Origin of the sequence: Nocardiopsis sp. MG754419, from assembly GCF_018207095.1 — a bacterium.
GTDB lineage: Bacteria > Actinomycetota > Actinomycetes > Streptosporangiales > Streptosporangiaceae > Nocardiopsis.
On the sequence record NZ_QOCZ01000068.1, the window covers coordinates 1 to 49,445 of the forward strand.

Here is a 49,445-nt window from a genome sequence, read left to right on the forward strand (position 1 = left end):
GGTCGGCTCCAGCAGCCGCATGACCATGCGTGAGAGCGTGCTCTTGCCCGAACCGGACTCCCCCACCACACCCAGGGTCTCCCCCTGGTACAGGTCGAAACTGACCCCCTTGACCGCCCAGAAGTCACTGGAGCGACCCCACAGGCCACCGCGGACCTTGAAGCTCTGGGACACGTCGCGCACCCGCAACAGCGGCTCGCCCCGCGCGTCGCCCTGGGCCGCGGGGGTGAAGGCATGGAAGGCGGTGGCCCCACCGTCCCGCGTCTCCGCGGCCTCCGCGGTCGGCCGTGCGCGCTGTCGTCCGCGCTCCTTCTCCGCCCGGTCGGCGCGGTCCTGCGCACGGCGGCGGGCCCGGGAGACCTCCACCCGCGGTACCGCGTCGAGCAGCGCCCGCGTGTAGGGGTGCTCTGGCTCGGACAGGACCCTGCGCACGTCCCCGCGCTCGACCGCCCGCCCGTGGCGCATCACGACGACCTCGTCCACCGAACCGGCCACCACGGCCAGGTCGTGCGAGACCAGGATCAGGGCCATGTTCAGATCGCGGCGCAGCTCGTCGAGCAGGTCCAGGATCTGGGCCTGCACGGTGACGTCCAGGGCGGTGGTGGGCTCGTCCGCCAACAACACCTTGGGATCGCACATGAGCCCCATCGCGATGAGGACACGCTGACGCATGCCACCGGAGAACTCGTGCGGGTAGGCGTTGATCCGCTTGTCCGGCTCGGGGATACCGACCCGGTCCAGCGCCTCGACGGCGCGAGTGCGCGCCCGCGCGCGCGGGACCCGGTGGTGGTGCACCCGGTAGGCCTCGATCAGCTGGTCACCGATGGTGTACTGCGGGTGCAACGACTGCATGGGGTCCTGGAAGACCATCGCGATGTCGTTGCCGCGCATCTCGCGGAGCCTCTTACCCGAGGCCGCCACCACGTCGGTGCCCACCACCTCGATCCCGCCGGTGATCTCGGCGCGGCTGCCCCGGTGCAGACCCATCAGGGCCAGGGAGGTCACGCTCTTGCCCGACATCGGGAACGTCACCCGCAGGTCGTCCACCCGGACGACCGGGTCGAAGGGAGCGGAGTCAGTCATAGGGGACGCCTCTCTTCAGCCGTGGATGCGCACGCGCGGGTCGATGAGCGGGTACAGCAGGTCCACGATCAGGTTGCAGATGACGATGAAGAACGCGCCGAACAGGGTCACTCCGAGGATCACCGGCAGGTCGCTCTGGGTGATGGCCTGGACGGCGTAACGACCGATGCCGTTGAGCGAGAAGACCTGTTCGGTGAGGACCGCGCCGCCCAACACCAGGCCGAGGTCCAGGCCGAAGATGGTGACGATGGGGGTCAGGGTGGGGCGCAGCGCGTGCTTGAGCACCACCGTGCGTTCGCTGAGCCCCTTGGCGCGAGCGGTGCGGATGTAGTCCTCGTTGAGGGTCTCCAGCATCCCCGCACGGGTCTGCCGGGCGTACATGGCCGCGTGCAGGAACGCGAGGGCGAGCCAGGGCAACAAGAGCCCCTGGACCCAGCCGAAGGGGTCCTCGGTCAGGGGCACGTAGCCGGGGGTCCCGAACAGACCCCAGGAGTGCACCAGGAAGGCCAGGGCGAGCAGACCGGTGAAGAAGATCGGCAGCGACACCCCCGCCAGCGCCACGGCCATCGCCAGTCGGTCGAAGAGGCTGCCCTTCCACACCGCCGAGACGACGCCGACCGCGATCCCGCCGACCAGCCAGATGATCCCGGCGCCCAGGGCCAGGGAGGCGGTCACCGGTAGCCGCGCCACGATCTCGGGGAAGACCTCCTGGTAGGTCTGGAACGAGTACCCGAAGCACGGTGCGGAGCACTCGATGGTGTCCCGGCCGAACCGGTACTGCGCGCCGAAGAAGATGCCGCGCACGAACTCGCCGAACTGCACGGCGACGGGTCGGTCCAGCCCCAGGCGCTCGATGGTGGCCTGGATCGCCTCGGGGGTGGGGGCGCGTCCCACGTACATGGTGGCGAGCTGTTCGGTGGTCCGCCCCGCCCAACGGGGCACCACATAGAAGATGGCGAAGGTGACCATGGTGACCACGGCCAGGAGCAGCAGACCGGCGCCCGAACGGCGCAGGATGTAGGTCAGCAAGGCGCGTGCTTTCTGTCGTCGCAGGCCACGGCCCCGAGGCCCGGGTTCGGTTCGGTGGTGGTTCCACCCCGAAGCCAAACCGTAACCCAACGCACACGCTTGATCACTTCTCGTCGTCGGCGTGTACGCGGGGCGCGCCTCAGCCCAACACCCGAACGCCCTCCCGCAGGTGGGTGAGGGTGTCGGGGTGGTCGCCCAGCTCCGACTCCAGGCGGCCCATGACGGCGAGCAGGCTCGCCGTGGGCACTCCGCGCGCGTCCAGGACCATGCGCGTCCACCGCAGGAAGCGGGTGAACACCGCGGCGTCGTCCAGGTACAGGGACACCGTGAGGAAGGAGGTGATGTGGCCCAGGTCCTCGACGGTCCGGTCGAGCGCTTTGCCGCGCAGGTCGCGACCGAGCGCCGCGTACGTGGTCCGTGCGTGCTCGACGCCGACCCGCACCAGATGTCCGCGCAGGCGCACCACGCTGGCGTACTCCGCGGACGGGGCCGGCACGGCCGTTCGGTCCCAGGGCCGAAGCTCGGGGACCCCGTCGGCCAGGAGCGCGGCGGCGCGGCGGGCGTCGGCCGCCCACAGTTCGGCGCCCAGGCGGGTGGCGATCGTGTCGTCCGGTCCGAACCCCGCGCCGCCCACGATCACCGGCACGCCCATGCGCCGGGCCGCGGTGATCATGCCGTGCGCGTTGACCAGGTGGGTGGGCAGGGAGCAACTGAGGGCCAACAGATCCGCGGGACGTTCCTGCAGGTGCAGGGTGAGCCGTCGGGTGGGGACGCTCGTGCCCAGGAACTCCACGTCCCACCCGTGCAGGCGCAGGACCTCGCCCAGCAGCCGGGCGGGCAGGCCGTGCCACTCGCCGTCGACGCAGGCGACCACGATCCGGCCGCGTGCCGGCGTGCGCTCCGCGCCGTGTTCGACGACCACCCCGATCGCGCGATCACCGATGTGGGTGGCCGCGTGTTCGTCGGCCACGGTCCAGTCGTTGCTCTGCCACCCGAGCCCCACACGCATCTGACACGGCGCGATGACGTCCAGCAGCAGGGACTCGGGGTCCACCCCCTCGCGCAGGGCGTGGTGGACGAGGTCGAGCGCGCCCGGCTCGTCGAGCGCGGCGACCCGGGCGAAGTACCCCTCGGCGACCGTCGCGGCACCGCCGGCGACCGGCTCGGTCCGGCTCATGGGGTCACGTCCGGCCCCGCGGCGGGGGCCTGGACGGCCAGCACGGTGATGTCGTCGTGTTCCTCGCCGCCCAGCCAGTCGTCGACGTACTGGACCAGACGCTCGCAGACCACCGGAGCGGGCATCCCGGCGCACTCGGCCAGGACGCCGTGCACGCGCTCCTCACCGACCATCTGGCCGCCCGACAGCGGATTGCGCGCCTCGGTGACGCCGTCGCTGTAGACCACCAGGGTCTCCCCCGGGGCCAGGTCGAACTCCCGGTCCCGGAACGGCGCGTCCTCGATGGCGCCGACGAAGATCCCGCCGATGTACTCCTCGCGGACGCGTCCGTCGACCCCCACCACCAGGGGCGGCGGGTGTCCGCCCCCGGCGGCCCGGACCCGCAGGCCTCCCGCGGGAAGCGGGGTGACCCGGCCCAGCACCATGGTGCTGAACTTCTCCGGGTCGGTGCGCAACAGCAGCAGGTTGAGGTGTTCCATCAGACGGAGGGGGTCGTGTTCGACCAGGCGCAACGCCTCCAGGGACTGCCGGATCCGGCCGGTCAGCACGGCGGCCTCGTCCCCCTTGCCGGACACGTCCCCGAAGGAGAAGTCGAACCCCCCGGGCACCTCGTGCACCTCGTAGAAGTCACCGCCGATGCGTTCGGCCTCGAACGCCGAACGGAAGGCGGCGCCCAGGACGGCATGGGGGATGTCCGGCAGGGGTTCGGGGACCAGGGCGGCCTTGAGCGTGCTCGCGGCGCGCGCCTGGTACTGGTACAGGTGCGCCGAGGCCAACGCCGTGCCCACGCGTTCGGCGTAGTCGACGAGCGCGTCCACCTCGGTGTCGTCGAAGCCCCCGTCGGCGCGGTGGAACACCAGGGCGCCGGCGACGTCGGACAGCCCGCGCACCGCCACGGCGCGGAAGGCACCCCCGGGGCGGGCGACGAACGCCTCCACCGGGTCGCCCGGCGTGGGTTCGACGGATTCGGCGGCCCCGTTGGCGATGTCGTCGAGCCAGGTGGCGTCCGCGACCACGTCGCGGTCCCAGGCACCGGACCCCACGAGAACGCCGCGGCGACCGTCCCGCCCCTCATGGGCGTGGACCCAGGGCACCGGGCCTCCCCCGGCCTCCAGATCGAAGTAGACGCACAGGTCCGCCACCTCCGGAACGGGCAGACGCACGATCTGTTCGATCAGCCGAGCGGGGTTGAGCAGGCCTCCGAGTCGGCGGGCTGCCGAACGCAGGGCCTCGACGGTGTGGACCGAGGTGCTCCGTGGGGTGCGCGGCCGACCTCTGCTCTCCTCGTCCAGGGGCTCGGGACCGCTGACACTCGGGGCGAACAAACGCGGGACTCCAAACGTGCCGATCCTACGGCCCGGTGCGGTGGTTCCGGGCAGTGGATCGATCCTACCCGTAACGGTCGTGACCGTTGTTCCTAGACAAACAAGTCCGGTCGACGATGTCGCACGTCCGGCGGCCTCGGACGGTGGTGCGCGCCCTCCGCACGACGGAGGGCGGCGGCCCCCGCTCCAGGAGACCGCCGCCCTCACACCGCCACGAGCATCAGTCCGTGTTGGTGGTGCCCAACGCCATGTAGTCGTACATGCTGTAGGCCGCGTGGTAGTACACGTTGGTCAGTTCGGCCGGACGGTAGAGCACGGTGCGCTCGAACACCGCCGGCAGGATCGCCGCCTGCTCCATGGCCCGCTCGTCGATGCGCGTGTAGATCTCGGCCCTGGCGTCGGGGTCCTCCTCGGAGACGACCTCGTCGAACCACTGGTTGATCTGGTCGTCGTTCAACTCGGAGATGTTCGAGTTGCCCGCGTCCTGGATGGCGTCGCCGTCCAGGATCTTGCTCATGAACCCGTAGCCGCTGGCCCAGTCCGGCGCCCATCCGTAGACCGTCAGTCCCAGGTCGTTGTCGTGCACGAAGTCCGGGGAACCGGCCTGGGTGTTGGTGTAGGTGTCGGACGGGTACTGCTTGATCTCCGTCTCGATGCCGACCCGGTCCAGGGCCTGCTGGACCGCCTCGGCGGTGCTCACGTCGGCGGGACGGTCGGCGCGGGCGCCGATCGAGGTGGAGAAGCCGTCCGGCTGCCCGCACTCCTCCAGTTTCTCCCGCGCCATGTCCAGGTCGCCCTTGCCGTCCTCGGAGGGGTAGGGGTCGATACCCGGGTCCGCGCCGGGCAGCGACGTCGGCATGATCTGGGTGGCGATGTCGCCACCGGTGTCACCGCCCCAGGCGCGCTGGAGGGCGTCCCGGTCGGCGGCGTACAGGACCGCCTCCCGGCAGGCCGGGTCGTCCAGTGGTTCGACGACGGTGTTGACGTTGAGGTAGCGCAGGGTGCTGGTCTGCGGATTGTCGACCTGGTGACGCCGCTCCTCGTCGGTGATCAACGTGCCCTTCATCGCCGGTCCCACCCCGGTCCCACCGAGGTCGACGTCGAGCTCGCCGTTGACGAGGCGCTGGTCGATCTCGTTCTGCTCGACCCCGAGCTGCACCTCGACCCGGTCGGGCAGCGCCCGACGCGTCGGGTCGGTGGAGGCATCCCACTCCTCGTTGCGCACCAGGTTCAGGGAGACCCCCGGTCGGTACTCCCCGTCGAACTTGTAGGGCCCGGAGGAGACCACGTTGCTCTGGTACTGCTCACCGCGGTCGGCGTCGGCCGGGACCGGCGCGGTCTGCGGCTGGACGAGCACGTAGGGGAACTCCGAGAAGCTCTTGTTCAGGCGAAAGACCAGCGTGTGGTCGTCGGGCGTCTCGATCCCGTCGAAACCCGCGAGCGGGTCGCTCTCGTCGGCGTAGGGGCCCTCGTAGTCCTCGCTGTCGGCGAGCAGGTCCTGGAAGTACTTCGGCCCGTTGGGCAACGCCTGGTCGCCGAAGTTGCTGCGCGCGATGGCGTACTTGATGTCCTGGGCGGTGATCTCCGACCCGTCCTCGAAGCGCAGGCCCTGTTTGACGGGGACGGTCCACTCCGTGGAGTCGTCGTTGGCCTCGGGCATGTCCTCGGCGAGGTCGGGTTGCAGTTCCACCCCCTCCTCGCCGGGGGCCTCGGTGTAGGTCAGCAGCGTCCTGGCGTAGTAGCGGGAGAAGTTCCAGCTGAACGCGTAGTAGGTGTTGCCCGGGTCCGGAGAGTCGAAGTCGGCGGAGATGGCGTAGCGCAGGGTGCCACCGGTCTCGTCGGAGGGGTTGACGACGGCGGTCTCACCCTCGTTGAACTCGGCGTCGGACGCGCCGCCGCCACCGCCGCCCCCACCGGCACCGCCACAGGCGGCCAGCAGCAGGGCCAGCGCGGTCCCGGCCGCGGCCGGTGCGGTGGCGCGTCGAAGCGCGCCGCGCCGCCGCGGCGGCTCCGGGCGCGTGAAGTGATGGGTGGTCACCGTGCCTCCTGGTCGGATTCGCTGATGGGGACGTGCGTCGCACGTCCCGATGGGTCGGGGCCCCGCGTTCGGGGCCGCGGATCGGGGTCCGTCAGTCGGAGGAGCGCGGATCGAAGGCGTCGCGCAGTCCGTCGCCGAAGAGGTTGAAGGCCAGGACGGTGACGAAGATGGCCAGCCCCGGGATGATCACGAAGTGCGGTGAGGTGGTGTAGAAGCGCAGGGCGTTCTCCAACATGCCGCCCCAGGTCGCCATCGGCGGGTTGATGCCCACACCCAGGAAGCTGAGAGCCGCCTCGAACAGGATGTTCGTGGGGATGAGCAGGGTGGAGTAGACCAGGATCGGGGTGACGAGGTTGGGCAGGATCTCACGGAAGACGATGTGGGTGCTGCCCGCGCCGAGGCTGCGGGCCGCCTCCACGAACTCGCGTTCCTTGAGGGTGAGGGTCTGTCCGCGCACGATCCGGCCGATGTAGGGCCAGTTGAAGAACCCGATGATGAACACCAGGACACCGATGCGCAGGTTGTTTCCCTCCAGCCCGAAGGCGCCGTCGGGGATGACGCCCACGAGGGCGATGGCGAACAGCAGCAGCGGGAAGGCGAGGAAGATGTCCATGGTGCGGCTGATGACGGTGTCGACCCATCCACCGAAGTAGCCGGCGAGGATGCCCAGGACGGTGCCGATGACGACGCAGACCAGAGTGGCGACCGTGGCCACCAGCAGTGAGGTGCGGGCACCGTAGACGATGCGGCTGAACAGGTCGCGCCCGTTGACCGGTTCGACGCCCAACAGGTGTTGGGCGCTGATGCCGCCCCAGGGGTCGAGCCCCTGGGCGGGATCGTCGGGATCGCGCAGGACACCACCGGTGAGCGGGTCGACGAGCCCCTGGGCGAACTGGTTGGGCGGGTGGCCGAACAGTGCGGTGAGCAGGGGCGCGAAGAGGGCGACGAGGATGAGCAGGAGCACCACGACGCCGCCGGTCATGCCGACCTTGTCCTTGCGGAAGCGCCGCCAGGCGATCTGGCGCAGGGATCTGCCGGCGGTGTCCCCGGCACCCGCGACGACGGCTTCTGGATCGGCGTGCTGAGACGACTCGGGCACGTCCATCGGCGCGGTCATGTACCCCTGCCCCCACTCTCTATGAGTGACTACATCACCACACAGAGTGTGCACCAGGGAGGGGGAGGTTTCCAGTGCCGCGCCGACCACCGGCGCACAAAAGTCCATGTCAGGGCATATGAGGTGGTCTCGTGCGCGGGCGAAGGGTCCGCGTCCCCGAGTCCCGGGGCCGGAGAACCGCCCGGGATCGACCACGGTGCGTCATCCATGGACGTCACATACCGTCACCGCGCAGACGTCGCCACCGCGCGCCCCGTTACCGGCCGGCGGCGGACGTGCTCGGGTCGCGGGCGCGCGGCACGGGTGCCCGCGGCCGTTCGTCGCATGAGGGGGTCCTGCGCGCGGTTCCCCTGGCCACCCGGGGCGCTGTGGATGCGCGGCTCACCGCGTCACGGGGGTGGGGTCGGACGCCGACGGACCGTGCCCTCCCCGACCCGGGAAGGTATTCGGAAGGGGGAGCGCGACGAACGTGCCCTCACACCGGAGGAGCCACGGGTTGGTGTCCGGCCGTGGACCGCCCGGACACGGGCCCGAGCGCGGTGAGGGCCCTCAGCGAACGCGAGGCGGGTCCCGCTCCCCTTGGTCCGGGCGCGTCCGCGCGCGACGGCGTACGCGCCCGGAGCCCGCCTCAGCGTCCGCGCGAGGCGCGGTAGCGGCGCACCAGTGCGCGGGTGGAGGCGTCCAGCCCGGACACCTCGGCGCCCTCGGTCAGGGCGGGCTCCACCTTCTTGGCGAGCACCTTGCCGAGCTGCACCCCCCACTGGTCGAAGGAGTTGATGTTCCACACGGCGCCCTGCACGAACACCTTGTGCTCGTAGAGCGCGATGAGCTGGCCCAGCGTCGACGGGTCGAGCCGGTCGGCCAGGATCGTGGTGGTCGGTCGGTTGCCGTGGAAGGTGCGATGCGGCACCAGGTCGGCCCGGACCCCCTCCGCGGCGACCTCCTCCTCCGTGCGCCCGAAGGCGAGGGCCTGACCCTGCGCGAACAGGTTGGCCATCAGCAGGTCGTGCTGGGGCACCAGCCCCTCGGGCAGGTCCGGGGCGGGTCGGGAGAAGCCCAAGAGATCGGCCGGGACGAACCGGGTGCCCTGGTGCAGCAACTGGAAGTAGGCGTGCTGACCGTTGGTGCCGGGGGTGCCCCACACCACCGGACCGGTCTGCCAGCCGACGGGACGGCCGTCGCGCTGAACCGACTTGCCGTTCGACTCCATGTCCAACTGCTGCAGGTAGGCGGTGAAGCGGGACATGTGGTGGCTGTACGGCAGCACCGCGTGCGACTGGACGTCGAAGAAACCGCCGTACCACACGCCGAGCAGACCGAGCAGGAACGGCAGGTTGCGTTCGGCGGGGGCCGTGGCGAAGTGGGTGTCCATGAGGTGGAAACCGCCGAGCATCTCCCGGAACCGCTCCGGGCCCAGCGCCACCATGAGCGAGAGGCCGATGGCGGAGTCGTAGGAGTAGCGGCCGCCCACCCAGTCCCAGAACTCGAACATGTTGGCGGTGTCGATGCCGAACGCGGCGACCTCGTCGGCGTTGGTGGAGACGGCCACGAAGTGGCGCGCGATGGCGTCCTCGCCCGCCCCGAGTCCGTCGAGCAGCCAGTCGCGGGCGGCGGTGGCGTTGGTGATGGTCTCGATGGTGGTGAAGGTCTTGGAGGCCACCACGAACAGGGTGTGTTCGGGGTCGGCGTCGATGAGCGCCTCGTGCAGGTCGGCGCCGTCGACGTTGGAGACGAACCGGAACTCCAGTCCGCGGTCGGTGTAGGGGCGCAACGCCTCGTAGGCCATGGCCGGACCCAGGTCGGAGCCGCCGATGCCGATGTTGATCACCCGGGTCACCGGACGACCCGTGTACCCGAGCCAGGTACGGGCGCGCACCTTCTCGGCGAACTCCGCCATCGCGTCCAGGACCCGGTGCACCTCGGGGACCACGTCCTCGCCGTCGGCGCGGATCACGGACCCACGGGGCGCGCGCAGCGCGGTGTGCAGGACCGCGCGGTCCTCGGTGAGGTTGATGTGGTCCCCGCGCAGCATGGCGTCGCGCAGCCGGGCCACACCGGTGGCGGCGGCCAGGTCGGTGAGCAGCCCCAGGGTCTCGTCGGTGACCAGGTTCTTGGAGTAGTCGACGTAGAGCGAACCGACGCCGAGGCCGTACCGGTCGGCCCGCGCGGGGTCGTCGGCGAAGAGTCGGCGCAGGTGGGTGGCGCCGAACCGGTCACGGTGCTCGCGCAGTCGGATCCACTCGTCCCGGCGGTCCAGGGGAACACCGGCCCGGTCTCCGGTGTCCTCGGTTCGAGGGAGGGGTGTGCTGGCAGACATCCGGTCGCTCCTCGTCGTCCATGGTCTGGGTGGAGACGCGGTGCCGCGCGTGCTCACTCCACGCACCACGCCCACAGTTCGCGGCTGCGCCCCCACCTTCCCATGAAAGACGCCGATCGTGGGCTCTTCGCCGCACGTCGACGACCTCAGACGGGGCTGCGGTCGCCGTCCCGGTCGGCGCGCTCTCCACGCAGGTGAGCCACTTCCTCCCGCAGAGCGCGCAGCTCGGCGAGGATCTCGCGTTGTCCGGCGTCCGGGCCTCCCTGCGGGCCGTCGTCCGGCCCCTCGGCCCCGTGTCCGGACTCGCCACCGCCCCCGGCCTCGCGTTCCTCGTGTCCGGCCTTGTCGAGCGCCTCCACGGCCACGGCGATGAACAGGTTCAGTGCGATGAGCGTGGACACCAGGACGAAGACCACGAAGAAGACCCAGGCCAGGGGTTGACCCTTCATGACGTCCTGCGCGATGTCACCCCAACCGTCCGCGGTGAAGATCTGGAAGAGGGTGAACAGGGACGTCCACAGGTCACCGAAGTAGCGGGGGCTGTCCTCACCGAAGAGTTTGGTGGCCATCACCGCCGAGACGTACAGCAGCAGCCCCACCAGCACCATGATGGAGGCCATGCCCGGCAGGGCGCGGAAGAGCCCGGCCACCACGTGGCGCAGGGTCGGTATCACCGACAACAACCGCAGGACGCGCAGGACCCTGAGCACGCGCAGGACGGCGTAGGGGCCGGTGGCCGGCATCAGCGCGATGCCGATGATGACCGTGTCGAACCAGCTCCAGGGGTCCCGGAGGAAGTCCCTGCGGTGGGCGAACATGCGCAGCGCCAGCTCGATGACGAACAGGGCCAGGATCACTCTGTCGATACCGGTGAGCAGGTCGCCGTGGGCGTCCATCATCCGCTTCGACGTCTCGATGCCGAGGATGACGGCGTTGATGAGGATGAGGGTGATGACTCCGGCCTGGAACCAGGGGGCGTCGACCAGGGATCGGACCCGTTCGCGTGCGGTCACTGGAGGCAGAACTCCGTCTCTTGTCATCGGTGGGGCGGCGAAAGAGCCTACCCTCGGGCGCTGCGCCCCGTTTCGCCCTCGTCGCCCTCGGTGCGCGCCGTCCTGGTATCCCCCACGCCGCAGTGGGCATGATCACCTTAGGTACCGAGGCGAGGGGGCCGCCGGTGACGGAATCCGCGAACACGTCCGGGGAGCCGGGCGGTGACGACACGGACGTCGACGACGTCGACGCCGCGATGGACGTGGGTGCCCCGGGCCAGGACACCGCCGTGGCGGAGTACCTGGAGGAGCACCCGGACGACTATCAGATCGAGGAGATCGAGGATCACGAGGTACTCGGTATAGACGCCGAGGTGGGTCGGGAGGTTCCGGAACCCGGTCCCGAACCGGAGGAGTCGCCTCCACCGGTGCCGGGCCGCGAGGCCATGTCCAGGCTGTTGGACGCCGAACGGTACGCCGAACGCGTGGAGCGTCGGTGGGAACCGTGATCGCCTCCGACCGGACCGGCGATCCGCCGGGAACGCCCGGGCTCAGTACGTCCCGGACCGCCGTTGGGCGTGGAGCCAGCGCTCCACGCGGAGCACGTGCGTGGCCGCGGCGGACCGCGCGGCCTCGGGGTCGCGCTCCCGGAGCGCCTCCAGGATGCGCCGGTGGTCCTCGTGCAGGTCGTGGGCGATCCCCTCGGCGTCGTGCCCCGCCCACACACGCTCGTTGAGGGTGGGCGAGGACAGTCCCGCGTGCACGGCCGAGAGCGTGGCGTTGCCGGCGCACGCGACGATCCGCCGGTGGAATCCCACGTCGAACGCTCCCGAGTCGGCGGGGGCGGCGTGGTGATCGGTGTCCTCCAACCGACCCAGCAGCGCGCCGATGCGCTCCAGGTCGTCATCGGTGGCGCGGGCCGCGGCGATGGCGGTGGCGGCGGGTTCGATCATCCGGCGCACCTGGAGGACCTCCACCAGCGTGGGGTCCGGCGACACCTCGGCCAGGACCCCGAAGGCCTCCAGGAGGTCGGCGGGGCGCAGGGCCGTGACGTACACACCGGCCCCGTGACGGACCTCCAGGACGCCCAGGGTCGTGAGGGTACGGATCGCCTCGCGCACCGAGCCACGGGAGACACCGAGACGGGCGGACAGCTCGCGTTCCGTAGGCAAACGCTGCTGAGGTCCTACCTCTCCCCCAGCGATCATCGCCTTGATCTGCTCGACCGTCCGCTGCGTGACCGGGGTACGCACTCCGTCAACCACGCCGCTCCCCCGTTTTCTCCGTGAACACGTCAGAATTCTACCCCTCCGAGACGACGAACCCCACTTGCCCGCGGGGCGAAGTTGTTGCACAGTGGTCGGACCACTCGACGTGACGGTCAGCGCGTCGAGCGCCCCCACCGGCGGCGAGCCCCGCATCATCGAGTGGGACCGGTGGGGCACGAAGGAGGCACATGCGGATCGCGCTGTTCATCACCTGTGTCAACGACACGCTCTTCCCCGACACCGGCCGATCGGTCGTCCGGCTGCTGGAGCGCCTGGGACACGAGGTGGTCTTCCCCACCGAGCAGACCTGCTGCGGCCAGATGCACTACAACACCGGTTACCGACGCCCGGCGGCCCGGCTCGCCGTGCGCTTCGCCCGGACCTTCGACGGCGCCGACGCCGTCGTGGTCCCCTCGGCCTCGTGCGCGGCGATGATCCGTGAGCACTACCCGAAGCTGGGACGGAGCGGCAGCCGTCTGTCCCGAAGGATGGCCGACCTGGGCCCGCGCGTGTACGACCTCACCGAGTTCCTCGTGGACGTCCTGGGGGTCACCGACGTGGGCGCCTACTATCCGCACAAGGTCGTCTACCACCCCACCTGTCACGGGCTCCGTTCCCTGGGCCTCGGCGATCGCCCGTATCGGCTGCTGCGCGCGGTCCGAGGCCTGGAGCTCCTGGAACTGCCCGGGGCGACCGAGTGCTGCGGGTTCGGCGGCACGTTCTCGGTCAAGAACGGCGACGTGTCAGCCGCCATGGGTTTCGACAAGGCCCGGCACGCGATGGAGACCGGCGCCGAGGTGCTGTGCGCGGTGGACAACTCCTGCCTGATGCACATCGGCGGGACGCTGTCCCGGCAACGCTCGGGCCTGCGCATCGCGCACATCGCGGAGATCCTGGCGAGCACGGAGAAGGAGTACGCGACCACATGAGCAGCGCCACGTTCCTGGGCATGCCGCCCTTCCCGGAGGCGGCCGAGCACGCCGTGCGCGACGCGCGCACCCGGCACAACCTCCACAAGGCCACGCACACCATCCGCGGCAAACGCGACGCGGTCGTCGGCGAACTGGGCGACGACTGGGCGCGGCTGCGCGCCGAGGGCGAAGCGGTCAAGACGCACACCCTGCGCCACCTGGACCACTACCTGGAGCGGTTGGAGGAGTCGGTCCAACGCGCGGGCGGCACCGTGCACTGGGCGGCGGACGCCGCCGAGGCCAACGCGATCGTCACCCGCCTGGTCCGACGGACCGGCGAGACCGAGGTCGTCAAGGTCAAGTCGATGGCCACTCAGGAGATCGAACTCAACAACGCCCTGGAGGCGGCGGGCATCACCGCCTACGAGACCGACCTGGCGGAGTTGATCGTGCAGTTGGGCGAGGACCTGCCCTCGCACATCCTGGTGCCCGCGATCCACCTGGGCCGCTCCCAGATCCGGGAGATCTTCCTGGACAAGATGGCCGAGTGGGGGGTGCCGGCGCCGGCGGACCTGACGGACGACCCGCGCGCGCTGGCCGAGGCCGCCCGGGTCCACCTGCGCGAGCTGTTCCTGCGCTCCAAGGTGGCAGTGTCGGGCGCCAACTTCGCGGTGGCCGACAGCGGTACCCTGGTGGTGCTGGAGTCGGAGGGCAACGGTCGCATGTGCCTGACCCTGCCGGAGACGCTCATCTCGGTGGTGGGGATCGAGAAGATCGTGCCCACGTGGTCGGACCTGGAGGTGTTCCTCCAACTGTTGCCGCGCTCCTCCACGGGCGAGCGGATGAACCCCTACACCTCGACCTGGACCGGGGTGACCCCCGGGGACGGACCGCAGGACTTCCACCTGGTGTTGTTGGACAACGGCCGCACCGACGTGCTCGCCGACACCGTGGGACGGCAGGCACTGCGCTGCATCCGGTGTTCGGCCTGCCTGAACATCTGCCCGGTCTACGAACGCACCGGTGGGCACGCCTACGGTTCGGTCTATCCCGGGCCGATCGGCGCCATCCTCACCCCGCAGCTGCACGGGATGTCCTCGGAGGTCGACCGCGCCCTGCCCTACGCGTCGTCGCTGTGCGGCGCCTGCTACGACGTGTGCCCGGTGGCCATCGACATCCCCGAGGTGCTGGTGCACCTGCGCGAACAGGTGGCGTCGGCCCCGGGGCACATGGGCGAGAAGGCCATGATGGCCGGGGCCGAGGCGGTGTTCGGTTCCTCGACCGCCCTCGACGCGGCGCAGCGCGCCGCCGGGCTGGTCGGCGGCGCGATCCCCAAACACCTGCCGGGGACGGCGGGCAAGTGGACCGACACCCGGGACCTGCCCGAGATCCCTCGGGGTTCCTTCCGGCAGTGGTGGAACGAGCGAGAGGAGGACCGTTGATGGGCGGCTCCCGCGAACGTGTGCTGGCCCGGGTCCGTGCGGCCCTGGCCGACGTGCCCGCTGACGAACCGGTGGAGCGTCCTTCGGAACACCCCTACGCCGACGCCCACTCCGAGGGAGACACCCTGGAGGTGCTGGCGGACCGCTTGTTGGACTACAAGGCCTTGGTGGAGCGGGTGACGGAGGCCGACCTGCCGGGTCGGATCGCGGCGGCGTTGGACCGGCGCGGGGCCGGGCGCGTGGCGGTCCCACCGGGGCTGCCGCAGGCGTGGCTGGCCGAGAGCTCGGTGGAACGCGTGGGCGACACGGCCGAGGCTCCGCTGTCCGCCGCCGACCTGGACGCCACCGACGGAGTGGTGACCGCCTGTGCGGTGGCGATCGCCGAGACCGGCACCCTCGTCCTCGACGCACGGCCGGACCAAGGCCGCCGGGCTCTGACCCTGGTGCCCGACTACCACCTGTGCGTGGTCCGCGCCGGCCAGGTGGTGGACGGCGTACCGCAGGCGGTGCGACGGCTGGACCCGGGACGTCCGCTCACCTGGATCAGCGGCCCCTCCGCCACCAGCGACATCGAGCTCAACCGGGTGGAGGGCGTGCACGGACCGCGCACTCTGGAGGTCCTGCTGGTGGAGCCGGACACCTGAGGGGTCCCGGTGCGTCGCAGGTGGCGGCGGCCGAGGTAGGGCGCGCCTCACCCTCGTGGTGTGGCGCGCCCTCGGCATGGTGTCCGGCCCGCACCCTCGTGCGACGGGGTCCCGCAGACCTAGCGTTTCCAGGGCAACGAAACCGACACGATGGACGGTGCCCATGCAACGCCCCCACCGAACGATCGGCGCTCTGGCCGGTGCCCTGAGTCTGGCGACCGTGGCCGCCTGCGGTGCCGAGAGCGCGACCCTGGCCGGTTCCGACGACGAGAGCCCCGCGCCCCGGGCCTCCCTGCCCGCCCCCACCGGGGAACACCCCGTGGGCAGTACCACGCACCACCTGGTGGACCACGAACGTGAGGACCCCTGGGCCGGCGGGGACCGCGAGCTCATGGTGACTCTGTGGTACCCGACCCCGACCGACACCGGGGAACGGGCCCCCTACCTGACCGAGGCGGAGGCCGAGGCGAGCCTGGTCGCCCTCGGCCTGGATGACCTGCCGGTCGAGTCCCTCGTCGAGGTGGGCACCCACTCCGCCCCGGACGTGGAACCGATCGACGGCGAGCTGCCGTTGGTGCTCTTCTCACCCGGCGCCGGCGTCTCACGGGTGTGGGCGACCTCGTTGGCCGAGGAGCTGGCCTCGCACGGGTTCGCGGTGGCCGGGATCGACCACCGCCACGAGGCGGCGCCGGTGGAGTTCCCCGACGGCCTGGTCGAGGAGTGCACCGCCTGCGTGACCCAGGACTGGGATCTGGGCGGGGTCACCCGCGCGGCGGACGTGGGCTTCCTGTTGGACGAGATCGACACCGGCGCCCTGTCGGCGTGGTCCGCCGCCCTGGACACCGACGCGGTGGGCATGATCGGGCACTCCTGGGGCGGGACGGCGGTCGCCCAGAGCCTCCTGGACGAGGAGCGGGTGGCCGCGGGGATCAACCTGGACGGCCCCTACCACGCCTCCCAGCTGGAGGGCGAGATCGACCGCCCACTGGCCCTGCTCACCAACGACCAGGGGCACGCCTGGGAGGGGTGGGACGAACGCTGGGACGGCCTGACGGGTGACCGCCGGTGGATCCGCGTGACCGACTCGGGCCACTCCAACGCCTTGGACCGCGGTGTCCTCATGGACCGACTGGACCTGCGGGACGTGCTCACCCCCGAGCAGTGGCGGGCCCAGTTCGGTGACCTGGACCCCGAACACGGGGTGCGCCTGGTGCGCGACTACTCCACGGGTTACTTCGACCATCACCTGCGCGGCGGCGCACAGCCGATCGTCGACGACCCGCAGAGCGTGCACCCCGAGCTGGTCGTGGTGGACCCCGAGGGGTGAGACCGACACCCCCCGCGGGCGGTCACCGTGGCCGCCAGGTGCGCAACAACTCCTCCAGCGGGTCCGGGACGTGGGCCTGCCCGGCGAAGGGCGCCTGGTAACGGGCGCCCGCGCCGGGGACGGATCGGCGGGGGCGGGAGGCCGAGCGTGCCGGGGCCGCGCCCCTTCCGGTCGCGTCCATGGTGTCCTCGGCCGGCTCCCCGCGACCCAACGGGGCCTGGTAACGGGCGCCCCGGGGTGCGGGAGCGCGCTTCCTGCGGCGGCGCACCCACCGGGTGACGGTCGTGCCGCCCTCCGGCTCCCCCGGTTCCTCGCTCGGGCCGCGCTCACCCGTGGGGGTGAACCACACCGGCAGCTCCACCAGGCCGTGCACGGTCAACGAGGGCCGCCGGCGCAGCTCCTCCGGTTCCACGGACAGGACCATGCCGCGCAATCGGTCCACGGCCATGTCGATGGCGGTGCGCACGAACTCCCGCACGAAGGCCGTGGCCGGGCACCGGTGCGCCCCCGCACCCCAGGAGAGGTGCGCACGGTTGCCCGCCAGGGCCAGGGTGTCGTCGGCCACGCGGGCCACCGAGGGGTCGGTGTGCGCCGCGGCGAACCCGAACAGCAGGGGTTCGCCCCGGCGGATCGTGGCACCGGCGAAGCGAAGGTCCGTGGTGGGATAGCGGCCGGCGAGCACGCGGAGGGGCGGGTCGGTCCACATGATGTGGTCGACGAAGTCCTCCGGTGTGAGGGTGCCGCCGAGGTAGGCGGTCCACACCACCGGATCGTCCAGGAGCGTGAGCAGGGCGTTGCCGATGAGGTGCGTGGTGGGTTCGTGGCCGGACTCCCACAGCAGGGACAGCGCCTCGACGGCCTCGTCGTCGGTGAGTCGGTGCGGGTGCGCCAGGAGCGTGCTGGTGAGGTCGGTGCCCGGATCGGCGCGCTTGCGGGCGACCAGCCCACGGAAGTAGGCGCGCACCGCGAGCGCGGCCGGCTCGGCCCGGGCCGGATCCCCGCTCCACCGTCGTTCACCGAGGTCGGCCAGCAAGTGACCGTACTCGTCGGGCAGGCCGAAGAGCGCGTTGAGCACCAAGGCGGGCAGCGGCGCGGCGTACCGGCCGATGAGGTCGGCCCCGCCCTCGGCGGCGATCCGCCCGAGCAGGTGCACGGCGGCGCGCTCGACCACCGGGACCAGGCGCGGCGTGCCCACCGAGGCGAGCGCCTCCACGATGGGAAGGCGCAGGCGCTGGTGGTCGTCGCCGTCCCGCGCGAGGGCCCCGGTACGGGCAGGTCGCGCGCCCGACGGGTCCCACCGGCGGGGGTCGGCCGAGAAGTACTCCTGGTCGCGCAGCACCCGAAGGTTCTCCTTGTAACCGAGCAGGAGCCAGCCGGACACCCCGGGGGCGACCTCGACCGGCACGATGCCGCCGTGCCGCTCCCGCAGGTGTCGCCAGGACGGCTCGGCGTCCCGGTACAGAGGCAGGGCCGTGTCGCCGCTGACCGGGCAGCGCGAGCCGTCCACCGCCTCGCGGCCGCTGTGGTCGCGTCCGGCGTCGCCGGCTCCCTCGCGCATGGTGACTCCTCGGTGGCTGTGGATCACGGCGACGTTATGCCGCGGATGTTTCCGGCGTGCTTCCACGAGGAAAGCCCGGCCTTTCGTCACCCGGCAGCACGCCCCAGGCCACCCCAGCGCGCCGCAAGAGGGGCGAACCGGCAGGGGACGTGCGAACGACGCCTTCGTGTCCCGACCGGCACACGGGCACCACCGCGCGGGAGGGGACGAGCTCGTGTTCTCCCGGACCTCCGCCGCGTTCCGGCCGGTGTCCGCGCGCCCACGGCGCGGCGGGAGCCCGCGGGACCGGGGTGGAAGTGCTCGCTCGGCGCGATCCCGCCTCCGTTCCACCTCGACCGCGCCGTCAGCACCACCCGGGGCGCCCGAACACGGGAACGGCCGCTCCGGTGCGACCCGCCCCCGGACCTCGACGCGGCCCATGCGCGGCCCGTGAGGACCGATGTGGCGGGCCTTCCCGCCTTGTGGAGGCGGGTACCCGGCCGGGACAATACGGCTGCCCGGTCGCCACGACGGCGGCCGACAGCGAAGGGAACCGATGACGGACGCCACCCCCGCCTTCGACGCGACCGTCCCGCACTCCGCCCGGGTGTGGAGCTACTGGCTCGGTGGCAAGGACCACTACCCCGCCGACCGTGGTCTGGGGGAACGGATCCGACGCGACGCCCCCGAGATCGTCGAGATCGCCCGCGCCGACCGCCGCTTCATCATCCGCTCCATCACCCACCTGGCCGCGCGGGAGGGGGTCCGCCAGTTCCTGGACGTGGGCACCGGCCTGCCCACCGACGACAACACCCACGAGGTGGCCCAGGCGGTGGCCCGGGACGCCGAGGTCGTCTACGTGGACAACGATCCGATGGTGCTCGCCCATGCGCGGGCCCTGCTCACCGGAACCCCCGAGGGCGGTACCCACTTCATCGACGCCGACCTGCTGGAGCCGGAGGAACTCCTGGGCCGGGCGCGCGCGTACCTGGACTTCACCCGGCCGATCGCGCTGACCTTCATGAGCACCCTCGGCCACTACCCCGCGGACGAGAGGCTCTACGCGCTGATCCGCACCTACGTGGACGCTCTGCCCTCGGGTTCCTTCCTGGCGCTCAACGACAGCACGCACACCAGTCCGCAGATCGTCGACTCCGCCGTGAAGTGGAACCAGAACAGCGCGCTGCCGATCCACCTGCGCTCCCCGGAGCAGATCGAGGCCTGCTTCGCGGGTCTGGAGCTGTTGGATCCGGGTGTGGTCTCCCTCCCGTTCTGGCGGCCCGATCCGGCGCGGCACGAGGAGACCCGTGAGGTCGCTCAGTACGGGGGCGTGGGGCGTAAACCGTAAGATACGTGGCCACAGCAGGCACCCTGTGGACGGTAGGATGGTCCGTCGGTTCAGGCCCCCTTCGACCAGGGAGAACACGTGGGCAGGAAAGGTCGCCGGCGCGACACCGACCGGACGGACCGGGAGTGGGCCGGCCCCACCCCCGGCGACACTCCGGTGGAGGTGGTCGCCAAGGCCGTGGACGCCCTCGTGCGCGGCCAGGAGGGGTCCGGAGTGGACCTGGCGTCGGCCCGTCTGGCCGACGTGGAGAACCCCCACTGGGCGGGGGCGGCCGCACGCGCGCTCTTCGACACCCTGCTGTTCGGGGTGGCCGACGCCTGGGCCCGGGGCTGGCAGCCCGGCGAAACCGTACGGCACGTGCGGCGCGAGGCCGGTCCGCTGGCCGCCGCGGTGTGCGCCGACGCCGTCGCCGCCGACCTGGAACGTCACTCCTCCGCCACCGTGGACCCCCGATGGGCCGACCAGGTGCGCGCGCTGGGTGTGGACGTCGGCTCCGTCACGGGTGAACGGCACCTGGAACACCTGGCCGCCGCACACGACCTCATGCGCTTCGAGGCGGTCGAGGCGGTGTTGCGGCTGCTGGCCGTCCTGCGGACCCTGCCGCCCATGCGCAGGCTGGGCCCGCCGCCCGGGACGTTCCGGCCCGGCACCCGCACCACGCACACCGTGGACCGGGGGCGCCTGCAGCGTGTCCGCGCCCTGCTGGCCAAGGCCGAGTCCACGGAGTTCCCGCAGGAGGCCGAGGCGTTGACCGCGCGGGCCCAGGAGATGATGGCCCGGCACAGCATCGACCTGGCCCTGGTGGCGGCCGACCCCGAGGAACCGGAGGCCGCCTCGGCCCGCCGTCTGCCGGTCGATTCGCCCTATGACGAGCACCGGGCGGTACTGCTCAACGAGGTGGCCGAGGCCAATCACTGTCGCGCCGTGTGGCACCGCGAACTGGGCCTGAGCACCGTCATGGGCTTTCCGGGGGACGTGGAGGCGGTGGACCTGCTGTACACGTCGCTGTTGGTGCAGGCGGAGACCGCGATGCGCGTGAACGGAGCGGCCCGGGACCGCTCCGGGCGCGGTGCCCGCAAGGACTACCGGGCCTCGTTCCTGGCCGCGTTCGCGGTACGGGTGGGCGAACGTCTGACCGAGTCGGCGCGGGCCACCGAGGAGGCGGTCGGCGCCGAGACCGGTACCGACCTGGTCCCCGTGTTCGCCGCCCGGGAGCAGGCGGTGGAGGCCGCGGTGGACGAGGCCTTCGGAGCCCTGACCACCTCGCGTGTGCGCGGACCGGCCGACGCCGAGGGCTGGTACGAGGGGCGTGCCGCGGCGGACGCCGCGTCACTGGGCGCACGCACCCACGTCACCCGCTGAGCCGCGCTCTGTCGGATCCTCCACAGCGCTCCGGCCCGACCGCGATCCCGGCCACGCCGCCCACGACGACACCCGGCTCACCGTGACGGTGCTGTCGGGGCCGCCCGGCGTGGGAAAGGACCACTGGATCCGCACGCGGCTCCCGGACCCGCCGGTGGTGAGCCTGGACGCCCCGCGCGCCGAACCGGGGTCGGACGGTCCTTCGGGTGGAAGGCCGCGCACGTCTCCCGCGACCTGCGCGGTCGGCCCGTGGGGGCCGGCCGCGGACGATCGGGCCAGAGTGGAGATCACCGTGTTGGAGGCCCCGCCCGACGTCCCGCGAGGACGGACGGCGCGCAGGGAACGGCCCGCAGCGCACGCGGCGATTGGAACGTCCGCTCCGCCGGTGGGGGTCGCCCGTTCCGGCCGAGGCCCACCGGGTCGTCCACGTCTCGACCGTCTGAACCGGTGCCGCTCTCGGCCCGCCGGAGGCGGCGTCACCGAGATGCCGCGCACCCCCCTCAGCGGCCCTCCACCCGGTGGAGCAGGACCCGCGCCAGGACGTCCTCCCACTGCGACCAGTCGTCGATCCGCGGCCCCGCGAGGAGTCGGTTGTAGTGGCGGGTGAACCGCACGAGCGACCAGCGCGGTCGAGCACGGCCGGTGACCTCGGGTTTGTCGTCGATCAGTACGTCACCGACCACGCGCGTCTTGTCGCGCGTGATGACGGTGGAGTGCGACAGATCCGCGCCCAGGTGTTCCTCCACCCAGCGCAGCTTGTCCGAGGCGCAGGTCGGGTTGCTCATCCAGGGACTGGTGCACACCGCGACGTCGATGCCCGCCCCGACCATCCTCTCCACGGCCTCCACACCGCCGGGGACCGGCTTCAGAGCGGCGAAGAACCCTGGTTCGTCGAGCACGGTGAGGGTGGCCGCGCGGTCCTCCTCGGAGAATCCGGTGAAGAGGTCGAAGCTCTCCCGGCCGCCGGGGTCGGCGATGGGCAGGTGCGGAAAACGACGCCGCCGGGAGGAGACGAAATGGTCCGCCCAGCCGCAGAGGACGTCGTCCATGTCCACGAGGACGGTGGGCACGCGCCCCTCCTTCTCCATGTGGAGATCCAGGGCGCGGGGCAGAAGATCACTCATCCGTTCAGCATGATCCATGCCGCCGCGCACGTCGGCACCGCCCCCGACCTCGGGAAGGTGTCCGAGCCGACCATGAGGCCGCGGCTCCCCCCGCACGAGGACACCCGGTGAACGAGACGCCCCCCTTCGCGCCCTGGCCCGGTGGCGGGGTTTCCTCGCGGTGAGCGACGGGTGGGACCGTCCCCAGGGTGCGGCCGACCGTGTCCACGGGTGCGCCGATCTCCCGTGGTTTCGTGAGACCCACACGGGGTGGACCTCATCGAGATCCCCGGGGCCGAGCCCCAGGGTTCGGGGTACTGCTCGCGCTGTTCGAACGTGCGCGGGAGATCGCCGGGCACGAGGTGGTGTGGTTGTTCGATCCCGGGAACGTGGCCGCCCCTGCCCCGGACGATGGCCGGTGCGGCGGCCCCTCTCCGGCCCGCCCCTCCCGGGTGGAGGGCGCGGTCCGGCGGGGCCCGCACCGGGCTCCGCCGGACCGCACGGTTCAGGCGTCCTCGTGCGTACCCCCGCGCAGCTTGTCGCCCACTTCGAGGGGAGCGCGCTCCTCGGTCAACCGGCGCAGCGCCTCCTCCCGGGAGATGGGGGTGGGCGGGGTGACCAGGCTGACGATCACACCGGCGAGAAGCGCCACCACCAGCGACGGGATCACCGCGTTGCCCCAGTAGGCGGCGAAGGAGTCCACGCCGTTGACGACCAGCGCGGCCACGGACCCGCCGAGCATCGCCGCGATCCCGCCCTGCCAGGTGGCGCGGGGCCAGAACTTGCCCAGGATCGAGGCCACGAGCAGACCGGTGAGCACCGTGGAGATCATCAGGGTGATGTACTCGATGAGGGTCGTGGCCATGAGGGAGAACACCAGGGCGAGCCCCATCACCCCGGTCAGCGCCCACCGCGAGTACCGCACGAGGCTCTCGGCCTGGGGAAGTCGACCGGTGACCACCTGGGAGATGTCGCGCACCAGGATGGTGACGCCCACGATGGCGTCGGAGTCGCCCGAGGACATCGTGGCCGACAGGCCAGCGACGAGCAGGAACGCGCCCAGCCACACCGGGAACAGGGTGGTGACCAGGTAGGGGAAGGCCATGTCCGGATTCTCGAGAGCGGGTTCCATGGTCCTGGCGGACATGCCGGCGATCGCCGGGAGGATCGAGAAGGCGGCGAAGAGGACACCGGCGAGGAGGAAGCTGCGCCGAACGGTGCGCACGTTGACGGCGGAGTAGATCCGCTGACGGTACGACGGGGTGGCCAGGACACCGACGCCGATGACCACGGCGAGCGACAGGGCGGGCAGCGGGCCGAGGGCCTCGTACCCGAACAGCGAGAGCGCCTCCTCCGAGGACCCCTCGTTCAGTCCGTCGAGCCCACCGACGCTGACCAGCGCCAGGACCGCCAGGATGGTGAAGCCGAGGAAGAGGATGGTGCCCTGGATGGCGTCGGTGATGACCACCGCCAAGTAGCCGCCGACGATGGTGTACACCCCGAACCCGAGGGCGATGACCACCTTGGCCGTGTTCTGGTCCATGTCGGTGAGGAAGGCGAGGTACATGGCCCCGCCCATGATGTGCGCGCCCAGCCATCCCACCGAGGCCAGGAACAGGAGGATGGCGACCACGCCCTTGATCGCGCGACTGGCGCCGAAGTAGTAGCTCATCTCCTCCGGGAAGGTCATGAACCCCTTCTCGCGCACGTCGGCGAAGAGCAGGAGGAGCAGGAACAGGCCGACCGCTCCACCGATCCCGTAGAGGGTCCCCGCCCAGCCGTTCTGGTAGGCGAAGCCCACCGCCCCCAGGCTGGAGCCGGTACCGACCAGGGTGGCCAGCGTGCTCCCCATGACCAACGGGGTGCCGAGCCTGCGCCCGGCGAGAAGGAAGTCCTCACCGTCCTTCGTGCGCCGGGCGACCCACCAACTGATGGCGATCATCAGCAGTACCGACGCGAGCAGCGCCGACAGGTACACCACATTGGCTTGGCTCATGACGAATCTCCTGGGAAGACGGGGAGGGGTGGGCGCCCGGTCCGCGTGAAGACGCGCGGGCGAAGAGGGGGCGGGGACCGCGCGGCCGGGAGGCGGGCCGCACGGTCCCGGGGATGGGGTGCTCCGGGCTACGGACTCAGCAGGCCGGTCGGTACAGCACGGCGTCGACCTCGATGTCGAAACCGGGCAGGTCGGCCTGGATGGTGGTGCGCACCGGGGGTTCGTCGCCGAAGTATTCCGCGAACACCCCGTTCATCGCCTGGAAGTCGTCCAGGTCGCGCAGGTAGACCCGGGCCTGGACGGCGTCGGCCAGGCTCGACCCCGAGGCCGCCGCCACCGTCGCGAGATTGTCGAAGGTGGCCCGCGCCTGCTCCAGGAACGGGCCGTCGACCAACGAGCGGTCGGTCCGGTGCGGCGTCGCCCCGGCGAGGTACACGAAGTCCCCCGCGACGACCGCGTGGGAGTACGGGCCTCCGGGCGGTGCGGCGTCCGGTGTGTTGACGATCTGCTTCTTTGCCATGAACCCTCCTTGGGATCGGTGGTGCCGGTGGTGACCGGACCGGGTCAGAACAGGGTGCGAACGGCGTCCACGACGCGGCCGTCACCGTCGAGGACGGGGATCAGGGGCCACTTGTCGAACACCGTGCAGGGATGGGAAAGCCCGAGTTCGACGACGTCGCCGACGCGCACCGCCTCCTCCGCGGGTCCGTCGAGGTCGAGGAACGCGTGGTGGTCGTTGAGCTCGACGACCCGCGCCCCCTCTCCCAGGGGGGACCGTTCGCCGTCGCGCAGCAGCGCGCGCGGGACGGGCAGGTCGATGTCGAACGAGACGTCGCGCTTGCCGACCCCCAACAGGGCACGGCCCGGTTCGGGGCGGGACAGCACACGTGCGTAGCAGCTCAGCGCGGGACGCAGGGGGTCCTCGTCGGCGGCGGAGCGCAACGGGGACGCGCGCTCCATGAACAGGTCGTCGTGGGTCAGGTAGCAGCCCGAGCGCACGATCCGACGGACCGGCAGCGACAGCGCGGGGGGCTCGGCGAGGGCGTCCGAGACCAGGTCGGGGTAGCTGCTGCCGCCCGCGGTGACAATCACCTCCTCGGCTCCGTCGAAGAGGTGTTCGGCGTCGGCCCGCCGCGCGAACGCGTACAGGCGGTCCAGCCAGGAGCGCACGCGGGTGGGGGAATCATCGTCCCGGCGCTGCGGGAAGACGCCCTCGAAGGCCTCGACGCCGACGAGGGCGAGTCGGGGGTGCTCCGCCACCGCACGGGCCAGTTCCAGGGCCTCGTCCAGGTCCCGGACCCCCGCGCGGCGGCCGTCCACCCCCAGCTCCACCAGGACCGGGAGCGGTCGGGGGGCGTCGGCCAGAGCCCGATCCATGATCCGGACCCCGGCGAGGGAGTCCACCAGGCACAGTGGTTCGAAGTCGGGGTCGCCGAGCGCGTCGGCCAGCCACGCGAGCTGGTCCGGTTCCACGACCTCGTTGGCGATCAGGACCCTGGGCACGCCGAAGCGGCGCATCACCCGGGCCTGGGCGACCGTGGCGGCGGTCAGCCCCCACGCACCCCGATCCAACTGCTCCGCCCACAACCGGGGCGCCATCGTGGTCTTGGCGTGCGGGGCCAGATCGACGCCCCGTTCGGCGCACCAGCGGGCGAAGCGGTCGAGGTTGTGTCGCAGCGCCGCCTCGTCCAGGGTGACGGCGGGCAGCCACAGGTCGCGCAGGTGCAGTCCCGCGGCGCGGACCCGTGCGACCGTGGTGGGACTGTCGGGCACGGAGCGGGCCTCGATCGGCGTGCCGTCGAGGTCCTCCCATGCCGCGGCCGAGGTCCCGGAACCGGCGGCACGAGCGGTGCGCCCGCCCGTCGGTGCCCGTCCCGGAGGCGGAGTGTGCTCTGTCAAGGTGCGCTCCCGTCTGTGTCCGGCGCTCAGGCCGGGGTCTCGGTGGCGGGCCGGGGGAAGTGTTCGTGGAAGTCCTCGGGTCGGTCCAGGCGCCGCACGGCGGTGCGGATCCGCTCGTGGCGATCCTCCTCCGCCCGCTGCTGGGCGGAGCTGAGAGGCACCCACACCGGCGGTGGTTCGGCCGCACGCGGCGCGAGCAGACGACCACCGGCGTAGGTCGCCGTGTTGCTGAGCCGCAGGGGCGCCTCACGTGTGCCGCCGTGCACGTCGACCACGGGGAACCGCCCCTCCTCGACCTCGAACACGGCGATGTCCGCCGTGGCGTCCGGTGCCAGCGTTCCCGCCGCGAGGCCGAAGGCGCGTGCCGGACGGTGCGTCGCCGCGGCCACGACGTCGGTCAGGCCCATACCGGCGGCCAGGGCCTTGCCCATGACGGTCGGCAGGTCGTACGCGGGCCCGTACACCGAGCGGATGTGCAGGTCGGTGGAGAGGAGGGGGACCATGCCGGCCGCCAGTTCGGCCTCCAGCACGTCGAAGTCGAAGGCCCCGGAGCCGTGTCCCAGGTCGAGGAGCACGCCGGAGTCGTGCAGGCGCCTCAGGATGTCGGTGGGGCGGCCGTCGACCACCAGGTCGGCGGCGACGCCGGTGGCGCAGTGGGTGATGAGGTCGCCCTCGGTGAGGAAGGGCGCGATGTCGGCGAGGTCGGGCGGCCCGTAGCCGATGTGCACCATGAGCGGGACGTCCAGGCGCCGCGCCAGCGACGCGGCCCGGCGGAGTGGTTCCAGGCCGTGCGTGCCGACGGTCTGGCTGTCCATGCGCGCCTTGACCCCGCAGACGAGGTCGCCGTTGCGCGCCGCCACGGCGACGGCCGCGTCGACGTCGAGGTTCTCCAGGACGTGGTGCTCACCCGTGCGGCCGACCAGGCCGATCCCGGAGACGTTGATGAGGGCGCGGACGCGGAACGGAGCGGGTTCGGCCACGAAGCGGCGCAGCCCGTCCAGCCCGTAGGCGCCGGCCGATCCGGCGTCGATCCAGGTCGTGACGCCGGTGCGCCAGGCGATCGACTCCGGGTCCACGCCCCAGTAGGTGGAGCTGTGCGACACATGGGTGTGCGCGTCCACCAGGCCGGGCAGTACCAGCCGTCCGCCGACGTCCACGGTGCGCACCGCACGATCCTCGGGCAGGTCGGCGGCCACCTCGGCGATCCTTCCCGCACGCACGGCGACATCGGCCGTCCCGTCGCGTCCGGAGGCCGGGTCGATGACGCGGCCTCCGCGCAACAACAGATCCCACACTCCCACCACTCCCCCTCATGCTGCGTATAGCGCAACACTGTTGCGCTATGAACAACACCTTGAATAGCATTCGTGTGTGACGCAGGTCAATAGAGCCCGTGAGCCCCGCCACCAGGACGAACCGGAGGCCGTGAGTGAGCACGCAGCGACGGAACGCGGGGGGAGCGCCGTCCACACCCGCAGGCGCTGAGGACGTCCCCCTCCCCCGACTCGACGCCGTGTGCGTGGGCGAGACGATGGCACTGCTCGTCCCCGAACCGCACGAGGACGCGGCCCCCCGGTTCCGCACCGAGATCGGTGGAGCCGAGTCCAACGTCGCGGTGCACCTCGCCCACGCCGGACGCGCCGTCGGCTGGCGCAGTGCCCTCGGCGACGACGTGTTCGGGCACCACGTGCGCGCACGCCTCACCGACTCCGGCGTGCGCTGCCTGCTCCGCGAGGACCGCACGCGCGGCACCGGCCTGTACATGAAGGAACCCGGCCCCGAGGGGACACGGGTGCGCTACTGGCGCCGAGGCTCCGCGGCCTCCGGACTGACCGGGGACGACGCGGCCGAAGTGTGGCGGTGGCACCCGCGCCTGGTGCACACGAGCGGGATCACGGCCGCCCTCTCCGACACGGCCGAGGACCTGGTCCGGGCACTGCTCGAAGAGGCGCCCCCGGGGACGCTGCGCAGTTTCGACGTGAACCACCGCCCCGCACTGCACGGTGCGCACAACGCCGGGACGGTGCTGGATCTGGCACGCCGGGCCGACGTGGTGTTCTGTGGTCTGGACGAGGCACAGGCGCTGTGGGGGGTGGAGACCCTGACGGAACTGGGCGCACTCCTGACCGACACGGACCCGGCTCCCGACCTGCTCGTCATCAAACAGGGGGCGCAGGGGGCCACCGCCCTCCGCGACGGGCGGACCTGGTTCCAGCCCGCGCCCCGGGTCGAGGTCGTCGAACCCGTCGGAGCCGGGGACGCCTTCGCCGCCGGGTTCCTCGACCGGCTCCTGGACGGCGCACCGCTGCCCGAGTGTCTGGCCGAAGGGGCCAGACTGGCGGGGGTGGTGCTCGGGCTCACCGGCGACATCACCGGTGTCCAACAGTGTCGAACGCGCCCTGCGCATCCTCGTGGAGCTGTCCGAGGGACCCACCACCATCAGTGAGCTCGGCCGCCGTCTCGACGTGCACCGCACCACCTCGCTGCGCCTGCTGCGCACGCTGGAGGAGGAACGGTTCGTGCGCCGCGCGGACGACGGGAGCTACCGGTTGGGCCCCAGGATGGCCGCGCTCGCCGCGGCGGCCCTCGACGGACTCGACATCCGGGCGAGCGCCGCCCGACACCTGGCCGCGCTGGGCCGGACCTGCGGACAGACCATCCATCTGGGTGTTCTCGAAGACGGCCAGGTGATGTACCTGGACAAGGTGGAGTCCCGTCAGGCCGTGCGCATGTACTCCCACATCGGCGCCCTGGCGCCCCTGCACGCCACCGGGATCGGTAAGGCGCTCCTGGCCTACATGTCGGCCGGAGAGCGCGACGCGCTGCTCGGCGAGGCGCCCTACCCCCGGTGCACGCCCCACACGCTCACGGACCGCGCCGCCCTCGACACGGTCCTCGACCGCATCACACGCCAGGGGTGGTCGCTCGACGACTTCGAGCACGAGGAGTACATCCACTGCGTGGCCGCCCCCGTGTTCGACGCGGCCGGCCGGGTCGCGGCGGCGATCTCCATCTCGGCGCCGAGCATGATCCTCGACCGGCCGGGTCTGCTCGCGTTCACCGAGGATCTGACCGCCACCGCCCAGGCCATCAGTGAGGAGTTGGGGTGGCGCCGACGATGACCCGGTCTCGTGCGCACGACGGGCCGGTCGACGCGGACCTGCGACCGGACGCGCTCACCGATCGGGGCGCCTTCCTCGGCACCGGCTCTCCTCCGTCCCCCCGGTCCCCGTTCCGCGGGTCACGGGCCGGGCACGGCGGTCCCCGGGGGACGACGCGCGCTCGCCGGGCCCGTCCGGGCCGAGGCCGGGGTAGGGTCCCCCACCTCCTCGTGCCGTGGCCCGGGGCGCGGCGCTCCGCGCCCCGGGTGAACGACCGGAATCGACATTCGGGCGGACCTCAAGAGAAAAAGGGAACGAACGTACTTTCCCTATCGACACTCTCCCTCTCACGTTGCACGGGAGCGAACGACCGCGACCTTTTCTCGGTACGATGAGCGCCGCACCGGGGAACGGTGTCGACCACGTGTCCGGGTCACGAAAGACCTGAACAGACCATACGTGCCGATTTTTCTTTTTCACCAGAACACCCCTTGAGGGTCTTTCGGTCCGCACCGTTCGGCCCCGGCACGGATAGCGATGTCCAGAACAGACGAACCCGTTGGTGAGAGCGCCCGGTCGCGGGTCGCCGATTGGCGTCGCCACTTCGCGCTGTTGTGGAGCGGCCTGGCCCTGTCCGGCCTGGGCACCATGACGTTCGGGCTGGCCCTCCCCCTCCTGGCGCTGGCGTACACCGGTTCCGCCGCCCTGGCCGGGTGGATCGCCGCGGCCGGAATGGTGCCTCGGACCCTGCTGCACATCCCGGTCGGGTGGGTGGTGGATCGTCACGAACCCAAGCACGTGATGGTCGTGGGGCTCATCGGGCGTCTCCTGTGCCTGGCCCTGTTCGTCGCACCCGTACTGCTGTGGGACGCCCCGGTGGTGATCCTGGCGCTGGCCTCCGCGCTGCACGGGGTCTGCGGCACCCTGCACTCCACCGCCGGCGCCGCCGCCGTCCCTCTCCTGGTCCCGACGGAGGAACTGGCCGGGGCCGCCGCCAAGAACCAGGCACGCAACGACGCCACACAGATGGCCGGTCGCCCCCTGGGCGGCGCGCTGTACGGTCTGGCGCACGGCGTGCCCGCCCTCTTCGACGCCCTGATGTGCCTGCTGTCCCTGGGGGCCGCCCTGCTCCTGGCCCCCATCCGCGAGCCCGGCTCGTTGCCCCGGCGGGAACCCCTGGGGCTCGCACTCGCGGCGGGCTTTCGCCTGCTGCGCGGTGACCGCTTCCTGCTGCTCTCGCTCCTGGTGTGCGCGGTCACCAACGCCCTGTTCCAGGTGGTGTGGTTGGTCATCATGCTCATGGCCACCGCTGAGGGCGTCTCTCCGTTCGCCCTGGGGCTGGTCCTGGCCGCCACCGGGGCGGGCGGACTGGTCGGCGCGATGGCCGCTCCGTACCTGGTCCGTCGCTCACCCCCCGCCCGCATGATCCTGCTGTGCACGTGGGCGTGGCTGGCCCTGACCCTGGCGCTGCCGGTCGCCGACCGGGTCGGCCCCGACTGGACGACGGTGATCCTGACGCTGGTCTGGGGCGGGATCGGGTTCGTCGGCGCGCACATGAACGTCACCGTGGTGACCTACCACACCACGTACGTCCCACCGGAGCTCCTGGGACGCCTCACCGGCACGACCCGCTTCGTCCTCTGCGCCGCCCTGCCCCTGGGCCTGCTCTCGGGGGGCCAGGCACTGGAGAGCCTGGGCGTGCGCACCACCCTCTTCCTGGTGGTGGGCGTGACCGGTGCGGTCGCGCTGGTCGTCACACTGGTTCCTCTGACGCCCCGGTCCCACCGGCGTGTCCACGGCGCCCGAACACCTCCGCCAGCCCGCGCAACCCCTCCACCAGGGCACGATGCGCCGAATCCGCACCGCCACCGGGATCCGGCCGTACCTGGACGTGCCCGAGGGTCCGATCCACCGCCTCCCTGAGACGGTCGACCGCCGTCTGGTCGTGCGCCGGGAGGAGATCGCGCACCCGCTCCACGGCGATCACGGCCTCGTACATGTGACCGCGGCACTCGCGCACCTCCTCGGCCAGATCGTTGCCGCCCTCCCCCGGCGGGCCGAGCCGACGCAGCTCCCCGATCTGCCGCATCCCCTGGTCGAGTCGGTGGACCCGCAGACGCACGTCCTCCAGACGCCGCCGGACCTCCTTTGCGCGGGCGAGCTCCCGCTCGTGGGCCCGGCGTTCACGTTCCACCTTGAGGGTGTGCTCGGCGCGCCAACGTTCCACCGTCTCGGCACGCCACGCGGACAGGGCGGTGGCCCCCAGGGTGCTGAGCGCCGTGACGACACCGGTGATGAGCCCCACCAGAACGGTCGTGTCCAATCCTCACCCTTTCCCTCGGTCCTCGACGGCACCGTCGCGGATACGGCCTCGGGTGCGCCGCGCCTCGGTGACCCCGCCACCGCCCACCAACGCGCCCTCCAGCTCGTCCAGGGCCGCCCCACCCTGCCCGACCAGCCAGAGCACCTGACCGATCCCGACCCGCAGGCTGGGGTCGCCGTGCACCCTCCCGGCGATCGAGGCGAGCAGCGCCAGGGCGGTGGAGCGTTCCGCGCACAGAAGCCGGGTGCGCGCCTCGGCGACGAGCAGCCGAAGGACGGCCGCCTCGGCGCCGACGGCCCGCCGAGACCGCGCCGCCTCGGCGTAGTGTTCGGCCGCGGTCCGGTGCTCGCCCCGTTCGAAGGCCAGGTCCGCCATCAGCGTGGTGAACAGGGCGTGTGCTCCCGGCCCCGGGGGAGGTCGGGACCGCAGCGCCTGCGCGGCGTGTTCGGCGGCCAGCCCGGCCTCGCCGCGCGTGCGCACCCCGTTGGCCACGGCCAGCCGGTCCTGGTCGCTCCAGGAGCGCAGGCCCCGGGCGTGCGGGGACAGTGCCAGCCCCAGGAGCGGACGGGCGAGCCGAGGATGGCGCAGTCTCCAGGTGTGCCCCTCGACATGGGTCGTGACCAGGGAGCGGTCCTCCAGCGCGTGGATCACGCCGAGGGTGAGGGAGCTCTCCGGATCGTCGCGGACGGGGCCGACCGCGTCCGTGGCGGCGGAGACGACGAGTCGGCGCAGCCAGGCCTGGGGAACGTCGGGCGGCACCAGGTGTTCCGCGGCGACCTCCTCCAGGAGACCGGCCAGGCGTTCGGTGAGGGCGCGGTCGAGTTCGACGTCGTCGTCGGGGACCAGGGTGGGGGCGCCCTCGACCGCCTCCTCCCACAGGGTGAGGCCCACCAACTGCAGCAGCGCGGGCTCCACGGCGTCGGTCCGACGGACCTCCCGCCCGTCGGTGGCACGGACGGAGCGGGCCTCCTCCACCAGACGCGCGGGTTCGGCGGCGCCGACCCGCGATCCGACCCGGGCCAGACAGCCCGCCACGACGGACCGGGCGGTGTCGGGCGGGAACGGGCCCAGTTCCATCTCGGTGTGTTCGGCCTCGCTCTTGTCCACCAGGCGCCGGAGCTCGTCGAGGTGACCGGTGCGCACGACCACCAACAGACGCAGGTCCTCACAGGCCTCCACGGCGCCGAGGAGCTCCTCCAGGAAGTCCTTGCGCCACTGTTCGGGCACGGACGATCGGCGCAGGAGGAGCTCGGCCGAGTCCAGGACGGCGAACACCGGGCGAGACCGACCGTAGCGATCGGTTCCGCCGCGGGCCCGCAGGAAGTCGACCACGGACGTGCCGGGGCCGTGGGTGGGGAACTCCTCGGGGCTCCACACCGCGAGCAGCGCCCGTGTGTAGGGGTTCTGGCCGGGCAGCACGGCCGAGGGGAAGGCGGGGTCGAAGCACAGGTCCCCGGTGGCCAGGACCGTGTGGCCCTGATCGGCGAGGGCGGGGGCGGCGCCGGCCCGCACCAGTGAGGTCTTGCCGACGCCGTTGTCACCGTGCAGCACCGTGAGCCGGTGACGCGACCAGGCCCGGACCAGGGCGGCGGTCTCCTCGTCGCGGCCGAGGAACAGGGGGCGGTCCCGGGCCAGGTAGGGGCGCAACCCGATGAAGGGACCGTGTGCGCGCCCGAGGACGGCTCGTGTCATGAAACAGCTCCCGGCCGGCGAGAACAGGGACGGTTCTGGCGCGAAACAGCGCTGTCCATGGTGCCACGAACCGGGTCGGCTTTCGAGGGCCGGCGACATTCCTGTGGCCTTTTCACCGCATCCGGCCACGACCGTCGGCGCGATTCTCTAGAGAACCCTCCCGCGAGAACGCGCCGTCATTCCACGTGCCAGGGTAACGGGAAACGAGGGCACGGAGAACCTCCGTGCCCGTGACCGGGGACCCGTCACCTCATTCGGGGTCGTTGACGAAACCGGCGACCACTTCCGCCCCCGCCGCCCGGGGGTCGAGCACCGAACGCAGGGCCTCCACGATCACCGAATCCCCGATCCCGTCGAGGTCGCGCAGGGACAGTTCCCCGACGTCGACCAGGATGGACCCGCCGAGCTCGTGTTCCGCCATGTGCCTCCCTTCGTGTCCGCGCCTTTCGACGGCCGGGCGCGAAAGGACGGCGAGCACCACCCTTTCACGCGCGCATTCCCATCGATCCTCGTAGGGAGTTCCTACCACGCACCTGTCGCCGGCTAACATCTTCGCCTACCCTGAGTTTCCGACCTTCATTCCCGCGCACCATCCACCGACACAACAGAACACCAGGGCCTTTTCACGCAGCGATAAACAAAGCACCTGGTGGGGACTATGTGAAAACGGAGGACACCGAGTGACCACTTCCCAGGGGAATCCTCCCGGTCAGGGCAGAAACCGATTCCCGGAGGTGTGGGGCAGGGTCCCACCGCGCCACAAGAACTTCACCGGTCGCACCGACCAGCTCAACGAACTCCGCGCGGGGCTGCTGAACCAGGTCACCGCGGTCGTCCCCACGTCCGAGCCGATCGTGCCGCGGACCCTGCACGGGTACGGCGGGGTCGGCAAGACGCTCATGGCCGTGGAATACGCGCACCGTTTCCGCGACGAGTACGACCTGGTGTGGTGGGTCATGGCGGACCAGCCCGGCCTGGTCCGCTCGTCACTGGCCCACCTGGCCCCGCACCTGGACCTGCCCGGGCCTGCCGTCACGGGCGTGGAGGAGGCCGCCAACGGGGTCCTGGAGGCGTTGCGCAAGGGCGAGCCCTACCTCAGGTGGCTGCTCGTCTTCGACAACGCCGACGAACCCGAGGAACTCAACGAGGTCATCCCGCAGGGGCCCGGGCACGTCCTCATCACCACCCGCAACCACCGCTGGGGCGGGGTGGCCGAGACCGTTCCGGTGAACGTCTTCGCCGAGCACGAGAGCGTGGAGTTCCTCAAGAAGCGTATCCCCCGGGGCATCGACACGCAGGAGGCAGTGGAGCTGGCCGAGGCCCTCGGCCACCTGCCGCTGGCGCTGGAGCAGGCGGGCGCCCTGCAGTCCGAGACGGGCATGTCGGTCCAGGAGTACCTGACCCTGCTGACGGAGCGGACCGGACCACTGCTGCGCGAGGGCAAACCGCCCGAGTACCCCCAGCCCATGACCGCCGCCTGGCAGCTCTCGGTGGCCAAGCTCCAGGAGAACCTGCCCGAGGCGATGGAGCTCCTGCGGTGCTGTGCCTTCTTCGGTCCCGAGCCGATCCCCCGCGACGTGTTCTTCCCCGTGGAGGACGGCGTGGTGCGCCCCGAGATGGCACGGCTGATGGCCGACCCCATCCGGCTGAGCAAGGCCATCGGCCAGCTGGGTCGGTACGCGCTGGTACGTCTGGACAACACCAGCCGCACCATACAGGTGCACCGGCTGATCCAGGCTCTGGTGCGCGAGGAACTGGACGAACAGACCCAGGAGTCGATCCGCGTGGAGGTGTGGTCGTTGCTCAGCGCGGCGGCCCCGGACAGCTTCACCGACACCGCCTCGCACGCCCGCTACCTGGAGCTGCTCTCTCACCTGCGCCCGGCGAGGGTGGCCGAGTCCACGATCCCCGACGTACGGGAGTTCGGGCTCGACATGCTCAACTTCCTGTACACCTCGGGCGACTACGAGACCGCGAGCCTGCACGCACTGGGGTTCATCGAACGGTGGAGCGCCGACTCCGGCGAGGAGGACCCCTACCTGCTGCGCGCGCAGGCCAAGTACGCCAACCGACTCCGCGACCTGGGTCGGTTCACCGAGGCCCAGGACATCAACCGCACGATCCTGCCCCGGATGACGGGGATCCTCGGCGCCACCCACCCGGACACCCTGTCGGTGCTGTCGGGCCGCGGCGCCGACTACCGGGCCCGCGGCGACTTCTGGAAGGCCCGCGAGCACGACGAGGAGGTCCTGCGTCAGTACGAGGACGCCTTCGGACCCAACGACCCCGCGACCCTGCGCGCCCTCAACAACCTCGCGCTGGACCACGCGCTGACCAGCGACTTCGTCGCCGCGCAGATCAAGCACGAACGTGCCTACATGTTGTTCAAGCGGATCGGACCGGCCGGCGGCTCCCCCGTGCTGTTGGCGTACTGGAACGGCCTGGCCCAGGTGGTGCGTCTGGCCGGCGACTACACGGAGGCGTGCGACCTGGGCGAGGACGCCCTCGCCTACGGCCGCGAACAGTTGGGGGTGGACGATCCCCGGACCCTGCGCACCCAGGTCGACCTGGCCATCGCCCGCCGCCTGTCCGGGGAGGTCGACGAGGCGCTCGAACTGGGGCAGGACGCGCACTCCCGCTACCTGCGCCTGTACGGCATCCACCACCCCAGCACCCTGGCGGCGGCGATGTGCCTGGCCAACCTGTGGCGCATGACCGGTGAGTTGGACGGCGCGCTGGAGCTGGCCGAGGACACCGACGTGCGGTACGCCCGCGCCTACGGTCACGACCACCCCTACAAGCACGGGTGCACCAGCAACGTCGCGCTGTTGTACCGCTTGGCGGGGGATCCGGAACGGGCACGGGCGATGAACGAGGGGGCCCTGACCGCCCTGGAGGCCCGTCTGGGCCGCAACCACCACTACACGCTGGCCGCCGCCACCAACCTGGCCGGTGACCTGTCCGCGCTGGGCGACGCCGACAACGCCGTCCGGCTGGGCCAGGGATCGCTGCGCCGTTACCACGAACTGCTGGGACCGGACCATCCGAGCAGCCTGGGCTGCGCCTCCAACCTGGTGCTGGACCTGCGGACCGAGAACAAGATCCTGGAGGCCAAACAGCTCGCCGATCCGACGTACGACTCCTACGTGCGCACGTTGGGACGGGAGCACCCCTTCACCACGGCCTGTGAGGAGAACCGTCGTCTGGTGGCCGACTTCGACCCGCCCCTGTTGTGAGGTCGCCTCCCGCTCCGGCCCCTTCCGAGCGCCGGAGCGGTCGGGCCCACCGATCGCTCGTCCCCGCGCCCACTCCGGGGCGTGAGCGGGGCACGGTGCGTCGCGCACGACGTCTCGTCCGCGGGTGATGGTCTCTCACCAGGGAGCGCCGTTGCGAGCGCGCCACCGCGCGAGGTGGCGACGGGCCGCGTCTCGAGCCGCCCGTTCGGCCTCGTCGGGCACGGGTTCCTCGCACCAGTCGCGCAGGGTGCGGTCGGTCAGGGCGAGGAACCGACGGCCCTCGGTGGTGAGCCGTCCGGAGTCGGCCAGGGCGCGGGCGGCGTCGACGGTGGACCGGCGCCAGTGCGCGAACTCCACGTGGGCGCGGCGCGCCTCCTCCCCCGCGGTGACGTGTCGGTGTCGACGCCAGAACCCGGCCACACCCAGGTGGGCGTACACGCCCTGGAGGAGGCCGGAGGCCGGTCGGGGGTCGGGGCGCCAGGGCGCGTAGTAGCGACTGCCGTCCTCGGACCGGGTGAGCGCGACCAGATCGAGCAGGGCCGTGAGCTTGGCGTGCTGCACCTCGTGCGCGAACGTGAGCGCGAACGGGACCGCGCCTTCGGGACGGGACAGCCCCAGGTTCCCGAAGGCGTGTCGGGTGGTGGCGCTGGTGTGGACCCGCCCGCCCGGCGCGGTGAGGGGGGTGAGCGTCACGACGAGCGCGTCGGTCTCCGCCGCGAGGGTGCCGTGGTGATCCACCAGGAGCTCCCAGGCGCCCTGGAGCGTGTGCCGCCACCAGCGCAGTTCGTCCACGCCGAGCCGGTGGGCGACCAGGTCGGTCCCGGGCATGCGGTCGGGGTCCTGGTCGTCCAGGAACAGTTCGACGCGTCCGCCACGGTGTTCGGCGACCAGCCGACGGAGGGCGTGCCATCCGGGGGCGTCCTCGTGCGGGTCCTCGGGGACCTCCACTTCGGGGCCTCCCCTCACCCGCACGGTGGCCCGGCCTCCACCGACCTCCACCAGTGCCGACGCCCCCTCCCCGACCAGGGCGCGCCCCAGGGACGGCAACGGCGCGGTGGGTCCGTCCAGGGGGATCTCGACACGGGCGTCCACACCGGCGCGCAGCGCGGCCGCGGCCGCGAGGGCGCCGAGCGTACCGACCCGGGGCGGCTCGGGACGGTGCCCGGCCAGGGCCAACGCGGTCCGGCGCGCCCACACTCCGACGGCGGGGGTGCGGAGCGCGCCCCCGACCGGACCCGGCGCGTGCTCCTGGGCCCGGGCCACCAACGCGAAGGCGTCGTGGGCGCGGTCGGCCTCGGGGTGACCGACCTCGCGTGCGACGTCCACCACGCGACGCAACAGGAGCAGGTGCTTGCCGTACTGGGCGGCGCGCAGGTGCGCTGCGGCGGCGTGGCCGCCACCGCCCCGGGCCAGGGCGTCGAACAGTGGATCGGGGACCGGCCCGGGCATCTAACGCCCCTTCCTGATCCGGGCCACGTCGGCGGCCACGGTCCGGCGGATGTGGGTGATGAGGTGGTAGAGGTCGGCGCAGTAGACGGAGGGGTTGAGGAAGCCCGCGCCGGAGCGGTACCGGTGCGGGTAGAGTCCGCCGCCGCACACCCCGGCCAGCGGGCAGGTCGCGCAGGTGGGGCTCAGGGCGCGGGCGCCGATCTGGCGGGCGGCGACCGAGGGCAGGTAGAGGGCCTCGTCCAGGGCGTGGGTGAAGGTGTGGAGGGGGGTGCGGGCCGCCCCGGGGAAGGCCGACTTGAGGCTGTCGACCTGTTCGATGCTCCCGTCGGTCTCCACGACCACCAGCGCGGCCGGCGACAGTCCGATGCTCTCGGTGCGGGAGGGGCCGCCCAGGACGAGGCGGATGATCTCGTTGAACATGCGGATGGTGGTCTCGCGTTCGGCGGCGCCGTACCAGCGGTCGAACACCGCCGCCAGCCACGTTCCGTAGCGGGGTTCGGTGGGCGACCAGCCGGGGGGCGGTTCGTCCCAGTTGCCGTGCGGGAGGAGGAAGTCGACGCCGGGCGGGTGGTAGCCGATCAGGTGCTCGAAGGTGGCGACCGGGTCCGACTCCAGGTCGACGGTGGCGAGCAACCCCGAGAGCAGGTGAGCGTGGCGCTCGTTGAGACGCTCGATGCCGGCCTGCACCTCGGCGTGGGTGCCCCGTCCGTTGGCGCGTGTGCGGTGACGGTCGTGGTCCTGCCGTGCGCCGTCGATGCTGACACCGACTCGGATGTCGAACTCCTCGAACAGGTCGAGGTAGTTCCGGTCGATGAGCACGCCGTTGGTCTGCATGCGCAGGGTCGCGCGCACGTCGGGTTCACAGGCCTTGCGCACCGACTCGGCGACGTGGCGCAGGTGGTCGGGGCCCACGAGGAGGGGCTCTCCGCCGTGGAGCACGATGTCCACCCGGTCACGGCCGTGCGTGCGCGCGTGCTCGGCGATCCTCTCGGCGACGCGGTCGACGGTCGCCCTGGCCATGCGCCGGGGTTGGGAGCGCCAGCCCTGGTCGGCCATCTCGTACATGTAGCAGTAGTCGCAGGCCAGGTTGCAGCGACTGTGGATCTTGAGGATGAACTCGCGGAAGGGGGTGGGGCGCCAGCCCTGGCCGAGGAGACCGTCGACGTCCATGTCGTCGGGCCATTCGGCAGGTCTGTCGGGGTCGGTACTCCTTGCCACGCCGGTGACCTCCTGAGATGGGAGCACGCGCGGAACACGGCCGATCATCGCCTCGACCCGCGTCACGCACTCTCGTGGTATTCCCACAAACGTCGCCGCGGGGCGTCCACCCCCGCCTCGCGGCGCCCGCGATCCGCCCGGAAGGCCCACGCCGACCGTTCTCGTCGCGCAGCGCACACCGCACACGACCTCCTCTCACCCTCGACCACCGCGCCTCCCGTGCCGGCCGATAGCGGCCGGCGACACCACGATGCCCCGACGCGGCCGAGGCCCCTCCCCTCTCCCTCTCGCACACTGAGGCGAGTCCCGCGCCCCGATCTCTCGCCTTTTCCCTCCGCTCCACGGCGCCATCACCCGCCCCGAAGGCCAGGGCTCTGTGTTCCGGACCCTGACCGCGCGAGGCTCCCCGCTCGTGCCGGATCCGCACGCCCGAGGGGCGGTCCGGGCCTCGGCACACCCCCACCGGGGCCGTTCTCGGCCGTGGGAGGACGGCCGTCGCACTCGTGGTCGTTCGGTGACGCCCGGAACGGTCCGGTGTGCGGCCGCCGGGGGCGGGATGCGCGGCCGGGTGACGGACATCCCGGGGCGACGGGGGCGGCCCACCCGGAGCGCCGACCGACCGGGGCGCAGGTCGACCGGGCGCAGGTTTCGTCGTTTCCCGTGCGATCGCCGCTCGCCGCGGCTAGCCTGATGCCGTTTCGACCCTTCGCATCACGTTCGGTGACGTTCCCATGACTGAGCGCCTGCTTCCTGCCCTGTCCGCCTGCCTCGACTGGGCGCACACCGTCGATCCATCGCCCCCGCTGGGCGTCGAGGCGCTCGTGCTCCTGCTCAGCGCACACCAGGACGCGGGGGCCACCGATCCCGGAGACTGGTTCGTGGCCGATGTCAGGGAGGTCGCCGCGACGGTCCGCCGGCGGGAGGAGTTGCCTCCACTGTTCCGGGAGAGCTGGCTGACCTGGTGCGACCACCTGGTCGACGCGGGGCTGTTGGTGTCGACGGAGAGCCCACGGCGGTTGCGGACGGCGATCGCGGAGATCGACCTGACACCGACCGACACCGCCGAGCCCGACCCCGAGCCGCCTCCGGAAGTCGCGGCGCCCCTCCTGGAGCGCCTGGGGTACGGGGCGACCACGGACGACGGGCCGGCACGCCCGTACCTCCCGGCGTCCGCCACCGAACTCGACGCCCACGCCGTGTCCTGCCCCACCTTGTATCTGGCGGCGCGGCTGTCGGCCTGGACCGATCCATGGGTGCTGTTGCGCTCGGGGACCGACGATGACGCCCTCGGCGAGGACGACACCGCCGAGGCCGCCCGAGAGCTGGACGTCTCCCCCGAAGAGGTCGCGTTCCTATTCTCCGTCGCCCGCTCCGCGGGGCTGCTCCGCACCACGTACCTTCAGGCCCTACCAGGGCCGGCGGCCCAGGCCTGGGCCCGGGAGACACCGGGGGCGATCGCCGACGCCTGGGCCGACGCCCTGAACACCATGACCGACCTGCCCGGACCCACACCCTTCCTGGTCCTCGGCGAGCTCTTCCTCACCGGTCGCGAGCTCTCCGTCGAGGAGCTGGCCCACGTGTGCGTCGAACCGGACCCGGCCGCGCATCTGCCCCGGGTCCTGCGCGTCCTGACCGAGACCGGAGCGATCGAGACGACCACCGAGGGCCGGCACCGGATCACCGGTCTGGGCGACCACTGCGTCGCCCGCCGCCTGCGCGCCTGTGGGGTCGAGGTGCCCCGGACCCCACCCGTGCTCGGACTGGACGCCGCCGCATGCCTGGACCTGGTGGAGCGGGCCCGCCCGGTCGACACGGCGCGTCTACTGGACCGGTGGCTGGCGGGGCGGGACCCCGCCGACGCCGCCCGCGGTCTGTTGGAGGCCGGTCTGGCCCCCGAGGACCCCGCGGCCTTCGTCGACGCGGTCGTCGCCCGCCCTCGGGGCCGCACCGTCCTGGACCTGGTCGGGGAGGACCTGTGCACCGCCCAGCCCCTCCGCTGAGCGGCCACCGGTCGACGACGCGTGCCGGTCCCGCCCGCCGTGTCGGCGGGGCCACCGCCCACGGTGGCGTCTCGCCGGGTGGAGCGTCGACCGCAGGAGCGTCGGCACGACGGTCCCGCTCACACCGGGCCGGCCGCTCACCCGGTGCGGCGCCGTGGTGCACGGCGCACGGTCGTGGATCGATCCCCCCGTCGGTCGGGTCGTGGCCCCCTCACCATGGTCGAAGGTGTCCCCGAGGCCGTTCGTTCGGCACCTGCGGCAGGCACGGGTGAGCGTGTGGGCGGGACGTGCGACGCCTCACGGACCGTGCACCCGCCCGGAGCCCGGCCGACCGACGCCGCACCCGGGTCGATAGCCTCGGGACCCCGTCACCGTCGTCGAAGGGTCCCCGTCCATGAGCCGCCACGTCCTGGTCACCGGTGCCGCACGAGGGATCGGCCGCGCGATCGCCGTCGCCTTCGCCGAGGCGGGCGATCGGGTCGCCGTGCACTACGGATCCCGGCGGGAGGAGGCCGAGGAGACCCTGCGGCTCCTCCCCGGGGACGGGCACCTGGCGGTCCGCGCCGACCTGCGCGACCCGGCCGCCGCGGCCGGGCTGGTCGACACCGTCGTGGAGCGACTCGGAGGGGTGGACGTGCTGGTCAACAACGCGGCGGTCAACCTCCCCCACCCGATCGCCGACACCCCCTTCGACGCGTGGGCGGACGTGTGGCGCGAGACCCTCGACGTCAACGTCCTGGGCGCGGCCTACGTCGGTCACCGCGCCGCACGGCACATGATCGACCACGGCGTGCGGGGGCGCATCGTCAACGTCGGTTCGCGGGGCGCGTTCAAGGGCGAACCCGACCACCCGGCCTACGGCGCGAGCAAGGCCGCCCTGCACGCCATGGGCCAGTCCCTGGCCGTGGCGTTGGCACCACACGGCATCGGGGTGGCGTCGGTCGCGCCGGGCTTCGTGACGACCGAGAGGGTCGCCCATCGGCTCGACGACCAGGTGCGCGCGCAGAGCCCGTTCGGGCGGGTGGCGGCTCCCGAGGAGGTCGCGGCGGCGGTGCGGTTCCTGGCCTCGCCCGAGGCCGAGTGGGCCTCCGGGACCGTCCTGGACCTGAACGGCGCCTCCCACTTGCGCTGACCGCCCACGGGGCACCACTCGGCCGGCGGTCCATGGCCGGCGCCCCGGACATTTGGTCAGCGGTCCCCGATTCCCGGGTGTTCCACCGCGAGCCGTCGGACCCGAAACCCCGCTTTCAGAGTTCCCGTTCCCACCAGGTCCACGAAACCACCACACGGGCGCGCGACGGCGCTGTACAAGGGAGAGAAAAGAAGCTCCAGACACCAGGACCCGGGGGCACAGATGTCTTCTCAGCACTCGGGCGCGTCGGCTCGTCGTCGATTCTCCGCCCGGCCGGTGTCCCTGCGTTCGCACACCGAACTCGCCAGGGCGGCACTGGAGAGCCCGCTGTTGAGCACCGCCCTGGAACTGGCCGACTGGTGCGGCCCCATCACCGACGTGGACGTGGACGGCCTGCCCGACCTGCACGACACCCGCAACGCGATCCGCCGGTTCGGACTCTGGCCCCGGCACCTGTGCCGGGACCCCCGTCGGCGCGACGACTGGTTGCGCCGGATCAGCTCGCCCCGGCAGGCACACCGCTTCCTCCACCCCTGGCGCACCGCCCTGCGGCTGGGGCTGGTCGAGTGCGAGACCGCGCAGGCGCGCCCCGCCCCGGGACTGGGGCGACGGATGCGCTCCTCCGAGCAGGTCCTGCGCTGGTGGATGCTCAGCTTCCGCGAATGCGTGGACCGTTCACTGAGGGAGGTGGCCGGTGTGGAACCCGACACCGCGTTGAGTCGCCTGTACGAGTCCCCCGACGGCGCTCGGATCCCACCCCGGATGATGACCCACGAGGTCATGACCGCGCAGGAGGAGAGCTACCTACCGATGTCGTGTCCCGGGCGCAGCACCGGCAGGCTCGCCCGGGGGTTGCGGGAACTGCGGGACTCCGGCGCGGTCGAGCTGGGGCACGGTCTGACCGCGCCATCGAGGGACATGCCCCGCGACCACCGCAACGACCCTCTGTGGGTGGAACTGACCGCGCTGGGCCGCTACGGGATCCGGCAGATCCTGCTGTCGCAGCGGCGATCGGCCCCCCTGCTCGGAGAGTTCGTCCGGCTCGACGCGGGCGCGTTCCTGGACGCCCTGGCCTCGTTCTCCCCCGACGGTCAACTGGTGGCGCTCACCTCGTGGTCGGACGCGCGCACCCCGGAGGAGACCCTGCGGGAGATCGTCGCGGTGTCCGCAGGTCCGGGACGGGCGCTGCGCCGGTGGAACGCGGCGCTGACGCTGGGCACGACCAGTTCCCGTATCGAACCGCGGCTGCGTCGGTTGCTCGACGAACGCGATCCCACGGTGGCGAGTCTGGCGTCGGTCGTCCTGCTCGCCTCGCAGATGCTCTCGGAGCAGGAGCGCCGGACGTTGACCGCCCGGTTCGGACACTGGACCGCCATCGACGTGTTCGCGGCGGCCACCGCCCTGGGCGAGACGGGGCTGCGGTCCTTCCTGGTCTCGGAGGCCGCCGAGGGGATCGACCGGCACCTGTTCGACGACGTCCACCGGTTGTGGGCTCCGGAACATCCCGACACCCGGGAGGTCCTGCGGGTCCTGGGGCGCTACCACCCCGATCCGTCGGTGGCGGCGCGGGCGCGGGCCGTCCGGGCCCGCGCTCCGCACCCGCCCTGAACCGCGATCCGCCCGTGTCGGCGACCCACCGCCCGGCACCGTCCGAGACACGCCCGCGTCAGCGCGCAGGGCCGAGGATCACGTTCACCCCGGCCACGGTGTCTTACGACCCGGATCGGGTTCGGCACCCGTGTCCAGGCCCGCGTTCACGCCCACGGGCGGCCGAACAGCCGCCGCGCCCACCCCGCCAACTCCCGGTGCCGGATCCGCCACGGCCCCGCCAGCGCGACCGGGCCGCCCCAGGTCTCCTCGGACGTCGGGGCGCCCAGGCCAAGGGTCTCGCGGACCGCCGCCGACACGACCTCACCCGCACCCTCCTGAACCTGCGGGGCCGACCGCACCCGTTCCGACAGTGCCCACCCCACCCGGGTGGCGGCCCCGGCGTACACCACCCCCAGGACCTCCGCCTCGTGGTAGGCGCGCATGACGCGGAACTCGTGGTCGGGGTCGGTCGCGGTCATGGGCTGGTACCAGTAGGCGGCCGACAACAGCCAGCGGGTCCCGGCGACCCGGGTGCCCTCCTCCGCCAGTTCCCGTGCGGCCCGCGCGCCGGAGATGCCCAGCGTGACGCCGCGCGGTACGTCCCGCAGCGCGCACACCACCGCCCATCGGGTTCGGGCGTCGGCACCTTGGTCGAGCGCCCCGGCCGCCACGGGTTCGTCGTCGGTGGGCCACCACCGGGCGTCCTCGGCCCTCCTGGCCCACCCCTCCAACAGGGTCGCCAGACGTGCCTCGGGTGCGGAGGCCGACCAGGTCCGCCGCCCCTGCGCGGACAGGGTGACCTGCCCGCTGTCCGCGACCAGGAGTCCGGTCTGGGCGCCGACCTCCACCCAGGTCCTGGCCAGGTCCTCGTTCCCACCCGCCTGTCTGGTGAGTCTGCGCCGGGACGGCACCCCCAGGTGACCGTCGGCGCGCAGCCGGCCGGGGCGCTCGGCGAGGGCGGCGGTGAGCCGGGTGTCGATCCCGGCCAGGGTGGTGAGCGCCGCCCGGGAGGCCTCCTCCACCGCGTCCGGCCCCCGGCCCGGCAGCATCTCCTCGACCGGGGGTCCCATGATCTGCTGCGGCGCGGGGTCGAACGGGTACGGCCGGGAGCGCCGGATCGCCAGCGCCACCTCGCGTGGGACCGCGAAGGTCCGCGACCGGCCCACGCCCTCCCCTCCGTCGGCCGTGGGCATGAGCAGTCCCCGGTCGAGCAGCCAGTCGAGTTCGTCGTCGCCCGAACCGTCCACGGGCATGTGGAACCGGTCCGCCCCTCCGAGCCCGGCCACCTCCACCTCCTCGGCGTGGAAGCCGCACTCCAGGATCCGGTGCCCCACGTCGTGCGGGGCGTGGCGCACCAGGTGGTGCACGCGCCGACGGTCGGTGAGCACCCGGATCAGTCCGGTGATCAGGGTCGCCCGCTCCGCCGTGGGGTCCAGCCCCAGTGTCAACGCCATCCGGCGCAGGGTGGGCAGGTCGTACTCCTCCTCCAGGGCCTCCCGCACCGGCCGTGGGTAGTGGTGCACACCGAACTGGTGGCCCGCGTCGTCGGGCAGGTGGTACCCGCCCTGACCGTCCGGCCACAGGATCGCCAGGTCCACGAGGTCGGCCACGCACTCCTCGGCGCGCATCCGGGCCAGTCCGGGACGGTCGGCGCCGACCCGACCCACCAGGGTCTCGTGGTCGACCGGCCCCAGGACGACCGTGTCGAGGAGAAGGGTGCCCCGGGTCCGGGGTTCCGTGTGGTCCCCTGGCGCGGGGCGCAGGTCGCGCTCCTCCTCGGCGGCACCGACGGCGGCGCGCAGGATCTGGTGGTGCGGCAGGGTCAGACGTTCGTAGGCCGTGGGCCGGTAGGCGACGACCATGATGAGGTCCAGCAACGTGTCGGGGGTGGCCGTGCGATACCGGACGGCGCCCTCGGGGATGGTGGCGAGAATGTCCGCGACCCGCTCCGGTGGCATGGATCGGATGTGGGCGTCCAACGCGGCGAGTCGGTCCATGCACTCACCCTAGGGAGCCAGGCCCCCGCGCGCACCATCCTTCTTCGGGCCTGTGGACGGGGCCCCTCCGTCACCCCCTCGTTCGCGGCTTCGTACCGATCTGCGCGAAACAGCCCCACCGCCCGAGCCCGGAACGGTAGTAAGGGGGCAGCCTCGCTCACGCTCACATCCACACCCGATGCTGGAAACGGGACCGGACATGCCCTCTCACGAACCGTCTCGACCGAGGCACCCTCCCCTGTCGGCCAGGCCCGTGTCACTGCCGCCGCACGACGTCCTCGCCCGAAGGGCGCTCGACTCCCCCCTGCTCTGCGACGCGCTGAGCCTGGCCCGGTGGAGCGGCCCCGCCACCCCGGTCACCTCCGGCGGGGTGCCCGGCATCGACGACGCCCGCTCGGCGATCTCCCGTTTCTCACTGTGGCCCCATGACCTGTCCGGTCGCATCGAGGAGCGGGTCACGTGGCTCGGTGGACTGCACTCGGCCGCCGAGGTCGCGCACTTCGTCGTGCCCTGGTCCGCGGCACTGCGCCTGGGGTTGGTCCGCATCGACGGTTCCCTCGCACGGCCCCACCCCGACCTGGAGCGTCGGATCCGCGACCCCGAACAGGTCCTGGAGTGGTGGTTCCACGAGTTCGAGCACACCATCGCCCACGCCCGCGGCGACCTGGCCCGTCCGCACGACCCGGGGCCCGGCACCACCGGACCGGACCTGCTGCCGGAGGTTCTGCGGTTCCTGTACGAGGCCCCGGACGGGCACCGACCCGACCTGGACACGTTGGCGGCGACGGCCCTGACCGGACCGCCCCCGCCCGCCGCCCCGGGCCTGCCCCGCACCACCGACCTGCTCCTGCACGTGTTGTGGCAGCTCTCCGACACCGGGGCGGTGGCCCTGGACCACCACCCCGACGGTGAGGGCGAGGACCGGTGCACGGTCGAGCTCACCGGGCTGGGCCGTTACGGCGTGCGCCTGCTGCTCCTGGAGGTGGGGATCCACGCCCCCCTCGTGGACACCCTCGCCGAGGCCTGCGCCTCCCGGTTCCTGGACGCGCTGGCGGTCCTGCCCTTCGAGGAACGCTCACCCGAGGCCGCGGCCTGGCTGGATCGGCGCGGCTCGGACGAGGCGCTGCGGCAGATCACCGAGGTGGTGCGCGGCCCCGGGCTGGCCCTGCGGCGGTGGGTGGCGGCGCAGGTCCTCAACAACACCAGCTCCGAACTGGAGCCGCGGCTGCGCGCGCTGCTCACCTCACCGCGCGCCACGGAGGCGTGTCTGGCCGCGATGGTGCTGCTCTCGTCCGGCATGCTCGGCCAACGCGGTATCGATCACCTCTTGGCCGAGTACGGTCCCTGGGTGGTCGTGGACATGGTCGCCGCGGCGATGTCCCCCGACGGTTCGGCGCTGCCGGCCTTCTTGGCGGCCGACGACACCCCCGACGTGGACCGGTTGTTGCTGGTGGGGGCCGATCCACACGTGGTGGGCGCCCATCCCGACGCTCTCATGGTCCTGGACGGACTGGTCCACCACCACCCCGACCCGGACGCGGCCGCGCGGGCCCGTGAGCTGGCCGTTCGGTTACGCGTGGGCGGCCGGTCCACCGACGGGCCCTGAGGGGTCGGGCCCGCCCCTCGGCCACCGCACGGGCGATCCGCTCGGTCATGTCCCGGGCGACCCCGTCCGCGTGGTGAGCCGGGTGCTCGGGGTCGAGTCCCTCCAGGGCGGCGCCGAACCCGGTGATGTCGGTACCGGCGTCGCCCCGCCGGGGAGCGGGATGAGCAGTGTGTCGGTGCCCCGGAAGGAGACCCGCGTGCCGTGCCGGCCGAGGACCCCGCGCAGTGCGGCCATCGCACGGTCGTCGGGCGCCGCGACGAGTCCCTGCCCGCACGCCCCGCGGGCCACGCGGCGGGCGACGCCCGCGGCGTTGACGGGCCACCGGTCGGTGGAGGCGACCTCCGCCCGTTCGAAGGTCTCCACCAGGTCGTTGGGCGCGAAGGGTCCTCGCCCGGGGATGAGCAGACGCACGCTCGTCGGCGGCAGGTACGCGGCCGACAGGCCCTCCTCCTCGAACGCCGCGCTGATCGCGGCGTTCGAGGAGGAGGGCCGTCGCCGGGATCTCGATCCCCTCGGGCGTCGCGAACTCCCGGAGCGTGCCGTCGGTGGACGGTGCGACGATGTCGTCGTCGGTGAAGCCGCCCACCCGACGGGTGCGGTAGAGCACGGTCCGCCAGTCCTGCGGCACGAGGTCGACCAGCGCACGCGCGATCTCCTCGACCGTCAGCTGCTGCCGGCTCACGGGTGGCGTCGTGTCCTCGGGGGACGCGTTCATGGGGGCTCCGTGGTGCCGGGGGCGGGGTGATCGCCCCTTTCCACGGCGTGCCGCCGACGGATCGTGCGGGCCGCGCGTCGCGGCCCCGCCGAAACCGGGGTGAGGTGGATCAGCCGTCGAGGGCGTCCAGGTAGACCCACGCGCCGTCGTGCCGACGGAAGCGGCTGTGCTCGCGCAGTTCGGCGTCGCGGCCGTTCTCCCGGAAGCGGGCCCGGAACTCCACCGTGCCCTCCTTGTGGAAGGGCGTGCCCTCGGTCGTGCGCAGGATCTCCAGCCCCGTCCACACCGTGTCCGGGTCCGGTTCCACCCGCCGGGGGCGGGTGGTGGGGTCCCAGGAGCGCAGCAGGTAGTCCTCGTCGCCCACCGCGAAGGCGCAGTAGCGGGACCGCATCAGTTCCTCGGCCGTGGCGGCCCGCGCCGTGCCGGCGTGCAGGCGCCCACAACAGTCCCCGTAGTGCCCGGACGCGCCGCACGGGCAGGGCGCGTCGGCGGCCGGAGGCCGTGGGGCGTGCGACGACCGTCGGGTGGTGGAGGGCTGTGATCGGTGGGAACGCTGCTGGGCCATGCACCCATTCTGGCGTGCCCGGGCCACTGCCCGGCCCGCACGGGTCGACCCGGCGCGGACGACGTGGTCAGGCACCACCGTCACCGGGGCGCCGCGGTGGCGGCGGCGGTAATCGCCGAGGCGGCGGACCATCGTCGGGTGCGGGACGAGGGTGAGGGATCGGGAGCGCGTTCGCGTGTGCGTAGTCCATATCCATCCCCTGGGGTAGTACCCCGCACCCCCCGAGGAACGAAACACGCCGGATGTCCTGTTTCAGCGCCGGAACGGACCGATATCCGATCAGTGGAACCGGTTCCAGAACGTCATCACCGGACGGTCGTGCTCGGTTCCCAGGGCGCTGATCGACCCCGTGTCCAGGCGGAAGAGCGCACCGCCCCAGGACGGCAGGCCCAGGCGGCGCGCGGTCAGCGCGCGGAGCACGTGCCCGTGCGCGACGAGCACGACGTCACCGTCGTCGAGCTCGGGAACGACCTCGTCCAGGACCCGCGCGACGCGGTCGGCGACCTGGTCGGGGTTCTCGCCCGGGAAGCCTGGGGCGCCCTCCGGCACACCGTCGGTCCACAGGTCCCACCCCGGGCGGTCCTGGTGGATCCGGGCGCTGGTGATGCCCTCGTAGGCGCCGTAGTCCCACTCGGCCAGGTCGGGCAGGACGACCGTGTCGGACAGTCCGGCCAGTTCGGCGGTGCGCACGGCCCGGCCCAGGGGGCTGGTCACGACCCGCGCGATCCGGCGCTCGGCCAGCAGGGGACGCAGGGCCGCGGCCTGACGTTCCCCCTCCTCGGTGAGGGGCACGTCGGTGCGTCCGGTGTGTCGGCGCCCCTTGCTCCACTCGGTCTGCCCGTGTCTGACCAGCACCAGTTCGCCCATGTGGTCTGTGGTGCCCCACCCGTCACCGCACCAACCCTC

39 protein-coding genes are annotated in these 49,445 nt (G+C 72.2%); 16 read left to right on the plus strand and 23 right to left on the minus strand.

Annotated features, from left to right (window positions below):
* From DSY14_RS29225 to DSY14_RS14810, 8 genes are all read right to left on the minus strand, one after another.
* Window positions 1–1,083: ATP-binding cassette domain-containing protein (locus DSY14_RS29225; protein ID WP_211717131.1), on the minus strand; the 1,083-nt coding region annotated here is incomplete at its 3' end.
* Window positions 1,084–1,098: 15 nt separating this feature from the next.
* Window positions 1,099–2,112, minus strand: a complete 1,014-nt coding sequence (locus DSY14_RS14780; RefSeq protein ID WP_211717132.1) for an ABC transporter permease — start codon at window positions 2,110–2,112, stop codon at window positions 1,099–1,101.
* A 139-nt stretch (window positions 2,113–2,251) separates the two neighbouring features.
* Window positions 2,252–3,289, minus strand: coding sequence for a B12-binding domain-containing protein (locus DSY14_RS14785; protein ID WP_211717133.1), 1,038 nt, complete (start codon window positions 3,287–3,289; stop codon window positions 2,252–2,254).
* On the minus strand, window positions 3,286–4,614 hold the full coding sequence (locus tag DSY14_RS14790; protein WP_211717134.1) for a PP2C family protein-serine/threonine phosphatase: 1,329 nt from the start codon (window positions 4,612–4,614) through the stop codon (window positions 3,286–3,288). Before DSY14_RS14790 ends, DSY14_RS14785 begins: the two co-directional genes overlap by 4 nt.
* A gap of 220 nt (window positions 4,615–4,834) precedes the next feature.
* Window positions 4,835–6,652, minus strand: a complete 1,818-nt coding sequence (locus tag DSY14_RS14795) for an ABC transporter substrate-binding protein (protein WP_211717135.1) — start codon at window positions 6,650–6,652, stop codon at window positions 4,835–4,837.
* Between the two features lie 91 nt (window positions 6,653–6,743).
* Window positions 6,744–7,769, minus strand: a complete 1,026-nt coding sequence (locus DSY14_RS14800; RefSeq protein WP_211717136.1) for an ABC transporter permease — start codon at window positions 7,767–7,769, stop codon at window positions 6,744–6,746.
* 628 nt (window positions 7,770–8,397) lie between these two features.
* Window positions 8,398–10,086: a glucose-6-phosphate isomerase gene (gene pgi / locus DSY14_RS14805; protein WP_211717137.1), complete on the minus strand. Its 1,689-nt coding sequence runs from the start codon at window positions 10,084–10,086 to the stop codon at window positions 8,398–8,400.
* A 146-nt stretch (window positions 10,087–10,232) separates the two neighbouring features.
* Window positions 10,233–11,099: an ion transporter gene (locus DSY14_RS14810; protein ID WP_211717138.1), complete on the minus strand. Its 867-nt coding sequence runs from the start codon at window positions 11,097–11,099 to the stop codon at window positions 10,233–10,235.
* 164 nt (window positions 11,100–11,263) lie between these two features.
* On the opposite strand from DSY14_RS14810, the gene DSY14_RS14815 reads away from it, so the two are divergent.
* The gene (locus DSY14_RS14815) at window positions 11,264–11,587 is read left to right on the plus strand and encodes a hypothetical protein (RefSeq protein WP_211717139.1); all 324 of its coding nucleotides are present in this window, start codon (window positions 11,264–11,266) and stop codon (window positions 11,585–11,587) included.
* Window positions 11,588–11,629: 42 nt separating this feature from the next.
* On the opposite strand, the gene DSY14_RS14820 is transcribed toward DSY14_RS14815, so the two are convergent.
* Window positions 11,630–12,343, minus strand: a complete 714-nt coding sequence (locus DSY14_RS14820; protein ID WP_307851228.1) for an FCD domain-containing protein — start codon at window positions 12,341–12,343, stop codon at window positions 11,630–11,632.
* Window positions 12,344–12,534: 191 nt separating this feature from the next.
* On the opposite strand from DSY14_RS14820, the gene DSY14_RS14825 reads away from it, so the two are divergent.
* The 4 genes from DSY14_RS14825 (at window position 12,535) to DSY14_RS14840 (ending at window position 16,670) form a co-directional block, all read left to right on the plus strand.
* On the plus strand, window positions 12,535–13,275 hold the full coding sequence (locus DSY14_RS14825; protein ID WP_211717140.1) for a (Fe-S)-binding protein: 741 nt from the start codon (window positions 12,535–12,537) through the stop codon (window positions 13,273–13,275).
* On the plus strand, window positions 13,272–14,699 hold the full coding sequence (locus tag DSY14_RS14830; protein ID WP_211717141.1) for a lactate utilization protein B: 1,428 nt from the start codon (window positions 13,272–13,274) through the stop codon (window positions 14,697–14,699). Before DSY14_RS14825 ends, DSY14_RS14830 begins: the two co-directional genes overlap by 4 nt.
* A complete protein-coding gene (locus DSY14_RS14835; RefSeq protein WP_211717142.1) occupies window positions 14,699–15,343 on the plus strand; it encodes a lactate utilization protein C in 645 nt (214 codons plus the stop codon). The genes DSY14_RS14830 and DSY14_RS14835 overlap by 1 nt, the downstream gene beginning before the upstream one ends.
* A 163-nt stretch (window positions 15,344–15,506) precedes the next feature.
* Window positions 15,507–16,670, plus strand: coding sequence for an acetylhydrolase (locus DSY14_RS14840; protein WP_211717143.1), 1,164 nt, complete (start codon window positions 15,507–15,509; stop codon window positions 16,668–16,670).
* 22 nt (window positions 16,671–16,692) lie between these two features.
* Here DSY14_RS14840 and DSY14_RS14845 read toward each other — a convergent pair whose 3' ends face one another.
* The gene (locus tag DSY14_RS14845) at window positions 16,693–18,228 is read right to left on the minus strand and encodes a cytochrome P450 (RefSeq protein WP_211717144.1); all 1,536 of its coding nucleotides are present in this window, start codon (window positions 18,226–18,228) and stop codon (window positions 16,693–16,695) included.
* A 535-nt stretch (window positions 18,229–18,763) separates the two neighbouring features.
* Here DSY14_RS14845 and DSY14_RS14850 point away from each other — a divergent pair.
* Together DSY14_RS14850 and DSY14_RS14855 are read left to right on the plus strand one after the other, a co-directional pair.
* Window positions 18,764–19,555, plus strand: coding sequence for an SAM-dependent methyltransferase (locus DSY14_RS14850; RefSeq protein ID WP_211717145.1), 792 nt, complete (start codon window positions 18,764–18,766; stop codon window positions 19,553–19,555).
* A 78-nt stretch (window positions 19,556–19,633) separates the two neighbouring features.
* Window positions 19,634–20,917: a DUF2786 domain-containing protein gene (locus tag DSY14_RS14855; protein ID WP_307851229.1), complete on the plus strand. Its 1,284-nt coding sequence runs from the start codon at window positions 19,634–19,636 to the stop codon at window positions 20,915–20,917.
* A 500-nt stretch (window positions 20,918–21,417) separates the two neighbouring features.
* Here the strand turns inward: DSY14_RS14855 and DSY14_RS14860 are convergent, their stop codons facing one another.
* From DSY14_RS14860 to DSY14_RS14880, 5 genes are all read right to left on the minus strand, one after another.
* Window positions 21,418–22,041, minus strand: a complete 624-nt coding sequence (locus DSY14_RS14860; protein ID WP_211717146.1) for a hypothetical protein — start codon at window positions 22,039–22,041, stop codon at window positions 21,418–21,420.
* 484 nt (window positions 22,042–22,525) lie between these two features.
* On the minus strand, window positions 22,526–24,016 hold the full coding sequence (locus DSY14_RS14865; RefSeq protein ID WP_211717147.1) for a sodium:solute symporter family protein: 1,491 nt from the start codon (window positions 24,014–24,016) through the stop codon (window positions 22,526–22,528).
* 136 nt (window positions 24,017–24,152) lie between these two features.
* Entirely contained in the window at window positions 24,153–24,536 is a 384-nt protein-coding gene (locus tag DSY14_RS14870) for a RidA family protein (RefSeq protein WP_211717148.1), read from the minus strand.
* Between the two features lie 44 nt (window positions 24,537–24,580).
* Complete coding sequence (locus tag DSY14_RS14875; RefSeq protein ID WP_211717149.1) at window positions 24,581–25,915, minus strand: alanine racemase; 1,335 nt, start codon at window positions 25,913–25,915, stop codon at window positions 24,581–24,583.
* Window positions 25,916–25,941: 26 nt separating this feature from the next.
* Window positions 25,942–27,210 carry an amidohydrolase family protein gene (locus tag DSY14_RS14880; protein ID WP_211717164.1) on the minus strand — a complete coding sequence of 423 codons (1,269 nt, stop codon included), beginning with the start codon at window positions 27,208–27,210 and terminating at the stop codon, window positions 25,942–25,944.
* A 236-nt stretch (window positions 27,211–27,446) separates the two neighbouring features.
* On the opposite strand from DSY14_RS14880, the gene DSY14_RS14885 reads away from it, so the two are divergent.
* From DSY14_RS14885 to DSY14_RS14895, 3 genes are all read left to right on the plus strand, one after another.
* Window positions 27,447–28,361 carry a sugar kinase gene (locus DSY14_RS14885; protein WP_249187919.1) on the plus strand — a complete coding sequence of 305 codons (915 nt, stop codon included), beginning with the start codon at window positions 27,447–27,449 and terminating at the stop codon, window positions 28,359–28,361.
* A complete protein-coding gene (locus DSY14_RS14890; RefSeq protein WP_211717150.1) occupies window positions 28,291–29,037 on the plus strand; it encodes an IclR family transcriptional regulator in 747 nt (248 codons plus the stop codon). The genes DSY14_RS14885 and DSY14_RS14890 overlap by 71 nt, the downstream gene beginning before the upstream one ends.
* A gap of 516 nt (window positions 29,038–29,553) precedes the next feature.
* The gene (locus DSY14_RS14895) at window positions 29,554–30,939 is read left to right on the plus strand and encodes an MFS transporter (protein ID WP_211717151.1); all 1,386 of its coding nucleotides are present in this window, start codon (window positions 29,554–29,556) and stop codon (window positions 30,937–30,939) included.
* Window positions 30,940–31,342: 403 nt separating this feature from the next.
* Here DSY14_RS14895 and DSY14_RS14900 read toward each other — a convergent pair whose 3' ends face one another.
* Both DSY14_RS14900 and fxsA read right to left on the minus strand, forming a co-directional pair.
* Entirely contained in the window at window positions 31,343–33,031 is a 1,689-nt protein-coding gene (locus DSY14_RS14900) for an ATP-binding protein (protein WP_211717152.1), read from the minus strand.
* 250 nt (window positions 33,032–33,281) lie between these two features.
* A complete protein-coding gene (gene fxsA / locus DSY14_RS14905) occupies window positions 33,282–33,452 on the minus strand; it encodes an FxSxx-COOH cyclophane-containing RiPP peptide (RefSeq protein ID WP_211717153.1) in 171 nt (56 codons plus the stop codon).
* 259 nt (window positions 33,453–33,711) lie between these two features.
* Here fxsA and fxsT point away from each other — a divergent pair, with 259 nt between their 5' ends.
* Window positions 33,712–36,267, plus strand: coding sequence for an FxSxx-COOH system tetratricopeptide repeat protein (gene fxsT / locus DSY14_RS14910; protein WP_307851230.1), 2,556 nt, complete (start codon window positions 33,712–33,714; stop codon window positions 36,265–36,267).
* 135 nt (window positions 36,268–36,402) lie between these two features.
* Here the strand turns inward: fxsT and DSY14_RS14915 are convergent, their stop codons facing one another.
* Window positions 36,403–37,716: an HEXXH motif domain-containing protein gene (locus DSY14_RS14915; protein ID WP_211717154.1), complete on the minus strand. Its 1,314-nt coding sequence runs from the start codon at window positions 37,714–37,716 to the stop codon at window positions 36,403–36,405.
* Window positions 37,717–38,886 (minus strand): FxsB family cyclophane-forming radical SAM/SPASM peptide maturase, encoded by a 1,170-nt coding sequence (locus tag DSY14_RS14920; RefSeq protein WP_211717167.1) that lies wholly within the window; start codon window positions 38,884–38,886, stop codon window positions 37,717–37,719. It abuts the gene before it with no gap.
* 779 nt (window positions 38,887–39,665) lie between these two features.
* Here DSY14_RS14920 and DSY14_RS14925 point away from each other — a divergent pair.
* The 3 genes from DSY14_RS14925 to DSY14_RS14935 all read left to right on the plus strand — a co-directional run bounded on the left by DSY14_RS14925 (window position 39,666) and on the right by DSY14_RS14935 (window position 43,674).
* Entirely contained in the window at window positions 39,666–40,934 is a 1,269-nt protein-coding gene (locus tag DSY14_RS14925; protein ID WP_211717155.1) for a hypothetical protein, read from the plus strand.
* 394 nt (window positions 40,935–41,328) lie between these two features.
* Window positions 41,329–42,066, plus strand: coding sequence for an SDR family NAD(P)-dependent oxidoreductase (locus DSY14_RS14930; RefSeq protein ID WP_211717156.1), 738 nt, complete (start codon window positions 41,329–41,331; stop codon window positions 42,064–42,066).
* Window positions 42,067–42,288: 222 nt separating this feature from the next.
* Window positions 42,289–43,674 carry a hypothetical protein gene (locus tag DSY14_RS14935; protein WP_211717157.1) on the plus strand — a complete coding sequence of 462 codons (1,386 nt, stop codon included), beginning with the start codon at window positions 42,289–42,291 and terminating at the stop codon, window positions 43,672–43,674.
* A 146-nt stretch (window positions 43,675–43,820) separates the two neighbouring features.
* Here the strand turns inward: DSY14_RS14935 and DSY14_RS14940 are convergent, their stop codons facing one another.
* Window positions 43,821–45,653, minus strand: coding sequence for a hypothetical protein (locus DSY14_RS14940; RefSeq protein ID WP_249187912.1), 1,833 nt, complete (start codon window positions 45,651–45,653; stop codon window positions 43,821–43,823).
* A gap of 253 nt (window positions 45,654–45,906) precedes the next feature.
* Here DSY14_RS14940 and DSY14_RS14945 point away from each other — a divergent pair, with 253 nt between their 5' ends.
* Window positions 45,907–47,259 carry a hypothetical protein gene (locus DSY14_RS14945; RefSeq protein ID WP_211717158.1) on the plus strand — a complete coding sequence of 451 codons (1,353 nt, stop codon included), beginning with the start codon at window positions 45,907–45,909 and terminating at the stop codon, window positions 47,257–47,259.
* Window positions 47,260–47,304: 45 nt separating this feature from the next.
* On the opposite strand, the gene DSY14_RS14950 is transcribed toward DSY14_RS14945, so the two are convergent.
* The gene (locus tag DSY14_RS14950; protein WP_211717159.1) at window positions 47,305–47,670 is read right to left on the minus strand and encodes a hypothetical protein; all 366 of its coding nucleotides are present in this window, start codon (window positions 47,668–47,670) and stop codon (window positions 47,305–47,307) included.
* On the opposite strand from DSY14_RS14950, the gene DSY14_RS14955 reads away from it, so the two are divergent.
* A complete protein-coding gene (locus tag DSY14_RS14955; RefSeq protein ID WP_211717160.1) occupies window positions 47,657–48,004 on the plus strand; it encodes a hypothetical protein in 348 nt (115 codons plus the stop codon). The genes DSY14_RS14950 and DSY14_RS14955 overlap by 14 nt on opposite strands.
* A gap of 79 nt (window positions 48,005–48,083) precedes the next feature.
* On the opposite strand, the gene DSY14_RS14960 is transcribed toward DSY14_RS14955, so the two are convergent.
* Complete coding sequence (locus tag DSY14_RS14960; protein WP_211717161.1) at window positions 48,084–48,539, minus strand: YchJ family protein; 456 nt, start codon at window positions 48,537–48,539, stop codon at window positions 48,084–48,086.
* A gap of 279 nt (window positions 48,540–48,818) precedes the next feature.
* Window positions 48,819–49,406: a histidine phosphatase family protein gene (locus DSY14_RS14965; protein WP_211717169.1), complete on the minus strand. Its 588-nt coding sequence runs from the start codon at window positions 49,404–49,406 to the stop codon at window positions 48,819–48,821.
* Between the last annotated feature and the right edge of the window lie 39 nt (window positions 49,407–49,445).

What these genes read in the sequence shown, in the direction of transcription:
- DSY14_RS14870 (WP_211717148.1), bottom strand. Translation starts at nt 24,536, where the DNA reads ATGGCAAAGAAGCAGATCGTCAACACACCGGACGCCGCACCGCCCGGA.
- DSY14_RS14955 (WP_211717160.1), top strand. Translation starts at nt 47,657, where the DNA reads ATGAGCAGACGCACGCTCGTCGGCGGCAGGTACGCGGCCGACAGGCCC.
- DSY14_RS14825 (WP_211717140.1), top strand. Translation starts at nt 12,535, where the DNA reads ATGCGGATCGCGCTGTTCATCACCTGTGTCAACGACACGCTCTTCCCC.
- DSY14_RS14920 (WP_211717167.1), bottom strand. Translation starts at nt 38,886, where the DNA reads ATGGACGTCGACGGTCTCCTCGGCCAGGGCTGGCGCCCCACCCCCTTC.
- DSY14_RS14840 (WP_211717143.1), top strand. Translation starts at nt 15,507, where the DNA reads ATGCAACGCCCCCACCGAACGATCGGCGCTCTGGCCGGTGCCCTGAGT.
- DSY14_RS14800 (WP_211717136.1), bottom strand. Translation starts at nt 7,769, where the DNA reads ATGACCGCGCCGATGGACGTGCCCGAGTCGTCTCAGCACGCCGATCCA.
- DSY14_RS14925 (WP_211717155.1), top strand. Translation starts at nt 39,666, where the DNA reads ATGACTGAGCGCCTGCTTCCTGCCCTGTCCGCCTGCCTCGACTGGGCG.
- DSY14_RS14960 (WP_211717161.1), bottom strand. Translation starts at nt 48,539, where the DNA reads ATGGCCCAGCAGCGTTCCCACCGATCACAGCCCTCCACCACCCGACGG.
- DSY14_RS14900 (WP_211717152.1), bottom strand. Translation starts at nt 33,031, where the DNA reads ATGACACGAGCCGTCCTCGGGCGCGCACACGGTCCCTTCATCGGGTTG.
- DSY14_RS14835 (WP_211717142.1), top strand. Translation starts at nt 14,699, where the DNA reads ATGGGCGGCTCCCGCGAACGTGTGCTGGCCCGGGTCCGTGCGGCCCTG.
- DSY14_RS14965 (WP_211717169.1), bottom strand. Translation starts at nt 49,406, where the DNA reads ATGGGCGAACTGGTGCTGGTCAGACACGGGCAGACCGAGTGGAGCAAG.
- DSY14_RS14845 (WP_211717144.1), bottom strand. Translation starts at nt 18,228, where the DNA reads ATGCGCGAGGGAGCCGGCGACGCCGGACGCGACCACAGCGGCCGCGAG.
- DSY14_RS14860 (WP_211717146.1), bottom strand. Translation starts at nt 22,041, where the DNA reads ATGAGTGATCTTCTGCCCCGCGCCCTGGATCTCCACATGGAGAAGGAG.
- DSY14_RS14865 (WP_211717147.1), bottom strand. Translation starts at nt 24,016, where the DNA reads ATGAGCCAAGCCAATGTGGTGTACCTGTCGGCGCTGCTCGCGTCGGTA.
- DSY14_RS14830 (WP_211717141.1), top strand. Translation starts at nt 13,272, where the DNA reads ATGAGCAGCGCCACGTTCCTGGGCATGCCGCCCTTCCCGGAGGCGGCC.
- pgi (WP_211717137.1), bottom strand. Translation starts at nt 10,086, where the DNA reads ATGTCTGCCAGCACACCCCTCCCTCGAACCGAGGACACCGGAGACCGG.
- DSY14_RS14895 (WP_211717151.1), top strand. Translation starts at nt 29,554, where the DNA reads ATGTCCAGAACAGACGAACCCGTTGGTGAGAGCGCCCGGTCGCGGGTC.
- DSY14_RS14940 (WP_249187912.1), bottom strand. Translation starts at nt 45,653, where the DNA reads ATGGACCGACTCGCCGCGTTGGACGCCCACATCCGATCCATGCCACCG.
- DSY14_RS14885 (WP_249187919.1), top strand. Translation starts at nt 27,447, where the DNA reads ATGGCACTGCTCGTCCCCGAACCGCACGAGGACGCGGCCCCCCGGTTC.
- DSY14_RS14935 (WP_211717157.1), top strand. Translation starts at nt 42,289, where the DNA reads ATGTCTTCTCAGCACTCGGGCGCGTCGGCTCGTCGTCGATTCTCCGCC.
- DSY14_RS14785 (WP_211717133.1), bottom strand. Translation starts at nt 3,289, where the DNA reads ATGAGCCGGACCGAGCCGGTCGCCGGCGGTGCCGCGACGGTCGCCGAG.
- DSY14_RS14915 (WP_211717154.1), bottom strand. Translation starts at nt 37,716, where the DNA reads ATGCCCGGGCCGGTCCCCGATCCACTGTTCGACGCCCTGGCCCGGGGC.
- fxsA (WP_211717153.1), bottom strand. Translation starts at nt 33,452, where the DNA reads ATGGCGGAACACGAGCTCGGCGGGTCCATCCTGGTCGACGTCGGGGAA.
- DSY14_RS14850 (WP_211717145.1), top strand. Translation starts at nt 18,764, where the DNA reads ATGACGGACGCCACCCCCGCCTTCGACGCGACCGTCCCGCACTCCGCC.
- DSY14_RS14930 (WP_211717156.1), top strand. Translation starts at nt 41,329, where the DNA reads ATGAGCCGCCACGTCCTGGTCACCGGTGCCGCACGAGGGATCGGCCGC.